General features: G+C 70.3%; 49 protein-coding genes and 1 tRNA gene (2 of these 50 only partly in view). 19 read left to right on the forward strand and 31 right to left on the reverse strand.

Annotated features, from left to right (window positions below; translation table 11 throughout):
* The 5 genes from ACO0E1_RS05945 to ACO0E1_RS05965 all read right to left on the reverse strand — a co-directional run.
* A protein-coding gene (locus tag ACO0E1_RS05945; protein WP_422873351.1) for an ABC transporter ATP-binding protein crosses the window boundary here: on the reverse strand, positions 1-1,006 show its 5' portion. It extends 743 nt beyond the left edge of the window; 1,006 of the gene's 1,749 nt are visible here — the first part of the coding sequence; its start codon is at positions 1,004-1,006; its stop codon lies off the left edge, out of view.
* Complete coding sequence (locus ACO0E1_RS05950) at positions 1,003-1,929, reverse strand: ABC transporter permease (RefSeq protein WP_422873352.1); 927 nt, start codon at positions 1,927-1,929, stop codon at positions 1,003-1,005. Before ACO0E1_RS05950 ends, ACO0E1_RS05945 begins: the two co-directional genes overlap by 4 nt.
* Complete coding sequence (locus ACO0E1_RS05955) at positions 1,926-2,906, reverse strand: ABC transporter permease (protein WP_422873353.1); 981 nt, start codon at positions 2,904-2,906, stop codon at positions 1,926-1,928. Before ACO0E1_RS05955 ends, ACO0E1_RS05950 begins: the two co-directional genes overlap by 4 nt.
* A complete protein-coding gene (locus ACO0E1_RS05960) occupies positions 2,903-4,630 on the reverse strand; it encodes an ABC transporter substrate-binding protein (protein WP_422873354.1) in 1,728 nt (575 codons plus the stop codon). The genes ACO0E1_RS05955 and ACO0E1_RS05960 overlap by 4 nt, the downstream gene beginning before the upstream one ends.
* 357 nt (positions 4,631-4,987) lie before the next feature.
* On the reverse strand, positions 4,988-6,088 hold the full coding sequence (locus tag ACO0E1_RS05965) for a LacI family DNA-binding transcriptional regulator (RefSeq protein ID WP_422873355.1): 1,101 nt from the start codon (positions 6,086-6,088) through the stop codon (positions 4,988-4,990).
* A gap of 235 nt (positions 6,089-6,323) precedes the next feature.
* Between ACO0E1_RS05965 and ACO0E1_RS05970 the strand changes: the two genes are divergently transcribed.
* The gene (locus tag ACO0E1_RS05970; RefSeq protein ID WP_281266762.1) at positions 6,324-6,464 is read left to right on the forward strand and encodes a hypothetical protein; all 141 of its coding nucleotides are present in this window, start codon (positions 6,324-6,326) and stop codon (positions 6,462-6,464) included.
* A 128-nt stretch (positions 6,465-6,592) separates the two neighbouring features.
* On the opposite strand, the gene ACO0E1_RS05975 is transcribed toward ACO0E1_RS05970, so the two are convergent.
* Positions 6,593-7,294 (reverse strand): GntR family transcriptional regulator, encoded by a 702-nt coding sequence (locus tag ACO0E1_RS05975; protein WP_422873356.1) that lies wholly within the window; start codon positions 7,292-7,294, stop codon positions 6,593-6,595.
* An 84-nt stretch (positions 7,295-7,378) separates the two neighbouring features.
* Between ACO0E1_RS05975 and ACO0E1_RS05980 the strand changes: the two genes are divergently transcribed.
* Positions 7,379-8,584, forward strand: a complete 1,206-nt coding sequence (locus ACO0E1_RS05980) for an MFS transporter (protein ID WP_422873357.1) — start codon at positions 7,379-7,381, stop codon at positions 8,582-8,584.
* Between the two features lie 127 nt (positions 8,585-8,711).
* Here the strand turns inward: ACO0E1_RS05980 and ACO0E1_RS05985 are convergent, their stop codons facing one another.
* Positions 8,712-9,860, reverse strand: coding sequence for a baeRF2 domain-containing protein (locus tag ACO0E1_RS05985; RefSeq protein WP_422873358.1), 1,149 nt, complete (start codon positions 9,858-9,860; stop codon positions 8,712-8,714).
* 193 nt (positions 9,861-10,053) lie between these two features.
* Here ACO0E1_RS05985 and ACO0E1_RS05990 point away from each other — a divergent pair, with 193 nt between their 5' ends.
* The 4 genes from ACO0E1_RS05990 to ACO0E1_RS06005 are packed head-to-tail and all read left to right on the forward strand — an operon-like array spanning position 10,054 to position 16,446.
* A complete protein-coding gene (locus tag ACO0E1_RS05990) occupies positions 10,054-11,415 on the forward strand; it encodes an ABC transporter substrate-binding protein (protein WP_422873359.1) in 1,362 nt (453 codons plus the stop codon).
* On the forward strand, positions 11,412-12,497 hold the full coding sequence (locus tag ACO0E1_RS05995) for a carbohydrate ABC transporter permease (protein WP_422873360.1): 1,086 nt from the start codon (positions 11,412-11,414) through the stop codon (positions 12,495-12,497). Before ACO0E1_RS05990 ends, ACO0E1_RS05995 begins: the two co-directional genes overlap by 4 nt.
* Complete coding sequence (locus tag ACO0E1_RS06000) at positions 12,494-13,429, forward strand: carbohydrate ABC transporter permease (RefSeq protein WP_422873361.1); 936 nt, start codon at positions 12,494-12,496, stop codon at positions 13,427-13,429. Before ACO0E1_RS05995 ends, ACO0E1_RS06000 begins: the two co-directional genes overlap by 4 nt.
* A complete protein-coding gene (locus ACO0E1_RS06005) occupies positions 13,426-16,446 on the forward strand; it encodes a glycoside hydrolase family 2 TIM barrel-domain containing protein (RefSeq protein WP_422873362.1) in 3,021 nt (1,006 codons plus the stop codon). Before ACO0E1_RS06000 ends, ACO0E1_RS06005 begins: the two co-directional genes overlap by 4 nt.
* Positions 16,447-16,542: 96 nt before the next feature.
* Here ACO0E1_RS06005 and ACO0E1_RS06010 read toward each other — a convergent pair whose 3' ends face one another.
* Positions 16,543-16,962 carry a DUF3151 domain-containing protein gene (locus ACO0E1_RS06010; protein ID WP_422873363.1) on the reverse strand — a complete coding sequence of 140 codons (420 nt, stop codon included), beginning with the start codon at positions 16,960-16,962 and terminating at the stop codon, positions 16,543-16,545.
* A 304-nt stretch (positions 16,963-17,266) separates the two neighbouring features.
* Here ACO0E1_RS06010 and ACO0E1_RS06015 point away from each other — a divergent pair, with 304 nt between their 5' ends.
* The gene (locus ACO0E1_RS06015) at positions 17,267-18,829 is read left to right on the forward strand and encodes an ABC-F family ATP-binding cassette domain-containing protein (protein ID WP_422873364.1); all 1,563 of its coding nucleotides are present in this window, start codon (positions 17,267-17,269) and stop codon (positions 18,827-18,829) included.
* 27 nt (positions 18,830-18,856) lie between these two features.
* Here the strand turns inward: ACO0E1_RS06015 and ACO0E1_RS06020 are convergent, their stop codons facing one another.
* The 12 genes from ACO0E1_RS06020 to ACO0E1_RS06075 form a co-directional block, all read right to left on the reverse strand.
* Positions 18,857-19,552, reverse strand: a complete 696-nt coding sequence (locus ACO0E1_RS06020) for an SDR family oxidoreductase (protein ID WP_422873365.1) — start codon at positions 19,550-19,552, stop codon at positions 18,857-18,859.
* 10 nt (positions 19,553-19,562) lie between these two features.
* Positions 19,563-20,054 (reverse strand): DedA family protein, encoded by a 492-nt coding sequence (locus ACO0E1_RS06025; protein WP_422873366.1) that lies wholly within the window; start codon positions 20,052-20,054, stop codon positions 19,563-19,565.
* Between the two features lie 22 nt (positions 20,055-20,076).
* On the reverse strand, positions 20,077-25,491 hold the full coding sequence (locus ACO0E1_RS06030; RefSeq protein ID WP_422873367.1) for a hypothetical protein: 5,415 nt from the start codon (positions 25,489-25,491) through the stop codon (positions 20,077-20,079).
* Between the two features lie 159 nt (positions 25,492-25,650).
* A complete protein-coding gene (locus ACO0E1_RS06035) occupies positions 25,651-26,676 on the reverse strand; it encodes a YihY/virulence factor BrkB family protein (RefSeq protein ID WP_422873368.1) in 1,026 nt (341 codons plus the stop codon).
* 2 nt (positions 26,677-26,678) lie between these two features.
* Complete coding sequence (locus ACO0E1_RS06040) at positions 26,679-27,176, reverse strand: hypothetical protein (RefSeq protein WP_422873369.1); 498 nt, start codon at positions 27,174-27,176, stop codon at positions 26,679-26,681.
* A 107-nt stretch (positions 27,177-27,283) separates the two neighbouring features.
* Positions 27,284-28,327 (reverse strand): Gfo/Idh/MocA family protein, encoded by a 1,044-nt coding sequence (locus tag ACO0E1_RS06045; protein ID WP_422873370.1) that lies wholly within the window; start codon positions 28,325-28,327, stop codon positions 27,284-27,286.
* Positions 28,328-28,614: 287 nt separating this feature from the next.
* On the reverse strand, positions 28,615-29,508 hold the full coding sequence (locus tag ACO0E1_RS06050) for a prenyltransferase (protein WP_422873371.1): 894 nt from the start codon (positions 29,506-29,508) through the stop codon (positions 28,615-28,617).
* On the reverse strand, positions 29,505-29,951 hold the full coding sequence (locus ACO0E1_RS06055) for a lycopene cyclase domain-containing protein (RefSeq protein WP_422873372.1): 447 nt from the start codon (positions 29,949-29,951) through the stop codon (positions 29,505-29,507). Before ACO0E1_RS06055 ends, ACO0E1_RS06050 begins: the two co-directional genes overlap by 4 nt.
* Positions 29,948-30,283, reverse strand: a complete 336-nt coding sequence (locus tag ACO0E1_RS06060; RefSeq protein WP_422873373.1) for a lycopene cyclase domain-containing protein — start codon at positions 30,281-30,283, stop codon at positions 29,948-29,950. The genes ACO0E1_RS06055 and ACO0E1_RS06060 overlap by 4 nt, the downstream gene beginning before the upstream one ends.
* Entirely contained in the window at positions 30,283-31,977 is a 1,695-nt protein-coding gene (crtI, locus tag ACO0E1_RS06065) for a phytoene desaturase family protein (protein ID WP_422873374.1), read from the reverse strand. The genes ACO0E1_RS06060 and crtI overlap by 1 nt, the downstream gene beginning before the upstream one ends.
* Positions 31,974-32,909, reverse strand: a complete 936-nt coding sequence (locus ACO0E1_RS06070; protein WP_422873375.1) for a phytoene/squalene synthase family protein — start codon at positions 32,907-32,909, stop codon at positions 31,974-31,976. Before ACO0E1_RS06070 ends, crtI begins: the two co-directional genes overlap by 4 nt.
* The gene (locus ACO0E1_RS06075) at positions 32,906-33,964 is read right to left on the reverse strand and encodes a polyprenyl synthetase family protein (protein WP_422873376.1); all 1,059 of its coding nucleotides are present in this window, start codon (positions 33,962-33,964) and stop codon (positions 32,906-32,908) included. Before ACO0E1_RS06075 ends, ACO0E1_RS06070 begins: the two co-directional genes overlap by 4 nt.
* 21 nt (positions 33,965-33,985) lie before the next feature.
* Here ACO0E1_RS06075 and idi point away from each other — a divergent pair, with 21 nt between their 5' ends.
* Positions 33,986-34,519, forward strand: coding sequence for an isopentenyl-diphosphate Delta-isomerase (gene idi, locus ACO0E1_RS06080; protein WP_422873377.1), 534 nt, complete (start codon positions 33,986-33,988; stop codon positions 34,517-34,519).
* A gap of 31 nt (positions 34,520-34,550) precedes the next feature.
* Positions 34,551-35,123: a glycerol-3-phosphate responsive antiterminator gene (locus tag ACO0E1_RS06085; RefSeq protein ID WP_422873378.1), complete on the forward strand. Its 573-nt coding sequence runs from the start codon at positions 34,551-34,553 to the stop codon at positions 35,121-35,123.
* A gap of 33 nt (positions 35,124-35,156) precedes the next feature.
* On the opposite strand, the gene ACO0E1_RS06090 is transcribed toward ACO0E1_RS06085, so the two are convergent.
* On the reverse strand, positions 35,157-35,615 hold the full coding sequence (locus tag ACO0E1_RS06090; RefSeq protein WP_422873379.1) for a hypothetical protein: 459 nt from the start codon (positions 35,613-35,615) through the stop codon (positions 35,157-35,159).
* A gap of 289 nt (positions 35,616-35,904) precedes the next feature.
* Between ACO0E1_RS06090 and ACO0E1_RS06095 the strand changes: the two genes are divergently transcribed.
* Positions 35,905-36,960: a magnesium and cobalt transport protein CorA gene (locus ACO0E1_RS06095; RefSeq protein WP_422873380.1), complete on the forward strand. Its 1,056-nt coding sequence runs from the start codon at positions 35,905-35,907 to the stop codon at positions 36,958-36,960.
* Between the two features lie 62 nt (positions 36,961-37,022).
* Here the strand turns inward: ACO0E1_RS06095 and ACO0E1_RS06100 are convergent, their stop codons facing one another.
* From ACO0E1_RS06100 to ACO0E1_RS06115, 4 genes are all read right to left on the reverse strand, one after another.
* Positions 37,023-38,450, reverse strand: coding sequence for an FGGY-family carbohydrate kinase (locus tag ACO0E1_RS06100; RefSeq protein ID WP_422873381.1), 1,428 nt, complete (start codon positions 38,448-38,450; stop codon positions 37,023-37,025).
* The gene (locus tag ACO0E1_RS06105; protein WP_422873382.1) at positions 38,447-39,958 is read right to left on the reverse strand and encodes an FAD-binding oxidoreductase; all 1,512 of its coding nucleotides are present in this window, start codon (positions 39,956-39,958) and stop codon (positions 38,447-38,449) included. Before ACO0E1_RS06105 ends, ACO0E1_RS06100 begins: the two co-directional genes overlap by 4 nt.
* A gap of 92 nt (positions 39,959-40,050) precedes the next feature.
* The gene (locus tag ACO0E1_RS06110) at positions 40,051-40,827 is read right to left on the reverse strand and encodes an SDR family oxidoreductase (RefSeq protein ID WP_422873383.1); all 777 of its coding nucleotides are present in this window, start codon (positions 40,825-40,827) and stop codon (positions 40,051-40,053) included.
* A gap of 35 nt (positions 40,828-40,862) precedes the next feature.
* On the reverse strand, positions 40,863-42,137 hold the full coding sequence (locus ACO0E1_RS06115) for an MFS transporter (RefSeq protein WP_422873384.1): 1,275 nt from the start codon (positions 42,135-42,137) through the stop codon (positions 40,863-40,865).
* Positions 42,138-42,454: 317 nt separating this feature from the next.
* On the opposite strand from ACO0E1_RS06115, the gene ACO0E1_RS06120 reads away from it, so the two are divergent.
* The 4 genes from ACO0E1_RS06120 (at position 42,455) to ACO0E1_RS06135 (ending at position 48,014) form a co-directional block, all read left to right on the forward strand.
* Positions 42,455-43,477, forward strand: a complete 1,023-nt coding sequence (locus tag ACO0E1_RS06120; RefSeq protein WP_422873385.1) for a LacI family DNA-binding transcriptional regulator — start codon at positions 42,455-42,457, stop codon at positions 43,475-43,477.
* Positions 43,478-44,032: 555 nt separating this feature from the next.
* Positions 44,033-45,556 carry a multiple monosaccharide ABC transporter ATP-binding protein gene (mmsA, locus tag ACO0E1_RS06125; protein WP_402728320.1) on the forward strand — a complete coding sequence of 508 codons (1,524 nt, stop codon included), beginning with the start codon at positions 44,033-44,035 and terminating at the stop codon, positions 45,554-45,556.
* Positions 45,553-46,845: a multiple monosaccharide ABC transporter permease gene (mmsB, locus tag ACO0E1_RS06130; RefSeq protein ID WP_281266736.1), complete on the forward strand. Its 1,293-nt coding sequence runs from the start codon at positions 45,553-45,555 to the stop codon at positions 46,843-46,845. The genes mmsA and mmsB overlap by 4 nt, the downstream gene beginning before the upstream one ends.
* A 62-nt stretch (positions 46,846-46,907) precedes the next feature.
* Positions 46,908-48,014 carry a substrate-binding domain-containing protein gene (locus tag ACO0E1_RS06135; RefSeq protein ID WP_422873386.1) on the forward strand — a complete coding sequence of 369 codons (1,107 nt, stop codon included), beginning with the start codon at positions 46,908-46,910 and terminating at the stop codon, positions 48,012-48,014.
* A gap of 134 nt (positions 48,015-48,148) precedes the next feature.
* Here ACO0E1_RS06135 and ACO0E1_RS06140 read toward each other — a convergent pair whose 3' ends face one another.
* The 3 genes from ACO0E1_RS06140 to dcd all read right to left on the reverse strand — a co-directional run bounded on the left by ACO0E1_RS06140 (position 48,149) and on the right by dcd (position 49,678).
* Positions 48,149-48,478: a HepT-like ribonuclease domain-containing protein gene (locus ACO0E1_RS06140; RefSeq protein WP_422873387.1), complete on the reverse strand. Its 330-nt coding sequence runs from the start codon at positions 48,476-48,478 to the stop codon at positions 48,149-48,151.
* Positions 48,475-48,990 carry a helix-turn-helix domain-containing protein gene (locus tag ACO0E1_RS06145; RefSeq protein ID WP_422873388.1) on the reverse strand — a complete coding sequence of 172 codons (516 nt, stop codon included), beginning with the start codon at positions 48,988-48,990 and terminating at the stop codon, positions 48,475-48,477. The genes ACO0E1_RS06140 and ACO0E1_RS06145 overlap by 4 nt, the downstream gene beginning before the upstream one ends.
* 100 nt (positions 48,991-49,090) lie before the next feature.
* Entirely contained in the window at positions 49,091-49,678 is a 588-nt protein-coding gene (dcd, locus tag ACO0E1_RS06150) for a dCTP deaminase (RefSeq protein WP_422873389.1), read from the reverse strand.
* A gap of 120 nt (positions 49,679-49,798) precedes the next feature.
* Between dcd and ACO0E1_RS06155 the strand changes: the two genes are divergently transcribed.
* Entirely contained in the window at positions 49,799-50,848 is a 1,050-nt protein-coding gene (locus ACO0E1_RS06155) for a GNAT family N-acetyltransferase (RefSeq protein WP_422873390.1), read from the forward strand.
* A gap of 67 nt (positions 50,849-50,915) precedes the next feature.
* The gene (locus tag ACO0E1_RS06160) at positions 50,916-52,958 is read left to right on the forward strand and encodes a bifunctional copper resistance protein CopD/cytochrome c oxidase assembly protein (RefSeq protein WP_422873391.1); all 2,043 of its coding nucleotides are present in this window, start codon (positions 50,916-50,918) and stop codon (positions 52,956-52,958) included.
* A gap of 35 nt (positions 52,959-52,993) precedes the next feature.
* On the opposite strand, the gene ACO0E1_RS06165 is transcribed toward ACO0E1_RS06160, so the two are convergent.
* Entirely contained in the window at positions 52,994-53,341 is a 348-nt protein-coding gene (locus tag ACO0E1_RS06165; protein ID WP_422873392.1) for a hypothetical protein, read from the reverse strand.
* Positions 53,331-54,431 carry a DUF6177 family protein gene (locus ACO0E1_RS06170; RefSeq protein WP_422873393.1) on the reverse strand — a complete coding sequence of 367 codons (1,101 nt, stop codon included), beginning with the start codon at positions 54,429-54,431 and terminating at the stop codon, positions 53,331-53,333. Before ACO0E1_RS06170 ends, ACO0E1_RS06165 begins: the two co-directional genes overlap by 11 nt.
* A 209-nt stretch (positions 54,432-54,640) precedes the next feature.
* On the opposite strand from ACO0E1_RS06170, the gene ACO0E1_RS06175 reads away from it, so the two are divergent.
* Positions 54,641-54,714 (forward strand) — tRNA-Gly (locus tag ACO0E1_RS06175).
* 34 nt (positions 54,715-54,748) lie between these two features.
* On the opposite strand, the gene ACO0E1_RS06180 is transcribed toward ACO0E1_RS06175, so the two are convergent.
* Positions 54,749-55,570: a helix-turn-helix transcriptional regulator gene (locus ACO0E1_RS06180; RefSeq protein ID WP_422873394.1), complete on the reverse strand. Its 822-nt coding sequence runs from the start codon at positions 55,568-55,570 to the stop codon at positions 54,749-54,751.
* 101 nt (positions 55,571-55,671) lie between these two features.
* On the opposite strand from ACO0E1_RS06180, the gene ACO0E1_RS06185 reads away from it, so the two are divergent.
* Positions 55,672-57,096, forward strand: coding sequence for an MFS transporter (locus ACO0E1_RS06185; RefSeq protein WP_422873395.1), 1,425 nt, complete (start codon positions 55,672-55,674; stop codon positions 57,094-57,096).
* 126 nt (positions 57,097-57,222) lie between these two features.
* On the forward strand, positions 57,223-57,671 hold the 5' portion of the coding sequence (locus tag ACO0E1_RS06190) for a hypothetical protein (RefSeq protein WP_422873396.1). Its footprint extends 361 nt past the window's final position; the window shows 449 of its 810 coding nt (coding positions 1-449); the start codon lies at positions 57,223-57,225; its stop codon lies beyond the right edge, outside the window.

Below are 57,671 nucleotides of genomic sequence, written 5' to 3' on the forward strand. Positions count from 1 at the left end.
CCTCTCCACGACGCGGCGGGGCGTACGTCTTCACGAGGCCGTCGACGACGATCGGGTTCTTCGCCGCACTGCGCTCGCGGGTGCCGACGGTCGCGTGCGAGGTCGTCGCCTCCTGCCGCTTCTCTCCCGACTCCGCACGGAGCGAGCGGTCCGGGAAGCCGGGCAGGGAGACGACCTCGGCACGGGGGTCCGCGTAGTGCGACAGGAGCATCTGCGTGTACTCGTCCTGCGGGTCGCGGAGGATCGCGCGGGAGCCGCCGTCCTCGACGATCCGTCCCTCGTGCATCACGAGGACGCGCTCCGTGGCCTCGAGCACGATGCCGAGGTCGTGGGAGATGAGCACGGCCGTGAAGCCCTCCGACCGCTGCAGCTCGATGATGGTGTCCATCACCGCGTGCTGCACGAGGACGTCGAGTGCCGTCGTCGGCTCGTCGAACACCATGAGCTGCGGCTCGAGCGAGAGCGCCAGCGCGATCGACACGCGCTGCCGCATGCCGCCGGACAGCTCACCGGGGTACCGCGCCAGCATCGAGTCGGGGAGCTTGACCTTCCCGACGAGCTCGCGCATCCGGTTGTCCCAGCGCTCACGCGGGACGTGGCCGTGGGCCTTGAAGATGTCGATGAAGTGGTTGCGGATGGTCCGCACCGGGTTGAGCGCGTTCATGCCGGACTGCAGCACCATCGCGAAGCCGCCCTGCCGCTGCTGGCGGAGCGCTTCATCGTCGAGGTCGCGGATGTCCTTGCCGGCGAAGACGATGCTGCCGCCGTTCGTCCGCGCCGGCGGCTTCTGCAGCCGTGTCAGCGCGTAGCCGAGCGTCGACTTGCCGGAACCGGACTCGCCGACCAGGCCGACGAACTCGCCCTTCTTCAGGGAGAACGACACGTGGTCGACCGCCTGGACCGCGGTCTGGCCGGCCGATTCGTAGACCACCGACAGGTCACGGACGTCGAGCAGGACGTCCGCAGCCTGCGGGGCGGACGTGATGGGAGCCTCCAGGCTGGTCATGCGGCCTTCTCCTTCTTGACCCGCGCGCCCTCGCGCAGTCGCGGGTTCGACACGGCGTCGACGCCGAAGTTGATCAGGGTCAGGCTCATCGCGAGGAGCGCGATGCACAGACCCGGTGCGAACAGCAGGATCCACTGGCCGGTGAGGAGCGCGTTCGAGTTCTGCGCCCAGTAGAGGATCGTGCCCCAGCTGACGATCGAGGAGTCGCCGAGGCCGAGGAACTCCAGGCCGGCCTCTGCGAGGATCGCGCTCGTCGCGGCACCGAAGAAGCTGCCGACGATCAGGCTCGTCATGTTCGGCAGGATCTCGCGGAAGACGATGCGGGTCGCACCCTCGCCGGAGAACTGCGCTGCGGTCACGAAGTCGCGGCCGCGGAGCGACTGCGTCTGGGAGCGGAGCACGCGAGCACCCCATGCCCAGCCGGTCACGACGATCACCGCGATGATGACCGCGATGCCGCCGTTCTGCAGGTAGGCCGCGATGACGATCATCAGGGGCAGACCCGGGATGACGAGGAAGAGGTTCACGATGAACCCGATGACCTCGGCGATCCAGCCGCGGACGTAGCCCCAGCTGAGGCCGATCGCGACGGCGACGAGCGTGGACAGGATGCCCGCGACCGCGCCGACGAGGACCGAGATCCTTGCGCCGTAGATGATCTGGGACAGGACGTCCTCACCGGCGGCGGTCGTGCCCATCCAGTGCGCGGCTGTCGCGTCGGCGGACCGGGCGAAGCCGTTCTGGCTCGCGCCGTACGGGGCGAGGAGCGGGGCGGCGATCGCGACGATCACGAACACCGCGAGGATGATGATGCCGATCCTGGCCTTGGTGTTGCCCCAGACGACGCCGAACTGGCGGGCGGCTGACTTCCATCGGGATGGTGCTTGGGATTCTTCTTGGGTGCGTACTGCGATCGTCGTCATCGTCGAGTCCTCGGGTCCAGGACGCCGTAGAGGACGTCCACGATGAAGTTGGCGATGAGCACCGACACGGTGATCATCAGGAAGAGTGCCTGCATGAGCGGGTAGTCCTGGCCGATGACGGCGTTGAAGAGCAGGTAGCCGATGCCCGGGTAGCCGAACACCTGCTCGACGAGGACCGAGCCGCCGACGACGCCACCGAGCGCCAGACCGAAGCCGGTCAGGTTCGGCAGGATCGCGTTGCGGGCGGCGTACCGGATGGCGACCGTGCGACCGCGGAGGCCGTTCGCCTCGGCGAAGGTCACGTAGTCGTCACCGAGCGTGTTGATCATCGCGTTGCGCATGCCGATGATCCAGCCGCCGAGGCTCGTCACCAGGATCGTGACCGCCGGCAGGATCGCGTGCTGGATCGCATCACCCGCGAACGCCGCGCTGAAGCCGGGCGTCGTCGTCGCCGAGTACGCGCCGGTGGTCGGGAACCAGTGCAGGACGTAGCCGAGGAAGAACAGCAGCAGGAGTGCCGTCCAGAAGTACGGGAACGTCGACATGAAGCTGCCGGACAGGGTCGGGAGCGAGTCGAGCCAGGTGCCGCGCTTCCACGCGGCGCCGACGCCGATCAGGGTGCCGAGCACGAAGGCGATGATCGTGACCAGGCCGACGAGGATCAGCGTGTACGGCAGGGCCCTGGCGACCAGGTCCCCGACGTTCTGCGGGTAGAAGGTGTAGCTCACGCCGAAGTCGAGCGTGACGACCTGGTGCAGGTAGTTGACGTACTGGTCCCAGAGGTTGCCGGTCGGGACGCCGAGCTGGGCCTCGATGGCCTTCTTGGTGGCGTCGGTGACCGGGCCGTTCTGGCTGAGCTTCGCCAGTGCCGCGTCGGTCGGGCTGCCGGGCATGAGGCGCGGGAGCACGAAGTTCAGCGTGACGGCTGCCCAGAGGGTCAGGACGAAGAGGACGAGTTTCTGGAGGATGTACTTCACTGGTTGTCCTCTGCGTCCTTGAGGATCTTCTGCCCGGCGGCGCTGTCACGCAGTCGCAGCTTGGAGAAGATGAGCAACGGGGCCGAGTCGTAGTTCTGCGGCGCCATGTACGGGTCCTTCGCGCTCGGCCAGCCGACGAACTTGCTGGTGTTGAAGAGCCCCCAGAGGCCGCCGTAGTACATCCCGATGACGGGCAGGTCGTTGTAGACGATCTCCTGCAGCTGGTTCAGGATCTCCTGCTGCTTCACGGTGTCCGTCGTCGCCTTGTACTCGTCGAGGAGCTTCTGCGTGTCGGCGTTCTTGTAGCGCTCGTAGTTGTTCACGGTCGACTTGCCGACGGGCTGGTAGAAGTCACTGCTGAGCAGCGAGTTGAACGCCTGGTAGACGTCGCCGTTGCCCATGCCGCCCATCGCCATGTCGAACGTGCCGTTGTTGATGTTCTGCTGGTACCCGGCGGGCTGCGGAGCCTGGATCGTCACCTTGATGCCGATGGCCGTCAGGTTGCGGCGGACCTCCTGCGCGGCGCGGAGCCAGTCGGAGTACCCGTTCGCGGTCATGATCGTGATCTCGAGCTGCTTGCCGTCCTTGACGATCTTGCCGCCCTCGGTTTGGTAGCCCGATTTCGCGAAGGATGCTCGTGCGGCTTCCACGTCCTGTGTCACCACGCCCTTGTCCGGGATCTGCTGGTTCACGTACTTTTCCTGGTTCGGCAGGATCAGGCCGGTCTGCGCCGCGGCCTTGAGGTTCCCCTCTGTTGCGGTCTCGGCGATGTCGTCACGGTTCAGCGCGAGCGAGATGCCCCGACGGACGTTGACGTCGTTGTACGGCGCCTTCGTCAGGTTCGGGATCAGGCCGATCACGCCGCCCGGCGGGAACCAGTACGTGTTCGTCTTCGATGCGGCACCCCACGTGCCCTTCACGTCGGAGATGAACGAGTACGCCCAGTCGTAGCCACGGGTGACGGTGTCGAGCTGCGTGTTCGTCGCCGGCAGGATCAGGTGCTTGATGACGATGTTCTTCGCCTGCCAGTACCGCGGGTTCTTGTCCATCGAGTACTGCTGGTCGGTGTAGTTCCCGAGCACGAACGGGCCGGTACCGACGGGATTCGGGTCACGGAAGGTCGTCGGGTCCTTGACGTCCTTCCAGTGCTGCTCACCGAGGATGTACGTCTGCCCGATGATCGTCAGGCTCGGCACGTCCTCCGACTTCAGGTGGAAGACCACGTGCTGGCCCTGCTGGTCGATGCTGGCGATGTGCTGCCATGCGCCCTTGACGTCCATCGCGGGGAACTTCTTCAGCAGGTTGAACGTGAAGACCACGTCCTTCGCGCTGAACGCGTCGCCGTTGGACCACTTCACGCCGCTGCGGATCGTCATGTCGATCGTCTTGGCGTCGGGCTGCGTCCAGCTGCTCGCGAGCCACGGGTTGCGCTTGCCGTCGAGCGGATTCACCTCGATGAGGGGCTCGTACATCCACTTCGACGCCGTGCGGGCGTTGGCGATGTACGGGTTGAAGTTGCGGTCGAACAGCGGGTTGCCGTGGTCCGCGTTGATGAGCATCGTGTCCTTGCCGATGCTCGGGTCCGGCTGGGAGCGGACCTGGATGCTGCAGCCGGTGGCGGTGAGGGCCACGACGGCGAGCCCGGCGAGGGCCGCCATCAGGCGTCCGCGCCGGCGGGTGCCGGGTGCGCGCTGGCCGCGCGTGCGCTGTGGGGGAAGCGTCATTGCTCGGTCGACCTCCGTGTCGAGTGGGTACCGGGACAATGTATGCGCTTACATCGCGCTGCGCAACCGGCGGGTTTCGGTGTCCCCCGTCACGGTTCGCGCCGATCCGGTGAGATCGCACTTCGTGTCGGTTCCGCGGCCCACGATGCGACACGAGATGCGATCTCACCGGACGGGAGGCCCGGGTCGGGCCCGCCACGCACCACACCGGTCGCGGGCGGCTGGGGAGGATCCCGCGGCTGAGATCGCGGTTCGTGTCGCTTCCGGCGCGCGGGTTGCGACACGAAGTGCGATCTCACGCGCTCGGCGGCGTGGCGCGGCGCCCGAGGCGCAGCGCGGCGCGGCGCGCGCGGCGCGTCAGAGCGCCGGGGGGCAACTCTCGCGCAGCAGGACCTCGACGGGCAGGCGCATCGAGCGCGGAGGCCCGGCGGGGCTGTCCAGCCGGTCGACGATCGCCGCGACCGCAGCACGTCCGAGCTCCCCCATCGGCTGGTGCACGGTGGTCAGTCGCGGTGAGGAGAACCGCCCGGCGTCGATGCCGTCGAACCCCGTCACGACGACGTCCTCGGGCACTCGGAGCCCGGCGGTGAGCAGCCCGTCGAGCACCCCGAGTGCCGACTGGTCGTTCGAGCACACGATCGCCCGCGGCACACCATCGGCCAACAGGGGCCCGACGAGCTCTCGCGCCCGGACCCGCCCGAAGTCGCCGTGCACCGTTCGGACGGACGACGCCTCGACACCGTGGTCAGCCAGCGCCGACGCGAACCCTGCCGCACGCTCCTTGTCGTCCGGCGAGTCGATCGGCCCGGCGACGTAAGCGATCGACCGGATGCCGAGCCGCCCGATGACGTGCGACGCCAGCGTGCGCATGCCCGCGGCGTTGTCGACGCTCACCGAGTCGAAGCCGTGCGAGCGTCGGTCGTCGGCGAGCATCACGACGGGGATCCGGCGGGCGACGTGTTCGAGCAGGTCGTCCGGCACGGTCTGCGCCAGCACCGCGAGCCCGTCGACCCGGCCGGCGACGTCGTTCACGATGACGTCGCGCGAGGGGCCCCGACCGGCGGCGACCATGAGCGCGAGGCCACGCTGCCACGCCTCGGTCTCGGCGCCACGGAGAACCTCGTCGAAGTACAGGTTCGAGGCGAACGGCTGCGTCACGTGCCGACGGTCGTCGACCACCCGGACACCACCGTCCGTGACCAGTCCTGGTCGCTCGTCCGCGACGACGTCGAACCCGGGGAGCAGCAGCCCTATCACGCCCGTGCGACGTCCGGCGAGCGCTCGAGCATTGCCCGACGGGACGTACCCGAGTGCCCGGATCGCCGCCTGCACGCGGTCACGGGTGCCCTCCCGGACGGCGTCCGGCGTGCGCAGCACGCGGGACACGGTCGCGATCGAGACGCCGGCCGCCGAGGCGACGTCGTAGACCGTGGGAGGTGCCGTGCGCTGGTCGGCCAACCCGTGCCTCCCGTCCGTCTGGTGATCCGCGCCGGGGGCGAGCCGCCCCGACAGCGGACCATCCTAGGCACCGGTCGCCGACACACTTCTCCACAAGCGCTCCGGAACCCTTGCGCGCTCCGGACAGATCCGACGACACTGGAGCGACCTCAGTACGTCCCGTGGGGAAGCTCAATCAGCGGACGGTATCCGCATCATCGCGGGCATGCGCCCGCACTCGGGAAGGACGATCGAGATGTCACAGTCGACACATTCCGGGCGCCGCGACGCGCACCGCCTGAACCGCGACGAGGCAGAGGTGCGTGACGCGCTCCTCGAGCACTCCGAAGACTCCGTGAACGCCTGGATCGCCGAGGAACGGACGCGCATCGAGTGAGCCGCTGACGCGGCCCGGACAGGAGGCCCGGCGCGGCACGACTGCGCCGTCGCCTCCTCGACCGGGTCGCGTCCAGGGCTCGCCGTGGGTCGCGCAGGTCGCGTCGCGGTGGTCTCGTGTCGGCGCCGTCAGCGCTCCGTCGCGCCCACGATCGCCATGCCGGCACCGCGCAGACGGCGGCGCTCCTGTGCGATGAAGGCGAGCAGGCGGTCGTTCGTCCCGGCGACGTGCGCGGCGAGCAGTTCGGCCGCGCGGTCGGCGTCCCCGGCCTGCACGGCGTCGAGGATGGCGCTGTGCTCGTCCCATGCTGCGTCGCGGGCTTCGGGCGTTCGGACCTCGATCCAACGCGTCCGCTCCAGCCGGGTCAGCGCATCGGCGATCGCGTCGGTGACGAACCGGTTGCCGCCGAGGGCCGCCAGGTCGAGGTGGAACGTCGAGCCCATCCGGATGCCGGCCTGTTGGTCGGGCGTCGGCTGCAGGGCGTCCAGGTGCGCCCGGACCTCGGCGAGCTGCTCGCGGGACGCACGTGCGACAGCGAGGCGTGCCGCGGCGGGCTCGAGCACGCCGCGGAGCTCGGCGAGTGACGCGATCTCGTCGAGGTCGATCGGGGTGACGGTCCACGAGCGCCCCTCGTGGAGGATCAGCCCCTCGCGCTCCAGTCGTGACAGCGCTGCGCGGACGGGCGTGCGCGAGGCGTGGAACCGCGCCTCGAGCCCGCGCTCGGAGATGCGCTCGCCCGGCGCGATGTCGAGCGTGAGGATCGCGCCACGGAGGTTGTCGTAGAGCTGGGCCGTCTGCGACACGGGGGCTGCGTCGGTCGGTTCGGTCACGGCACATCAGCCTAGTGGCGCAGCGCCTCGGATGGTATACCGTTTTGGTATACCAATCAGTTCCGAGACGAAACGACTGCTTCCATGACGACGACGGCTCCTCGCCCGGCCACGACACCACCGATCACCGCCCGCGCCTGGACGATGCTCGCGCTCGGCGTCGCCGCGCAGGCCGCCGGCACGCTCGTGGTCTCCTCGCCGGCGTTGCTCATCCCGTACCTGCACGCCCAGGGCACGTCACTCACGCTCGCCGGGCTCCTCGCCGCAGCGCCGACGTTCGGCATGGTGCTCACGCTCATCGCCTGGGGCGCGATCACGGACCGCTTCGGCGAGCGCATCGTGATCGCCGGCGGCCTCGTGCTCACCACGCTCGCGGTCGTCGCCGCCTGGGCAGCCGCGGGGAACCCGGTGCTGCTCGGGCTGGCGTTCCTCGCGGGCGGCATGACGAGCGCGTCGACGAACGCCGCGAGCGGGCGCGTGGTCGTCGGCTGGTTCCCGAAGGAGCGCCGAGGGCTCGCGATGGGGATCCGGCAGATGTCGCAGCCGCTCGGGGTGACCCTCGCGGCGGTCACGGTGCCGCAGCTCGCCGAGGCGCAGGGCATCCGGGCATCGCTCGTCCTGCCGATCCTCCTGTGCGCGGTGCTCGCCGTGCTGTGTGCGATCGGCATCGCGAACCCGCCGCGGCCGGCCCGTTCGGAGGCGACGACGACCGTCACGGCGAACCCCTACCGGACGAACGGCTTCCTGTGGCGGATCCACGCGGTGTCGATCCTGCTCGTGGTGCCGCAGTTCACGCTGTCGACGTACGGACTGGTGTGGCTCGTCGGGCTCGGGTGGTCGACGCCGGCGGCGGGGCTGCTCGTCGGGGCGTCCCAGTTCGTCGGTGCGATCGGGCGGATCCTCGTCGGCGTGTGGAGCGACCGCGCGGGATCCCGGGTCGGACCGCTGCGCATCGTCGCGGTCAGCGCCGCCGTGGTGATGGCCGTGCTGGCGCTCGTCGACGCGACACACCTGGCCGGCGCGGCGGTTTTCCTCGTCATCGCGACGAGCGTCACCGTGGCGGACAACGGCCTCGCGTACACGTCGGTGGCCGAGGCCGCTGGGCCGTTCTGGTCCGGGAGAGCACTCGGCGCGCAGAACACCGGGCAGTTCATCGCGGCGAGCGCCGTCGGACCGGGGATCGGCGCGCTCGTCGGGGCGCTCGGGTTCGCGGCGAGTTTCGGCATCGTGGCGCTGCTGCCGCTCGCCGCGCTGCCGCTCGTGCCGCGCGCCGACCGGTCCCACGACTGACACCGCGGGCGATCCGTCCCATCACACCCGGAGTAGCAAGCCGAATCGCGCGTAGGAGGCCGGAACGAACGACCTCCTACGCGCGATTCGACCTCCTACGCGCGAAACGGCCCCCGCCCCCACCCGATCACGCCGGGACGGTCGGGCCGACCGGCCAGCGCAGCAGGGCCGCCGCCGCAGCCCCTCCGGGCAACGACGCCGCGTTCACCAGCACGAGCTCCGCGTCCGTGAGCACCGCAGCACGCACGAGCGCGCAGACGGCGGGCACGGGGCCGATCACCGGCACGCCGGCAGCCTGCTCGGGTGCGGTCGCGATCCACGGCGCTGCCCCGAGCGCGAGCAGCGTCCGGTCCCCCACGGCCACGGCGTCGAGCGCGATCGTCGCCCCCTGTGCCTGCTGCAGCGCCTCGACCACGGGTCCGAGCCCGGTCACCGCCTGGTTGTCCCCGCGGCCGACGTGGGACCGGAGCGAGTCCTCGAGGTCGTGCCGGTGCTTCGCGATCACCCGGGCGAGGGCGACGCGCACGTGATCGCCGAGCACCTCTTCGTCGAACCCGCCTCCCGGCACCTCGCTGACGAGCCGACGGGCGTCGGAGGACAGCCGCTCGATGAGCATCGGGCGTGCCTGCAGGTCCCCGGCCACGACGATCAACGCGGGCGAGAGTCGCGCGACGGCCTTGTCGATCGCGCTCGCGACCTCACTCGTGTTCTGCCGCCAGACCTCCTCGGTGCGACTCTGCCAGCGCGGCTGCTTCCAGTCGCCGAAGCCGCCCTTCACCTTGTGCTGGTCGAAGGTCTCCCCGGAGATGCGCTCCTCGTCGTCGGAGGTCGCCGGGTGCCCGAGCTTGAACGCGCGGTACCCGCCGCCGTCCTTGCCGACCTGGACGACCAGGAACGGCAGGTCGATCGGCCGGTGCGCGACGAGCGGCACGAGATCCGGCACCGCCCCGACGCCGATCGACTCGGCGGCGTGCATCGGGCCGGGCAGGACCTCGCTCAACACGAGGGTGCCGTCATGCACGAGCACGTACCGCGCAACCGGTGACGGGACGCCGGGGCTGTTCTCGAGCTCGCCGGCGATGACGTCGACCGCGTCGAGGTCCGAGCCCTGCGCCCGGAGTGCCTCCTCGACCCCGCGGAGCTTCAGCGCGGCCTGGCGACGGGGATCCTCGACGTTGCCCGAGGCGTCCACGTAGGCCCACGCCCACGTGCCTCCGCCCTCCAGTCGCTGGCCCAGGATCCGGTGCAGTTCGTTCGTGACGTTGGTCGACGTCATGGCAACTCCTTCGGTTGGACGGAGCAGGAACTCGAGGAGCCCCTGCGCTCTCACGTTCCGACCACACTCCACCCGTGAACGCTCCGACGTCACACATCGGAGGGAACACCCAGCGCCGAAATCGCACTGTCGCTCGGTTTTGTGGTTGGCTGAACCGCAACCCCGATCGACGACGAACCGGAGTGCGACGGCAATGACGCCCCCATCACCACGACACATCTCCAGACGACAGCTGTTGGGCTTCGGCATCGGAGCAGCTGCGACCGGCCTGCTCGCCGGGTGCGCGGTCCCCGGATCCACGAACGTCAACAAGGCCGGGGTCATCCCCGCGGCCGCGAGCGGCGAGACGGTCCAGATCACCTACTGGGCCTGGCTCAAGGACCTGCAGAAGGTCTGCGATGTCTGGAACGCGAAGAACCCGCACATCCAGGTCAACGCGAACTGGATCCCCGGCGGCAACTCCGGCGGGTACCAGAAGATGTACTCCGCGCTCGCGGCCGGCGGCGGCCCCGACATCGGCCAGGTCGAGCTCCGGCAGATCCCCGAGTTCATGCTCGCGAACGGCCTGGTCGACCTCGCCCGCTACGGCGCGAAGGACCACGAGTCGAAGTACGACGAGGCGGCGTGGGCCCAGGTCTCGTTCGTCGACGGTGTGTACGGCATCCCCCAGGACACCGGCCCCATGGGGTTCTACTACCAGACCGCCCTGCTCGAGCAGGCCGGCGGTGAACCACCGGCGACGTGGGACGAGTGGCGCGAGCTCGCCGACAAGGTCAGGAAGACCGGGCCGCAGAACTACCTCGAGGTCTTCCCGGTAGCCGACGCCTCGCCCTTCGCCGCGTACGCGCAGCAGGCCGGCGCCCGGTGGTTCAAGGTCGACGGTGACGAGTGGGTCGTCGACATGACCGACGACAAGACCCTGATGGTCGCCGACTTCTTCGACGGCTGCATCGACGACAAGCTCGTCGACACGAGCGCCGGTGCCTACACCCCCGGCTGGTACGCCTCGGCGGCGAGTGGCAAGATCGCGGCCGTCACGAGCGCGAGCTGGGGCGACGCCCTCATCGAGTCCGTGCAGGGCGGCGAGGGCAAGTGGAAGGTCGCGAAGATGCAGACCTGGGGCGACACGGGCTACGGCTCGAGCGCGATCGGCGGCTCCACCGCCGCGGTCCTCGCGAACGCGAAGCACCCCAAGGAAGCACTCGAGTTCATCACGTGGATGACCACCTCGAAGGAGGGCATCGACGCGATGATCAAGTACTGCGGCATCGGGTGGTCGCCCGCGGTCGACTACATCGGGAAGCAGCGCGAGCAGCCGAGCAAGTGGTTCTCCGGCCAGAACTACAACGAAGAGGTCTTCGTGCCGGCGTCGAAGGAGCAGAACATCGACTGGTCCTGGTCCCCGGTCACGCAGTCGGCGTTCACCAGCTTGCAGAACCAGTTCCGCCGGAAGCTCACCTCCGGTCTGAAGCTGCGCGACGCCGTCGAGCTCGCGCAGAAGGAGATCGTCCAATCCTTCAAGGACAAGGGCCTCAGCGTCAGGACGGCACGATGAGCACGCAGCCGAACACCACGTTCCGCACGTCGACGAAGGCCACCCGCGCGCAGAAACGCGCGCCGTGGGTCCTCCTCGCGCCGTTCCTCGCCCTGTTCGTGCTGACGTTCGTCATCCCGATCATCAGCGCGCTGTTCCAGAGCTTCACGACCGTCGACCGCAAGGGTCTCTTCGGCGAGGACGGCGTCACCGGCCGCTTCGCCGGGTTCGACAACTACGTCACGGCCCTGAACGACTCCGGCTTCGTCGCCTCGATCGGCCGCATGCTGCTGTTCGGCATCGTGCAGGTCCCGGTGATGATCATCGCGTGCACGATCCTCGCGCTGCTGCTGGAGTCGGCGAGCGCCCGCTGGCCCGGGTTCTTCCGCGCGATCTACTTCATGCCGTACGGCGTCCCCGGCGTCATCGCGACGATCCTCTGGTCGTTCCTCTACGTCCCCGGCCTGTCGCCGATCGTCGCGCTGCTGCAGTCGATGGGGCTGCAGCCGGACTTCCTCGGCGCCAACAGCGTGCTGTGGTCGATCGCGAACATCGTCACATGGACGTACACCGGCTACAACATGCTCATCATCGTGGCGCAGCTGAAGTCCATCCCCGGCGAGGTCTACGAGGCCGCCAAGATGGACGGTGCCGGTCCGATCCAGGTCGCGTGGCGCATCCAGATCCCGCTCATCGCGCCGGCGCTCGTGCTGACGACGGTGTTCTCGATCATCGGCACGCTGCAGCTCTTCGCGGAGCCGCAGATCCTGTCCACGGTCGCGCCCGCCATCGACACCGAGTACACGCCGAACTACGCCGCCTACACGAACGCGTTCGCGTTCAACGAGTACGGCGTCGCGAGTGCGCAGGCGGTCATCATCGCGCTGGCCGCGTTCATCCTGTCGTTCGCGTTCCTCGCGTTGACGAACCGGCCGCCGAAGGAGGAGCGCGATCAGCGCAAGCGGGCCAAGAAGGACGGACTGGAGGCTCGGCGCGCGCTCCAGACGCGCGCATCCGCCGTCCGTCCGGTCACCTCCCAAGCCGACCAGGGCCTCCAGGCCAGGTCCGGTCAGCAGCACGGAACGAAGGGGGCGGAAGCATGACCAGCGAAGCCATCGAAGCGCCGGCGACGGCCAAGTCCGCGGTCCCCGTGGACACCACGTCCATCTCCGCGCATCAGCGCCGCAAGCTCGACCGGTCCGGCAAGAGCCAGATCGTCGTGACCGGCATCCTCGTGATCGTCGCGATTTACTTCCTCGTGCCGCTGTACTGGGTCGTCATCGCGGCGACGAAGACCACCGGCGCGCTGTTCTCCACGAACGGGTTCTGGTTCGGCGGCGAGTTCGCGCTGTTCAGCAACATCCAGCAGGTGTTCACGTACGACGGCGGGATCTTCGTCCGCTGGATCGCGAACAGCATCCTGTACTCGGGCGTCGGCGCCGTGCTCGCGACGTACTTCGCCGCAGCGGGCGGGTACGCGCTCGCGAAGTACGAGTTCCGCGGTCGGCAGCTGGTGTTCGGGACGATCCTCGGCGGCGTGCTCGTGCCGGGGACCGCGACGGCGCTGCCGCTCTTCCTGCTGTTCTCGACCCTCGGCCTGACCGACACGTACTGGAGCGTGCTCATCCCGAGCCTCGTCTCCCCGTTCGGCCTGTTCCTCTGCCGGGTGTACGCCGCGGCGTCGATCGACACGGCGCTCATGGAGTCCGCGCGACTCGACGGCGCCAGCGAACTGCGGATCTTCCACACGATCGCGCTCCGGCAGATGACGCCGGCGCTCGTGACGGTGTTCCTGTTCCAGGTCGTCGGCATCTGGAACAACTTCTTCCTGCCGCTGATCATGCTGGCCGACCAGAAGCTGTACCCGATCACGCTCGGGCTCAACAACTGGCGCGCCCAGGTCGACCGGCTGCCGGAGTTCTACCAGCTCACCACCGGCGGGGTGCTCGTCTCGGTCATCCCGCTCGTCGTCGCAATCATCGTCCTGCAGCGCTTCTGGCGCGGGGGCCTCACGGAAGGATCGGTCAAGGGTTGACCACTCCCGACCTCGCGTCCACCGCACCCGGATCGGCGTCCCGACTGACGCCCAGAGCATGGCTGCACACCGACGCACCGTCGCTGTCGCTCGACGGGGAGTGGGACTTCCGTTGGTCGCCCGTCGCCGACGCAGCGCCGTTCGAGGACCCGGACGGGTGGGGCACGCTGCCGGTCCCCGCGCACTGGGTCCTGCACGGGCACGGGGCGCCGAGCTACACGAACCTGCAGTACCCGTTCCCGATCGACCCACCGAACCCGCCGGAGGAGAACCCGACGGGCGACTACCGGCGGACGTTCGACGTGCCGACGACCTTCGACGCGGCGGCGCGCGTGCTGCTCCGCTTCGACGGGGTGGAGTCGCACTTCCGGGTGTGGCTGAACGGCGAGCTCGTCGGGTGGTCGACCGGGTCGCGCCTGGCGACGGAGTTCGACGTGACGTCGTTGCTCCACCCGGGGTCGAACGAGCTCCGCGTCCGCGTGCACCAGTGGTCGGCTGCCTCGTACCTCGAGGACCAGGACCAGTGGTGGCTGCCCGGCATCTTCCGCGACGTCACGCTGCTCGCGCGGCCGACCGCCCCGATCGACGACGTGTTCGTGCGGGCGTCCTGGGCGGCGTCGCTCGGCACCGCTGCGACCGCGGGCACCGCTGCGTCCGGGCGTCCGTCGACGGGCTCCGGCACGATCACGGTGCCGACGCTCGACGCGGTGTTCCCGGTCCGCTTCGAGGTACCCGACCTCGGGGTGTCCGTCGTGTGGCAGTCGCCCGACGACGTCGCCCCGATCGAGGTCGAGGGCGTCGAGCCGTGGAGCGCCGAGCTCCCGAAGCTCTACGACGCCACGCTGTCCACGGGCACGGCGGCCGGCGGGACCGAGGGCGGGGAGACCGTGTCGCTCCGGCTCGGGTTCCGCACGGTGTCGATCGTCGGCGACCGGTTCCTGGTCAACGGCGAGCGCGTCGTGTTCCACGGGGTGAACCGACACGAGACGCATCCCGAGCGCGGGAGGGTGTTCGACGAGGCTCACGCGCGGGCCGACATGGCGCTCATGAAGCGCCACAACGTCAACGCGATCCGGACCTCGCACTACCCGCCGCACCCCCGCGTGCTGGACCTGGCCGACGAGCTCGGGTTCTGGGTGATCCTGGAGTGCGACCTCGAGACGCACGGCTTCGTGTTCCTCGACTGGCAGGGCAACCCGTCCGACGACCCCGCGTGGGAGGACGCCTACCTCGACCGCATCGAGCGGACCGTCGAGCGCGACAAGAACCACCCGTCGATCGTGATGTGGTCGCTCGGCAACGAGTCGGGCACCGGTCGGAACCTCGCCGCGATGTCGACCTGGGTGCACGCCCGTGATCCCGAGCGCCCGGTGCACTACGAGGGCGACTACACGGGCGAGTACACCGACGTCTACTCGCGGATGTACCCGACGCTGCAGGAGACCGAGTCGATCGGCGGCGGGACACCGACGCCCCTGCTCGGCTGCGGGCCGGCCGAGGCCGCACGGCAGCGGTCGAAGCCGTTCATCCACTGCGAGTACGTGCACGCGATGGGCAACGGCCCCGGGCAGATCCAGGAGTACGAGGACCTGGTCGACCGGTACCCGCGACTGCACGGCGGGTTCGTGTGGGAGTGGCGCGACCACGGGCTGCTCGCGCACACCGCCGACGGGACCCCGTACTACGCGTACGGCGGCGACTTCCACGAGGTCGTGCACGACGGCAACTTCGTGATGGACGGCCTCGTGCTGCCCGACGACATCCCGACGCCGGGGCTCGCCGAGTTCGCTGCTGTGGTGGCACCGATCCGGCTCTCGGTCGGGAACGGAACGGTCCTCGTCGAGAACCGGTACCACTCGGCCTCGACCGCGGGCTTGCGATTCCGCTGGACGCTCGCGCGGAACGGCGTCGTCGAGTCCTCGGGCCGGATCGCCCCCGGTGTGATCGCCGCTCGCGAGTCGGCGACGGTGCCCGTCCCGGACGAGGCGCTCGCGGCAGCTGCCGGAGACATCGCCCCCGGCGAGGAACTGTGGTTCGACGTCGTCGCGGAGCTCGCCGGACCGACGGCATGGGCGGACACCGGCCACGTCGTGGCACGCACCCAGACGCTCGTCGCGAGCCGTCCGGCCCAGGCCCCACGAGCCTCCCGTCAGGGGTGGGACGGTGACCGGCTCGGGGAGGCGACCTTCACCGAGCGCGGGGACCTGTCCAGCTGGAAGGGGCTGCCCGTCGCCGGGCCGCGGCTGGAGCTCTGGCGTGCGCCGACCGACAACGACCGGCTGGCTTCGCAGGGCGGGTACGAGACCGCTGACCCGGTGCTGACGCACGGTGTCGGCGACCCGGACGCACCCGCGTCGGCCGCGAAGTGGGTGCGTGCCGGACTCGACCGGCTGACGCACCGACTGATCGACGTCGAGCGGACCGAGCACGGCCTCGTGCAGCGGGTCCGGGTCGCGGCGGCGAACAGCGGTGCCGGGGTCGAGGTCACGCACCGGTGGACACTGACGGACGAGGGGCTGCTGCTCGACACGACGGCGATCCCGTTCGGCGCCTGGGACGTGACGTGGCCGCGGATCGGCGTGCGGATCGACCTGCCGGTGTCGCTCGTGTCCGAGGACGCCGCCGTGGAGTGGTTCGGGACGGGGCCGCTCGAGTCGTACGCGGACTCGTCGCACGCGGCGCACGTCGGTCGGTTCGGTTCCCCGGTGTCGCTGCTGAACGCGAACTACTCCCGGCCGCAGGAGACCGGGCACCGTCCGGGGCTCCGTTCGATGACGGTGGGGCCGTTCACGGTGTCGACGGTCGGGGCGCACCGTGCGGGGTTCACCCTGACGCCGTGGACCGCGCAGCAGGTCGGCCGCGCGGCGCACCCGTACGAGCTGCCGACGCCCGACGCGCTGTACCTGTACCTCGATGCCGCGCAGCACGGGCTCGGGAGTCGCGCGTGCGGGCTCGACGTGCTCCCCGAGCACCAGCTGTGGCCGTCGACTCGCGCGTGGAGCGTGCTGCTGGCGTAGCGGCGGCGGGGTCGGGCGCTCCCGAACCGTGGAACGGACACAGCACCGGGGAAATCCTCTGTGCTGTGTCCGTTCCGCGGTTCTGTGCGCGCCGCCCTACGCGGACAGCGCCGGGATCGCCGCGGGGTCGGCGCCGTCGAGGAACTCGGTGAGGCGCTCGGGCTCGCCGGGCTCCTCGATCGCGATCGCCGCACGGCGCAGGGCGAACAGCGCCCGGAGCACGCCACGGTTCGGCTCGTGCGACCACGGCACCGGCCCGGCACCGCGCCACCCGGCCTTGCGGAGCGAGTCGAGTCCGCGGTGGTACCCGACGCGGGCGTACGCGTAGGACTCCAGCGTCGCGCCGCGTTCCCACGCCTCGTCGGCGAGGAGCGCCCACGCCAGGCTCGACGACGGGTGCGACACCACCACGCTGGCGACGGGTGCATCGGCGGCGAGCGCCGCCGTCACCTCGGGTTCGGCGGGGAGCAGGGTCTCGGGGTTGCTCGACGGGGTCGGCAGCAGGTTCTCCGGCATGCCCCCACCCTGTCATCCCTTGCGGCCGTCCGGAAACGGGCTTAGCTTGGAAGGCACTCCGTCGTGACCGCGGAGCAGCGGGGCGGGAGACCGACCGTCGGCTGGGGTCACGGAAACGGGGGTGAACCGACGGAAGAAGTCGCCTTGCGCGTGATCACCGGTACTGCGTCCTCGCAGCAGCAGCCCCTGCGCTGACACCGTGATCACCCGCCGCCTTCCGCGGCCAGCCGCCTTTCGCGGCCAGCCGCCTTCCGCGGCTCCCGGTGTCGTGCGCGCCAGCATCGACATCCCCGGAGGCACCTCCATGCCCGCGAACCCCTCGGTCGTCCTGCACGACCTCACCTTCACCTGGCCCGACGGCTCCGTCGCGATTGACCACCTCACCACCGCCTTCGGCTCCGGCCGGACCGGTCTGGTCGGGAGGAACGGGGCCGGGAAGACCACGCTGGTCCGGCTGGTCACCGGCCGGCTCCAGCCCACGTCCGGCACCGTGACGACGTCGGGCCCCGTCGACCACCTCCCCCAGCGGCTGTCCGTGCGCGCCGAGGACACGGTCGCCGACCTGCTCGGGATCGGCGCCACCGTCCGCGCGCTCCGAGCCGTGCTCGGCGGTGACGTGTCGCCCGACCACTTCGACGTCATCGGCGACGACTGGGACGTCGAGGAACGGGCCGCAGTCGCACTCGACCCGCTCGGCATCGACCTCGACCGACCTGTCGCGACGCTGTCCGGTGGCCAGGCCGTCCTGGCTGCTGTTGCCGGGATCCGGCTGCGCGGGCTGCCGATCGCGTTCCTCGACGAGCCGACGAACAACCTCGACCGCCGGGCGCGCACGATGCTGCTCGACATGGTCGATGCCTGGCACGGCACCCTCGTCGTCGTCAGCCACGACCGGGAGCTCCTCGAGCACGTCGACGAGGTCGCCGAGCTCCGATCGGGCTCGATGACCGTGTTCGGCGGCACGTTCAGCGCCTTCGAGGAGCACCTCGCCGTGCAGCAGGCCGCGGTCGAGCGCGAGGTCCGGGTCGCCGAGCAGCGGCACCGCACCGAGAAACGGCAGCGGATCGAGGCGGAGACGAAGATCGCGCGGCGGGCCCGCTCGGGCGTCAAGGCCGCGCAGGGCATGCCGAAGATCTTCGCGAACGAGATGCGGAAGAAGGGCGAGGAGACCGCCGGGAAGCTCCGGACCGGGTACGCCGACGACGAGGCGGCGGCGCTGCAGACGAAGCGGGAGGCGGAGACACGCCTCCGCGTCGACGAGTCGATCCACGTCGAGCTCCCCGACCCGGACGTCCCGGCATCACGGCGCATCGCGACGATCACCGTCAGGGGGCGGGACACGATCGTGCAGGGCCCGGAGCGCATCGCCGTCGGCGGGGACAACGGCGTCGGCAAGACGACGCTGCTCGAACAGCTCGTCGGGTCGCCCTCCGCCCGGGAGCATCCGCTCCCGGACACGCACGCCGAACCGCACGCGGAGCACATCGCCTACCTGCCGCAGCGGAAGGACTCGCTCGACGACGACCTGACCGTGCTCGAGAACGTCCGTCGCGGTGCGCCGCACGTCGCCGACGCCGTGCTCCGGAACCGGCTCGCCCGCTTCCTGGTGCGCGGGGACACGGTCGACCGTCCGGCGGGGGCGCTCTCCGGGGGGGAGCGCTTCCGGGTGGCGCTCGCCGGACTCGTGCTCGCGGACCCGCCCCCGCAGCTGCTGGTGCTCGACGAGCCGACGAACGACCTCGACATGACGAGCGTCGACCAGCTCGTCGACGCGCTCGGGGTCTACCGGGGCGCCGTCGTCGTGGTCAGCCACGACGAGACGTTCCTCGGCCGGCTCGACCTCGACGCGCGACTCGACCTGGCGTGACGTCGCGGGTGTCGAGCGTTTCCGGCGTCAGCGCCTGCGGGTGGGGCGGATCGAGAGCGTCTCGATCGTGCCCCGCTCGGGCAGGTCCACCACGGTGCGGACGGCGTCGGCGACGTCCTCCGGCGCGAGGAAGTACGCCGTGTCGTACGACTCCCCGAGCTTCGAGGTCAGCGCACGCTGCATGTCCGAGTCCGTCCGCCCCGGGTGCACGCTCGACACCCGCACGCCGTTCGGGCGCTCCTCTTCCCGCAGGGCGTCGGTGAACGCCCGGAGCGCGAACTTCGACGCGCCGTAGACCCCGCCGCCCGGGCCGGAGAGGAATCCGGAGCCGGAGTTGATCGTCACGACGATGCCGCGGGAGGCCCGGAGCGCCGGCAGCGCCAGGCGGGTGAGCTCGGCGACGGCGAAGACGTTCGTGGCGAAGACCGCCTCCCACGTGGACCGCGGGGTGTCCGCGATGCGGTTGCCCTGCTCGACGCCGGCGGAGTGCACGAGCACGTCGAGTCGCTCCGGCAGCTCCGGCACGTCGCCGGCACCGAGGTCGCCCACGAACGGCGACGCGCTCGGCAGCTCCGCCACGACGGCGTCCACCGCGTCGGCGGTCCGGCCGCCGACGAGCACGTGGTGGGTACGGCCGAGATCGGCCGCGATCGCGCGGCCGATGCCGCGGGTGGCTCCGGTCACCAGGGCGACCGGACGGACTGGAGGCTGTGCGTGCGTCACGCAGGCCAGCCTACGGAAGCCGAGCCGAGCCTCCAGTGCGGTTCCGTCGCCGGTGCAGGACCGTCACCAGGGCGACGGCCGCGACCACCAGGACAGCCACCGCCGTGATGCCCCACGGCGAGCCCGCGAGTGCCGCGACGACCGCCCAGAACACCGCGAGCCCGACCGTCGCGTACAGGAACGCCCAGGCGACGCAGCCGGGCACCATCGCGAGCAGGTACCGCCACCAGGGCACCCGGGCGAGCCCCGCCGCTGCGTTCATGACGGTCTGCAGGCCCACCGTGACGAAGCTCACCGTGACGACCGGCAGCCCCCACCGGTCGAGGAGCGCCGAGCCGCGCCGGACCGCCGCGGAGTCGAGCCAGCGCCCCCACCGGGACCGGGACGCGCCCGCGACGGCACCGCGCGCGATCCAGTACGTGGCCTGCGCGCGGCAGAACACGATCACGAAGAGCGCGAGGACGAGCCACCAGAACGGCAGCCCGTCGAGGAAGGACGGCACGCTCGGAACCGTAGCGGATCCCTCAGGGAAGCAGCGCGCTCCGAGCGCCCGCGGGACCGGCGGTCTCGTCCGCCGGTCCGCTCGCGTCTGCCCACGGGAACGTGCCGGCCGCCGGGGACGCGGACATCACCCTGCCGATCTCGGGGTCCCACGCGTCGGGGCCGTCGGCCACGAGGCCCGTGGTGGTGGATGTCGTGCGCTGGAGGAACCCGGTCGTCGTCACCCAGTCACCGGTGCGCCCGCGCTCGTTGCCGAACGGGTCGAACCAGCGGCGGCTCGTCGCGTCGGTGAAGGCGTCGGCCTCGAGGTCGACGTTGCCCCACAGGTCCGTGCTGACCTGGTGGATCCGGTCCGCGCCGGTGGCCGAGTCGCGGACCGCGAGGGGCAGCCCGCCAAGGCGGTAGGTCCGTGTGCCCGTGACCGCGCTCGAGCCGGCGGCACGGTGCAGCTCGGTGTCGCCGAGGAACAGCGTGGCGCTGCCGTCCGTCCCGGTGCGGAGGAGCAGGGCACCGTCGGCGTCGTACACGTCGTGCTCGTCACCGGTCGGGGTCGTCACCGAGGCGATGCGGTCGGCCTCGTCCCTGGTCAGGGTCGTGTCACCCGCCGCCGTGGTGCCGCCGGCCGCGTCGTACGCGTACGGCTCGGTGGTCGTGGTCGCACCCGTCGAGCGGGTGAGCGCGGTGATCGCCGAGGGCATCGACCCACCGACCGCGTACGAGGTGACCGTGTCGGCGCCGCCGTCGAGGGCGTGCTCCGTCGACGCCGTGCGTCGACCCGTCGCGCCGTCGACCTGCCAGCTCGTCCAGTACGGGGCGGTGCCGCCGACGGCCGAGGTGGTCGGCGTGCTCGCGCAGGTGCCGGCTGCCTGGGTCCAGGCCTCGGTGAGGTCCTGGTACCCGTTGCGGGTGAAGCACTCGACGCTCGAGCCGGTGGAGCCGGTCGTGATGACCGAGGTCACGATGCCCGCGGCGTTCCGCTGGTACTTCCGGTCGGCGAGCGTGGTGCCGTGTCCCAGGTCCCTGATCCGGGTGAGGAGGCCCGTCGCCGGGTCGAGCGTCAGGAACTCCTGGTCGATCGAGACGCCGTCGTGGGTGACCTCGGTGATCCGGTTCAGCGGGTCGTAGGTGAACGCCCCGTACGACTTGGCACCGGCGACGTCGGAGAGCTCGCCCGACCCGTTCGTGAGGGTCCGCACCCGCTCCTGGGGGAGTCCCGCGATCGCGGGCTCGTTCGTCGATCGCGCCGACGTGGACACGCTCCGCGACACCGTGTACGCAGTGCCGCCGAAGGCCGGCGCGGCATCGGGCACGCTGATCGTCCGCCCCGTCCAACGGCCGGCGGCGTCGTACCCGGTGTACGTGGTCGTGTAGGCGGCGCCAGGGGTCCCCGGCACGGAACCCGTGTAGCTCGACGACGACGACAGCCGTCCTGCCTGCACGGTGTCCCAGGTCCAGCTGTCGAGCAGGGCTCCGTCCGTGCCGCCCGCGTACTCGGCGGTGCGGCGGTCGAGCGCGTCGATCGTCCACGAGCGCTGGACCCCGCGGGCGTCCGTGCGAGAGGTCTCGTTGCCGGCCAGGTCGTACGTCGAGGTCGTCCGGCCGGTGTCCGGGCCGTCGGTGACGAGCACGTCGCCGAGCAGGTCGTACGCGGTGGTCGTGCGCACGCCGGCGGCGTCGGTCGTCGCGACGACACGGTCGGCCGCGTCGTACTCGGTCGTCGTCGTCCGGGACGCCCCGGTCGGCTTCGCGCCCGCGTACTCCGTGACACCGGTGGTCCGGCCGCGCGAGTCCGTGGTCGCCGCGGTGGCGGTCCCGCCGGCGGGCGGTGTGACCGTGACCCGGTCGGCGCCGGTGTACGCGGTGGTGGTGCGCGAGACCTCGTCGGCGTAGCTCGACAGGACGGAGGTCAGCACCCGCCCGGCGGCATCGCGCGTGAGGTCGACGGTCGACTGCAGGTTCTGTCGGTTCGCCGGGACGAACACCGTCGCCGACGGGCTCGCCCCCGGAGCCCAGTACGGGTTGTCCGTACCGATCACGGCGCCGTGGTCGTCGTACCGCGTCGAGGTGACGACGGACCCTCCCGAGCCGGACGGCTCCTGCGTCTGCACCACGCGGCCGAGGCCGTCGGTGATCGAGAACGACGTCGTCGTGCTGCCTCCGGCGAAGGTCTTCGTCGCGGTCGAGGACGCGACCGTGCGCGACTCCGTGTAGGTGAACGCCTCGTCCGGCGTCGACGTCGTCGCGGTCCCCGGCAGCCAGACCGCACTCGGCCGTCCGAGCGCGTCGTACGACCGGGTCGTCGTGGTGCCGTCGAACTCCGTCCGGGACAGCTCGACATCACGTGCCGCGTCCGTCCGCACCGTCCGGACCTGCCCCGCCGGGTTCGTGGTCGTCACGACCGTCACCGCGTTCGCCGACGCGTACGTGGTGGTCGTCGTCCGACCGAGCGCGTCCGTCGAGGACGTCTTCCGCCCACGGTCGTCGAACGTGCTCGTCGTGGTCGCCCACACCGGGGTCGCGCCGTCGTACCGGACCGCCGTCGAGACCGTCGTGGGGTCGCCCCGGGTGGGAGCGGCCCCCGGCTGCTGCCCGTCGTAGCCCGTGCGGACGTCCGACACGACGTCTGCACCGGTGGCGGTCGCGTCGCAGCCGACGGCGACGGTGCGGACCTCGGCGACGCGACCGACCGGCGTGCCGGCCTCGGCCGGGGCGTAGGTCGTCGTGGTGCAGGTCGTCCCGGCGTCGGTGGCGGCGTCCTCGACCCGGACCGGCAGGCCGTGGTCGTCGTACGTCGTGGTCGTCGTCGTCGAGCGCTGCCCACCGGCAGCGACCGGCTCCGAGCGCACCACGGTGCCGTCCGCGACGTGACGAGCAGTCCGGAGACCGTCCGACGCGGTCACGCCGGATGCCCACGGTGTCGAGACGGTGTCGCGCAGGACGGCACCGCGCACCCCGAGGTGCTCGACCGTGCGGCGGACCTGCCCGGCGAGCCACGCGGCGTCGACGACGTCGCCTTCGCCGGTGACGGTCGCGTGCCGCGTGCCACCGGTCGGGGTCGCACGGTCACCGTCCAGGCCGCGGTAGAACGTCAGGTCGGTGACCGCCTGCGTGGTGGGGCGCGCTGCGGAGCCGACCCGGACCTCCAGGGTGTCGAACCCGGCCCAGGTCGACCACGTGCGCCGGACCATCGGGACCGAGCCGGTCGTGTCCCAACGCCACGCGGGCGTGCCCGTGTACACGTACTGCGTCGACGTGGCGGGGTCGTCCGCGCCGCCGGTCTTCGGGTCCTCCGTGACGGCGGTGACCAGGTACATCTCGGCGACGTCGACACGTGGCTGCTGCGCCGGCAGGACGCGTGGGTACCAGATCTGCACGTAGCACCGCTTCGTGTTGACGGCGGCCGAGGTCTGCAACCCCGTCGACTCCGCCGGCGTGCAGCCGGGCCGGGAGTAGGTCACCGTCGTCACCGCACCCGTCGGGTTCGTGACCGACTGCAGTCGCCAACGGATCAGCTTCGCGAGCCCGTTCGACGGGTCGGCACGGTTCTGCATCGCGACACCGCGGAAGGTCGTCGCGGGCTCCGGCGTCGTCGTCCCGTTCGCGGACCCGAAGTGCTGGATCTGCGTCAGCCAGAGCGCGGGGCTCGTCCCGTCGCTCGGCGTCGGGAACGAGTGCCCGAGCGCCCACTTGTCGACCACCGAGTACGACCCCGGACCGCTGCTGACCGAGGTGCTCACGGTGTCGAGCTTCGCCAGGGACCAGAAGGTCGGGGACTTGTGCGTGGAGCAGGTCCCAGCGTTGCAGAGCAGGTCCAGGGGCACGTCGGGGTAGGACGCCGCATGCGCCGGGGCGACCGCGGCCCCGAGGGGCTCCTTGGTGCACGACGTGTGCTTCGCGTCGCTGCACCGGCCGTACGAGTCGTAGCCGAAGTCGATGCGAGCGGCCGCGGCGGACGGGGTGAAGAGCGTCGACGCCGTGAGTCCGTACTCGACCCGGTCGAGCACGCCGCCGCGGACGTAGCCCGTCCCCGTCGTCCCGGCGTTCCCGCCGTACCGGTTCGTCTCCGCCGTGTAGGACCACACCTGGGCGTTGCCGTGCGGGTCCACGACGTAGTCGAGGTTCCAGCGCCAGGCCTGGGCACAGGACGAGGCCGCGAACGACGAGGCGTGACACGGTTCACCCGGGTCGTTGCCGGAGACCGGCACCGTCCACGCGGAGTCCGTCGTGGGCGCGCCTGGTGTCCACCCCGGCAGGCGGTCCAACCCGAACCAGTACTGCGTCCCGTCGCCCGTCGTCACCCGCCAGCAGTCGCTGTCCGCGGTGCCGTTCGCCGCGCAGCCCTGGGCGGTGCCGACGAGGTGCTCGACCAGGGAGCCGTCGTCGTCGGCGAGGCGCCACGTACCGGTCGTCGTGTCGTGGACGAGTGCCTGCGTGCGGCCGGCGAAGGTCATCGTCGCCGCGTCGTCGTGCCAGCAGAGGTCGCCGGAGGTCGTCACCGGGCCGGATGCGCCGTCGTCCTGCGAGCAGGACACGAAATGGCGACCGATGTACCCGGCGCCGGAGAGGGACCAGCCCTCGCCGATCGACGACGCCTGGTTGTTGGTGCCGGCGGTCGCACCGTCCACGGTCTGGGAGTCGTAGGACAGGGCGAGGTCCGGTACCGGTCCGGCCGGAGCAGGAGGCGCGGTGACCGGGGACTCCCACGTGTAGGCGCCCGACTGCCGCCCGGTGACCCAGGTGTCGGAGACCCGGGCGGGGGTCGCGGCCCAGTTCCCCGCGCCGGAGCCGGCCGTGGGGCCGCTCGTCGCGGAGAGGACGACGGGCGTGCTGGAGACCTTCGCGGCGACCACCACAGCCGAGCGGGTGCGGGTGGACTGCACGGGCTCGTCGGATCCGGACGTCGTCGCGGTCCACTCGGTCCGCGATGCGTAGTCGGCGCCGTACGCCGACTCGAGCAGGGTGGTGGGGACGCTGACCCGGACGGCACCGGTGGCGGACGAGCCGTCGGTCCGTGCGACGGACACGGTGAGCGGAGCGGCTCCCTGTGCGCGGGCGGTCCCTGTGGTCGCGGCGACCGAGACCCGCACGGAGCGCACCGCGCCCGTCGTACCGGCTGCGTTCCGGTCTGCGCCCGTCGTACCGGCCGCGTTCCGGTCTGCGCCCGTCGTACCGGCCGCCACGCGGATGCCGGACGACCCGACCGTCGACCACCCGGAGCCGAGCGCGACCTCGTCGTCGGCGGACGTCACCCTGCGCGACGGCGCGGTCTCGGTGACCGAGGACGCCGCTCCCCCACCGACCTCGACCGGCGCGATCGCCGAGCCCCGGACGCCGTGCACGGCCGCGTGCTCCTGTGCGTCCTGGATGGTGACGACGGCGACGCCGGACGCGACGAGCGCTCCGACGGCGAGCGCCGCGACGACGGCGTTCTTGCGCACCGATTGCCCCCTGTGATCCGTCAGCGAGGGCCGATCGGCACACATCGCTTCCGGATGCTATCCATCGGGACCACTCAGGCAGGTACCCCCCGTTGACGGCACAGGGCGGTGCAGAACCCCGTCGTCATCGCGATCCGGGGATGATCCCTGTGCGGACCCTCAGTCCCGTCCTTCCCGGATCCGGATCCCCTCGAGGACGTCCTGCGCGCGCTTCTCGTCCTGCTTCTCGATCTGGCGGGTGTCGCGCTCGGGGAGCTGGATGTCCTCCTCCGCACGGATGCCGGCTTGCAGCTCCCGCCCACGCTCGAGCTCGGCGTCGAACTCGGCGCCGAACAGCAGCGCGTTGTTCGTGATCCAGATCCAGAGCAGGAAGACGATCACCCCACCGAGCGAGCCGTACGTGGCGTTGTAGTTCGAGAAGTTCCCGACGTAGAACCCGAAGCCGACGCTCGCGATGATCCAGATGAGGAGCGCGAGGACCGACCCGCCACTGACCCAGGCGAACTTCGGCTGCTTGATGTTCGGCGCCCAGTAGTACAGCACCGCGATGACGATGATCGCGATGGCGAGCATGATCGGCCACTGCACGATCGACAGGACCGTCGCGGCGACGTCGCCGAGTCCGATCAAGTCGCCGAAGCTCCGCGCGAGGGGGCCACTGACCAGGGCGAGCAGCCCGAGGACGAGCATGACGACGGTGAACAGCGTGACGCCGAGCATCGTCGGGCGGAGCTTCCAGATCGGCCGGCCCTCACGGACGTTGTAGATGCGGTTCATCGCCCGGCCGAAGGCACCGACGTAGCCGGAGGCCGACCAGATCGCTCCGACGACACCGACGATGAAGGTGATCGGCGCGGCGGGGGAACGCACGAGGCCCTCGATGGGTTCACGGATCAGCGCGACGACCTGCTGCGAGCCGATGCTGCCGATGACCTGCAGCAGGGTGTCGATGGTGTCCTTCGGGTTCGACACGAGCCCCAGGATCGAGACGATCGCCAGCAGTCCGGGGAAGAGCGCGAGCACGGAGTAGTACGTCAGGCTCGCAGCCAGGTCGGTGCACTGGTCGCTGGAGAACTCACGGAGCGTCTTCTTCAGCGTGTAGAGCAGCGTCGGCTTCGTCAGGTCGGTCGGGCTGTCGGGCTTGCGGGGGTCGTCCGCCGACGGCTTCCCGTGGTCGCGTGCCATGGTTACTTGCCCTTCGCGCGCTTGGCGGCCTGCTTGCGGTACTTGGTCGCCTGCTTGGCCACCGGGGCCAGGCGTCGGCGCTGCTTCTTCCGCAGCTGGTACCCGGGGTCCTGCTCGAGCTGCGCCTGCCGCGCCTTGCGTCCGGCGCGTCGGGCCTTGCGCCCCCTGCGGCCGGGAGCGGACTCGTCGCCGTCACCGCGGGCGCCGAACGGCAGCAGCGCGGTGAACGCCGACGACGCCGGCGGTTCGGCCAGGTGCCCGGCGGGGCTGCGGCCGATGCGGGCGCCGATGACCACGGACGCGATGCCCGCGGCCGCGATCATGCCGAGCGCCACGAGCGGCGTCGGGTCGCGGTGCCAACGCTGCTTCGTCTTCGCGATCGCGAGACGGGTGCGCGCCGGGACGTCCACCTTGTGCCGGATCAGGTCGACGGTGTCGGTGATGCGTTCACGGGTGCGGACGTTCGCGAGTTCGAGCTCGGGGAGACTGTCGTTCGCCATACATCGTTCGTACACGTCGCGAGCCGGACGCGGCCCTGGCTGCGTCCGGCTCGCGCGTGGCGGATGATCGGCGTCGGATCGGTCTCGGCCCCGGTGTCCGCTCGGTCTCAGCTCGGGACGACGACGTCCTCTGGCAGGCCGGATGCAGCCGAGCGGGTGGCCGCCTCCATGAGCGCGAGGCTGCGCAGGTTGTCGCGCCCGCTCGTCTCCGGTGCGTCCCCGCCGGCGACCGCGCGGGCGAAGGCCTGCAGCCCGCCCTGCCGGTCGTGGTGCTCCGCCGTCGGGAGCTCGACGGACGTGCGACCGGATTCCCCCGGCTTCCGCACCGTCACGAGGTCCCAGCTGACGTCACCGGGCTCGCCGCCACGACTGGTGAACTGCAGCTCGCCGTCCTCGCCCTGGATGCTCCACTCGCCGGCCCACGGGGTGTGTTCCCCGCGGCTGAGCCAGCTGCCGCGGTAGCTGACGACCAGGCCGTCCTCCATCTCGATGAGCATCGACGCGACCGCCTCGTCCTGGTACTTGCTGAAGGACGGGTAGGTGGCCTTGGCGAAGACCCGAACGGCTTCCTTGCCGGTGACCATGCGGAGCAGGTCGAAGTGGTGGATCGCCATGTCGTTGATCATCGCGTGCGGGAACCTGTAGTGCGGGTGGTCGGCGAACGGGCGGTCGTTGTCCCACTGGCGGAAGTCGACGTTGATCGCTGAGAGCTCCCCGACCGTCCCGGCGGCGAGGAGGTCCTTCGCGACGCGGGGTGCCGGGTAGTAGCGGTAGTTCTGGCTGACCTGCAGCACGAGGCCGCGCTCCTCCGCCAGGTGGACGGCCTCGGCGGCTTCGGCAGCGCTGTTGGCGAAGGGCTTCTCGACGAGGACGTGCTTGCCGGCGGCGAGCGCCTCGAGCGCGAGCGGCACGTGCGTGACGGCCGGGGCGGTGATGACCACGGCGTCGGCGTCGACGGTCTGCAGCGCGTCGGTCAAGGAGCCGAACGCGGCGGCTTCCGGCAGCCCGAGGTCCTTCCGGACGGCCTCGAGCGTCGGCGCACTCGGGTCGGCGATCCCGACCACCTCGACCTCCGACACCGCGGGGAGTGCGGTGCGGGCCCAGCTGCCGCCCCACCCTCCGAGACCGACGTGGATGATGCGGACCGTCATGCGTGCACTCCTTCGTGTTCGACTGCGCTGTCGTCGCGCGTGTCCAGTCTGTCAGGCGCTCGTGCCGGCGTGGGCGTCGTGCCGGCGTGGGGGTGGGCCGGGCGGCTGGGATCGAGTGCGCGGAAGCGGCGAGCAGGATGCCGCAGCGGTCCCCATTTCTGCGCACTCACCGAATGGGACGCCGATGCGTCGCCGGCTGCTGAACCGAGTGCGCAAAAAAGGCGAGCAGGACGCCACAAGGGCCGTCCTTTCTGCGCACTCGATGACGGCGCGGCCCGCGCCCCCGGTCAGCGCGTGAACGCGTACGCGATGAGCGCCATCGTCACGAGGAAGCCGGCGAGGTAGTTGATCCACAGGAAGCGCTTCCACCCCGCGTTCGCCGACTCGGCCCCGTCGTCCGTCACGTTCCACCACGGCAGCACGTTGAGCGCGTACGGGATCACGACCACGGCGGCGAGCGGCCCCGGGAACGCCGAGAACAGCAGCGCGATGCCGGCCACGACGTACGCCACGAACGCCAGGCGCACGGTCGCCCGCGCACCGATCACGGTCGCGACCGAGCCGATCCCGCCGGCCCGGTCGGCGAGCACGTCCTGCACGGCGCCGAACGCGTGCGAGGCGACACCCCACAGGAAGAACGCCACGCACACGGCCACGAGCTGCCCCGTCCAGTGCGTCCCGGCGAGCGCGAGGCCGTAGACCGCCGGCGACACGAAGTGCGTCGACGACGTCAGGGAGTCGAGGAACGGCTTCTCCTTGAACCGCAGCCCCGGTGCGGAGTACGCGATCACCGCGAAGACGCTGATCGCGAGGACGAGCCACGACCACGGGCCGCCCAGCAGCACGAGCGCGACGAGGAACGGCACGTTCGTGATGACGACCGCCCAGAGGGTCGTCCGGTGCACGCTCTTGTCGAGCAGCGCGCCCTCGACACCGCCCTTCCGCGGGTTCCGCAGGTCCGACTCGTAGTCGAAGACGTCGTTGATGCCGTACATCGCGAGGTTGTAGGGCACCAAGAAGTACACGACGCCGATCAGGAACGCGAGGATCGAGAAGTGCTCCCCGCTGCCGAGCAGGTACGCGGCACCGAACGGGTACGCGGTGTTCACCCAGCTGATCGGGCGCGACGAGGTGAACAGCGCGCGCATGGTGGACTGCCGGGAGGCCGGGGTCGCCGTCATCGGTCGTGCTCCTGTCCGGTGGGTGGCTGGGTCTCGTGCCCGGTGCGGGTTCGGTCGGACAGGTCACGGTCCGTCCCGTGGCCGCGGTCCGTCCCGTGGCTGCGGTCGAACAGCACCCAGAGGCTCGGCAGCAGGACGACCGCCGCGATCGAGTACGCCAGGTCCTCGATCGGGATCGCCCCGATCTTCACGCCGCTGATGAGTGCCGGGTCGTAGGCGACGACACGCAGCGCGACGATGACGTTGTCGAACACGATCGTCATCACGAGCAGCACGACACCGGCGACGAGCCCGGTGACAAGGCCCGTTCGGCGTCGACGATGGACGTCGCGCCCGAGCCGGCGCTGCCGACGTGCCGCGACCACCGCTGCGACGATCCCGACCACGGCGACGACCCCGAAGAACGGCAGGCTGAGGAGCGCGTACGCGCCGGAGCCGGTCACCGGTCTCCCGCCCGATCGAGCGCCCGGGCCACGCGGGGCCGGATGAACCCGATGAGGTTCATCGTCGTGTAGCCGAGCAGCAGCAGGAAGAAGACCTCTTCGAGCGGGACGTCCGGCGCCAGCAGGACGCCGGTCAGCAGCCGCTGCTGCCCGATGAAGAAGATGCCGAGCCCCACACCGGCCGCGTCCCAGACCAGGAAGAACGCGACGCCGACGACCATCACCGCCGCGGCCCGCCACGGCGCCCGCCAGAAGAACAGCCGGAAGCGCGCGTCGAGCACGGTCATCCCGGTGAGCGCCACGAGGAGCCCGAGGAGGTACAGCCCCGGCATCAGCTCGTCGCGGCCGGGGTCTTGGTCGGAGGTGACGTCCGCCGCGGTGCTCGCTTCGGCGGGCGCGGCGGGGCACCGTCCGCACGCTCGAGGGGCGTCGGCAGCGGCTCGGTCGAGGTGTCCCCGTGGATGCGCTTCAGCAGCACCTCGGCGCTGATCAGGCACATCGGCAGCCCGATGCCCGGGATCGTCGAGGACCCCGCGTAGTAGAGCCCCTCGACCTTCTCGGAGGCGTTGCCCTCACGGAAGAACGCACTCTGCTTCAGGGTGTGCGCCGGCCCGAGCATCGAGCCGCTCCACGCGTTGAAGTCGTCCGCGAAGTCCCGGGGGCCGATCGTCTTGCGCACCCGGATGCGGTCGCGGAGGTCCGGGACACCGGAGCGCTCGGCGACGACGTCGATCGCGCGGTCCGCGATCTGCTCGACCTCGTAGTCACCCGCGCCGTCGACCCCGCCCTTGCCGATGCCGACGTCGGCGGGGAGCGGGACCAGGATGAACAGGTTGCTCGATCCCCGCGGTGCGACGGTCGGGTCGGTCTCCGACGGGGCGCAGACGTAGATCGACGCGGGGTCCGGCACGTGCCGGTCGTCGCCGAACACCGCGCCGAAGTTGGCCTTCCAGTCCGCGGTGAACACCAGCGTGTGGTGCAGGAGCCCCGGCACCGGGCCGTCGACGCCGAGGTACACGAGCACGGCAGAGGGCCCGGGGTCGCGCTTCTTCCAGTGCGACTCGTCGTGCGTCCGGTGCTCGCGGTCGAGCAGCTGCATCTCGGTGTGCCGCAGGTCGGCGGCGCTCACGACGACGTCCGCCGGTGCGACGTGCTGCGCTCCACGACGGTCGCGGTGCACGACGCCGGTGACGTGGCCGCCCTCGACCTGGATCCGCTCGACCTTCGCGCCGGCGATGATCTGCGCACCCTCGGCCCTGGCGACGCGTTCGACGGCCGCGATGACCTCGGTGATGCCGCCCTTCGGGTAGAGCACCCCGTCGGCGAGGTCCAGGTGGCTCATCAGGTGGTACATGCTCGGTGCGGCGTACGGGCTCGTCCCGAGGAAGACGGCCGGGTAGCCGAGGATCTGCCACAGGCGGCGGTCCCGCACGGCGGACTCCGCGAACGTCGACAGCGGCTCGACGAGCAGCCGTGCGAGCTTCCCCATCCGCAGCAGCACGTCGGGGGCCGCGAGCTTCCGGAAGTCCTGGAACGTGCCGTACAGGAAGCGCCGGACCGCCATCTCGTACGTCTCGGCAGCGGAGTCGAGGTACTTCGCCATCCGGGCTCCGGCGCCTGGCTCGATCGACTCGAACAGCGCGAGGTTGTCCTCGCGGGATGCCCGGAGGTCGATCGGCTCGTCGTACCCCTCGCTGTAGACGCGGTAGCCGGGGTCGAGCTTCACGAGGTCGAGCTGCTCGTCGGCGCTGGTGCCGAGCAACTGGAAGAAGTGGTCGAACACCTCGGGCATGAGGTACCACGACGGCCCGGTGTCGAACCGGAAGCCGTCCTGCTCCCACGAGCCCGCACGGCCGCCGAGCTGGGTGCGCTGCTCGAGCACCGTGACGGCGAAGCCGTCACGCGCGAGCAGCGCGGCGGACGCGAGTCCGCTGATGCCGCCACCGATCACGACGGCGCGTCGGACGGGGACCTTGCGTGCAGTCGACTGTCCGGTCTTCGAACTGGAGGCACGGGTCGGGCTCATGAGGAGCCTCCAGTCTGTCCTGTGGGGACGTTGCGGGACCGCAGCGGCGCGCGACCGGCGAGCACCTGCGCGGCGAGCCGCGCCTTGACGGGGTTCGGGACGCGCACGCGCGTCGTGATCAGCCGGTCGGCCGGCGTGGCCGCGATCCGGTCGTTGAGTTCCTGGAACAGCGCGTGCGCGAGGCCGACCGCGTGGCGGGCGTCCTTCGGCAGCAGCGGCACGGTCCTGGCAGCGGTGTCGAGGTCGGCTTGGACGTCCGCGACGAGGCGGTGCTTCGTGGCCTCGTCGAACGTCCGCACGTCGACACCGGGGAAGTACGAGCGGCCCAGCACCTCGAAGTCGGCGTGCAGGTCGCGGAGGAAGTTCACCTTCTGGAAGGCGGCACCGAGCGCCCTGGCGCCCTCGACCAGCACGGACTCGTCGAAGGTCGGCCGTCCGGCGCGGTACACGAACGCACGGAGGCACATCAGCCCGACGACCTCCGCCGAGCCGTACACGTAGGCGTCGAACGAGACCTGGTCGTGCTCGGTCTGCTCGAGGTCCATCCGCATCGAGGCGAAGAACGGCGCCGTCAGCTCCGTGCCGAAGCCGATCGTCCTGGCAGTCCTGGCGAAGGCGTGCACGACCGGGTTCACCGAGAAGCCCAGGCGCATCGCACGTTCGGTGTCGGTCTCGAGCTCGTCGAGCACGGTGCGGGCGAGGTCCGGCGCGAGACCGGCCTCGGTCGCGGGGCCGTCGACGACCTCGTCGGCGACGCGGACCAGCGCGTAGACGTTCCTGATGTGCTCCCGGGTGTCCTTCGTGAGCAGGCGGGACGCCAGGCCGAACGACGTCGAGTACCGCTCGATGACGACGGAGGACGCGGCCTCTGCCGTGGCGTCGTAGAGCGGGAGCCGCGCGGTGTGCGTGCTCCCGGCGTTGCTGGAGGTCACCGGACTCGCTCCACCAGCTCGGACACGAGCGTCTCCAGCCGGTCCGCGAGGTCGTACGGCAGCGCCGCGAGTTCGGCGCGGGCCAGGGCGGTGTGCTCCTCGACCCGTGCGAGCGCAGCGTCCCTTGCCCCGCAGGACGTCAGGAGCGCGCGCATCGCACTCGCGCGATCCTCGGTCAGGTGCGGGTCGCCGAGGTACGGCGCGAGCTCGGACCAGCAGTCGGTCGTCGCTGCGTAGGCGATGAGCATCGTGCGCTTGCCCTCACGCAGGTCCCCGATCGCGGTCTTGCCCGTCGCGGCCTCGTCCCCGAAGACCCCGAGCAGGTCGTCGACGATCTGGTAGGCGATGCCGATCTCACGGCCGAAGGCACCGAGCGCGGCGACGATCGACTCGTCCGCGCCGGCGAGGACCGCACCGGACTGCAACGGCGCCTCGAACGAGTACACGCTCGTCTTCGCCCGCTCCATCTGGAGGACCTCGTCCACCGTCGGCATCACGCCGTGGCTGAGGTCGACGTCGGCCATCTCACCCGCGGCGCTCGCGAACACGGCGTCGTCGAACAGGTCGAGCAGGCGGGTGCGACGGTCGCCCGTGACGCCGCTCGACTCGATGAAGCGCGGGGCTCCGGCGAGCGCCAGGTCCCCGGCGATCACGGCGGCGCTCATCCCCCGGTGCTCGGCGATCGGCAGCGGGAGCCCACCCGTCGTGCCCGTGTCGCGGAAGGCTCCTGCGACGTTCGGCTGCCCGCGGCGGGACCAGTCCCGGTCGATGACGTCGTCGTGCACCACCAGCGCGGTGTGCAGCAGTTCGTACGCGGCCGCGATGTGCGACGCGGCGTGCACGTCGTCGCCGCCGAGTCCGGCGTACGCGGTGAGCACCATGCGCGGTCGGAAGCGCTTGCCGCCCATGCTCGCCTTGCGGAGCACCCGCCAGAGTTCCTCGGAAGGACGCCCGAACGCCTGTGCCCTGCCCGAGGACACGGTGAAGAAGCGCTCGAGGCACGCATCGACCAGAGCGAGGTCGATCGGCGCCACGGTGGCCGCTTCGTCCGTCATTCAACTAATCTATCGAGACAGATGAGCCAATTCCCGGAAACCGTGGTGCTACTCGCCGACGACCGTACCCCGATCGGCGTGGCGGACAAGTTCACGGTGCACACAGACCACACGCCCCTCCACCTGGCGTTCAGCTGCCACGTGACCAACGAGGCGGGCGACATCCTCGTGACCCGTCGCGCGCTGGCGAAGAAGACCTGGCCGGGGGTGTGGACGAACTCGTTCTGCGGACACCCCGGTCCCGACGAGTCGTTCGAGGACGCCATCGCCCGGCGTGCCGCACGCGAGCTGGGCATGACGCTCCACAGCATCGAGGAGGTCCTGCCGGACTTCCGCTACCGCGCGGTCGACGCGTCGGGCATCGTCGAGAACGAGGTCTGCCCGGTGTTCCGCGCGGTCGCCGACCACGACCCGGAGCCCGCCGACGACGAGGTGTCCGAGTGGGTGTGGCTCTCCGAGGAGAAGCTGCGCGCCGCGGTCTCGGCAGCGCCGTTCGCGTTCAGCCCGTGGCTCGGCTGGCAGCTCGCCGAACTGCCGGTCCGCGCCCTCGACTGACCCCCAGCCGGACGCACCGACAATGGTGCACATGACTGCAGCGGCGCACGTGCTCGACCAGCTCGGGGACGACCCGGTGATCGCGAGCGTGAAGGACGACGCCGCCCTCGCTTCGGTGCTCGAGTCCGACCGCGCCGTCGTGTTCGTGCTCTACGGCAGCGTGCTCGACATCGCCGACATCGTGCAGCGCTGCAAGGACGCCGGCAAGACGGTGCTCGTCGACGTCGACCTGCTCGACGGGTTCGCCGCGCGGGACGTCGTCGTGACGTGGATCGCCCGGCACACCGTGGCCGACGGGGTCCTCTCCGCGAAGTCGAACCTCGTCCGCGCCGCCAAGCGTGCCGGACTGGTCGCCGTGCAGCGGTTCTTCCTCGTCGACTCGTTCTCGTACCACCAGCTCCCCCGCGTCGTCGAGCAGGCGAAGCCCGACGCGATCGAGATCCTGCCCGGCTGCATGCCGCGGGTGATCACCTGGCTGCGGGACGACACCGACGTCCCGCTCATCGCCGGTGGACTGGTCTGCGACAAGGCGGACGTGATGGCCGCCCTCGGCGCCGGTGCCGTGGCGGTCGCGTCGTCGAACCGCGACGTCTGGGGCATGTGACCCCAGGCGCCGCGGTCCGTGTTCACCGACGACTCAGAGCCATTTGCTCCCCGAGCAGTGCGGGTACGTCGGGAAGCCCGAGTACGTCAGCGTGAACGTGTGCTCGATCGAGTTGCCCGCGGGCACGGTGGCGGTGGTCGACGCGCCGAGGTCGTGCCAGGCGTTGTCCGACGTCAACTTGGTCTCGGTGAGCCAGGACCCGCCGTTGATGCCGAGCTGCACCTCGCCGGTCTTGTTCGTCTGACCGTGCGCAGGTGAGAGCTTGTACTGGTCGATCGTCGCCGTGTACGCGGAGCCCTCGCGTGTCCACGAGACCTTGATCTCCCCGCCGGGGATCCCGCCGCACCCGGTCGTGAAGGTGCCGGAGGCCGCGGGAGCAACGTCCGAGATCGCCACGGACGGCGCCGCGGCGGCTGGTGCTGCGATGGCCGTCGCGGCCGTGGCTGCGGTCACCGCGACCAGGACGAGTGAGCGGAGTGAGTTCGTGCGCATGACATCTCCTTCGATGTGACACCGGGGTATACGGTTGGAACTTCACATTAGGTATGTCGGTTGCGTTTGGGAATCGCGGACGAGAGGCGTACGCTCGGCCGTTGGCTGCGGGACATTCCGCTGCAAGGACGAACCAGAAGGGCAGGTGAGGCGCGATGTCGGGTGACCATCCTCGTGCGGGCCGGCTGCCCCTGACGGTCGTCGTGCCCACGCGCTGAACCACGCCCACGCCCCGGACGTCGATCCGGGTCGTCTCGCGCCTGCCTGCTCCCGACCGAAGGAGCACAGCATGGCAATGATCGACAACGCGATCTACGTCGACGGACGTCGCGTCGAGTCGTCATCGACCCTGTCGCTCGATGCACGACGGGACTGCGACCTCGCGTGGATCGGGCTGCTGCGCCCGGATCCACGTGAGCTGGAGTCCGTCGCGACGGAGTTCGACCTGCACGAGAACGCCGTCGAGGACGCGATGAAGGGTCACCAGCGCGCGAAGCTCGAGCGCTACGGCGACACCCTGTTCGTGGTGCTGCGTCCGGCCTGGTACGACGCCGACCAGGGCACCGTCGAGTTCGGCGAGGTGCACCTCTTCGTCGGGGACCGCTTCGTGGTGAGCGTCCGGCACGCCGACCGCCCGGACCTCGCCGCCCTGCGCGCACGGGTCGAGCAGGACCCCGAGTTCCTCGCGAAGGGATCGGAGGCAGTGACCGCTGCGGTGCTCGACGAGGTCGTGGACGGCTACGCCCCGGTCGTCGAGGTGCTGCAGGACGAGATCGACGAGATCGAGGACCAGCTCTTCGCCGGCCACGTCGCCGCCGACGTCTCGAAGCGGATCTACCAGCTCCTCAGCGAGGTCCTGGCGTTCCAGCGTGCGACGAAGCCGGTCCCCGCGATGGTGCGTGGGCTGCTCCGCGGGGCCGACAAGTACGCGGTCGACGAGGACGTCCAGCACCGGCTGCGCGACGTGATGGACCACGCGCTGCGGGTGACCGAGCGCATCGACTCGTTCCGCGCGCTGCTCGAGAACGCCCTGACCCTGCACTCGACCCTGGTGTCGCAAGAGCAGAACGAGGCCATGCGGCGGATGACCAGCGCGAGCCTGGCGCAGGGCGAGGAGAGCCGGCAGCTCGCCCGTGCCGCGCACCAGCAGGGCGAAGAGGTGAAGAAGATCTCATCGTGGGCGGCGATCCTGTTCGCGCCGGGGCTCATCGCCGGCGTCTACGGGATGAACTTCGACCACATGCCCGAGCTGCACTGGCGGTACGGCTACCCGGCCGCGATCGTCGCGATGCTCGCCCTGGCGGGCGTGCTGTGGGTGGTCTTCCGCAAGCGGAACTGGCTGTAGCCGACACACGACGGACGGGAGGCACGGTGCGGGCCCGCACCGTGCCTCCCGTCCGTCCGTGCTCAGCCGACGATCGCGGCCGTCCTGCGGTAGACCGCGTCGGTGTGCGCCGTGACGTCGGCATGGACCGCGCGCAGCGCGTCGTACACCGCCGCGTGCTCCGGCCGCGGGGCGGTCCGGTCCCGCTCGACGACCATCGCCTCGGCAGCGGCGGCGAAGGAGGGGTGCACGCCCGTCGCGACGGCCGCGCAGATCGCTGCCCCGCGGCTGGCCGCACTGTCGCCGACGACGCGGATCGTCGGGACCTGGAACACGTCGGCCATGACCTGCATCATCAGGTCGGACGACGAGCCGCCGCCCGACACGACGACGCGCTCGTACGCGATGCCGAGCTCGCCGCCCATCGCGTCCGCACGATCGCGCATCGTCATCGCGATGCCCTCGAGGATCGACCGGTACACGTGGGCCCGGCCCTGGCGTCCGTCGAAGCCGAGGATGCTGCCCTTCCGGAACGTCGCGTCGTCCGGCGCGAGCCAGTCGAGCACCGTCAGGAGACCGTCCGACCCGGCCGGCACCGCTGTCGCTTCGCGGTTGAGCAGGTCCTCGACCCGCTCACCCGCGGCAGCCGCCTCGGCCTCGGTCCCGGAGCCGAGCAGGTCGCGGAACCAGCTGACGGTCCACATGCCGCGCCGGATCCCGCCGCTCTCGTAGAGGTAGCGGCCGGGTTCGGACCCGAAGTTCGTCCAGGATTCGGTCGCGTCGCCGATGTTCCGCGCGCCGACGGACATCCCGGCGATGTACGTGCCGAGCGAGACGAGCAGCGTCGACGGGTCGAGGAGTCCGCAGCCGAGCGCCTCCACCGCCTTGTCGTTCGCCGTCGCGACGACCGGCAGCCCGACCGGGAGCCCCGTCGCCGCACTCGCCTCGGCCGTGATCGTGCCGAGGAGGTCGCCCGGATCGACGAGTTCGAAGAGCTGCGATCGCTGCATGCCCGTTGCGGCATACGCGGCGGCGTCGGTCGACCAGCGCCACGTGTCGGTGTCGATCGGCCACATGCCCTGGTAGTTCGCGGCGGTGTCACGGAACGCACCCGTGAGCCGGTGGCCGACGTAGCCGGACGACGTCGTGACCCACGCCACGTCGTCGTGTTCCGCCTCGAACGGGCGGCCGACGCGGGCATCCATCCAGCTCAGCACGGGCTGGGCGAGCGAGCCGTCGGCGCGGAGCACCGCCCGGCAGAACCGGATGGTGCACAGCCCCACCCCGACGATGTCCGCCGGGTCGCCCGTGAACGACGCCATCGCGATGCGGCAGGCCCGTGCGATCGAGTCCCAGAGGTCGTCGTCGGGGTGCTCCACCACACCGGGTGCCGGCGTGTGGTTCGCCCGCAGCGGTACGCGCCCCTCGGCAGCGACGACGCCCCGCTCGTCGAAGATCGTGACCTTCGACGACTGCGAGCCGTTGTCGATGCCGACGAGGTAGGTCGTCATGCTCGGCCGAAGGTGGTGTCCGGGTCCGCCGCCGCGGGCTGGATCGCGCCGGGCTCGGGGAAGATCGTGCCCTTGTTCATGATCCCCTTCGGGTCGAACTGCTCCTTGAGGCCGCGCATGATCGCGAACGCCGAGCCGTGCTCCTCCTCGACCCACGGGGTACGGTACTTGCCGACGCCGTGATGGTGGACCATCGAGCCGCCGTGGCGCAGGGCCTCCTCGACGATGATCGCGTTGAGCGGGATGTGGTACTTCTCGATCTCCTCTTCCGGGGAGCAGTCGATCCGGTAGTCGTACACGAAGTACATGTTCGTCCCGGTCTGGTAGCTGTGCGACGAGTGGCCGCCCAGCATCGTCAGGTCCCCGGCGTACGGGTACTCGTTGCGGATGCGCTCGATGACCGCGTCGTAGACGTCGCCGACAGCGGACCAGTCGGCCGAGATCTCGGTCGTGTAGCCGAGCTGGCGGTCGCGGAGCATGACCTCCTTCTCGGCGTCGATCTTGTCCTGGCCCCAGTTGAGGTTGTCGAACCAGCGCTCGATGTGCGCGGGGTCGACGGTTTCGTGCGGGTGCTGGGCGATGACGCGCTCGATCTCGGCGCTCGTGGCCGCGACGATGCCGGCGGGGCCCTCGGCGACGAAGACCACGACGCACTTGTCCTTCGAGAAGTGCGAGAAGTGCTGGTTGGCGTCCTCCGGCGAGTACAGGCGGACCACCGACGGATGGAAGCCGTTCGTGATGACCTCGCGCAGGATCGCGATGCCCGTCCGCATGTCGTCGACGAGCGCACCGTGGAACCGGTTGTTCTCCGGCATGTACTTGAAGACCTTGACCGTGACCTCGGTGATGACGCAGAGCGCACCCTCGTTGCCGATGACCACGTGGCGGATGTCGGGGCCGGCGGAGCGACGCGGGACTGCCTTGATGCGGCGGACGGCGCCACCGGGGAACACGGCCTCGAGCCCGACGACCATGTCCTCGATCGCACCGTAGAGCGTCGAGAACTGGCCGATCGAGCGGGTCGCGACGAGGCCGCCGTACTGGGCGAGCGGCTTCGACTGGGGCGAGTGGCCGGTGGTGAGCCCTCGCAGGCGGAGCTCGTCCTCGAGGCGCTGGAGCGGCACGCCGGCCTGCACCGTGACCTGCATGTTCTCCTCGTCGACCCGCAGGACGGCGTCCATCCGCGAGCAGTCGAGCACGATGGTGTCGACGACGCTCGTCTCGAGGCCGCCCTCGGTGCCCGTGCGACCGGTGCGGGGCACGATGTTGACGAGGTTGTCGTTCGCGAAGGCCAGGATCGCGGCGACGTCCTCGGTGGACTCGGCGTTGACGATCGCGACCGGAGCGGGCGCGTCGTAGATGCCGTGCACCGACTGGTACTTCTTGAAGCGGTCGACGCTGGCGTCCTTGAGGTGCTGCTCGTCGGTGTCGATCTGCTCGGGTCGGACGATCTCGGCGAGGCGCGCGAGGATCTCGGAGCGGTCGAGGGTGGCGATCGAGTCGATCATGAGGGGGGTGCCTTTCGTTGGTCGTGCGGGGTCGTGCTTGCGCGTGCGTGCGTGCGTGCTTGCTTGCTTGCTTGCCTGTGCTTGCTTGCCGGTCAGCGCACCAGGTAGCCGCCGTCCACGGTCAGCGTGTGCCCGTTGACGTAGTCGGCCGCGCGGGACGCCAGGAAGACCGTCGCGCCCATCAGGTCGGCGACGTCGCCCCACCGCCCGGCGGGGATGTGGTCGAGCACGCGCTGGTTCGTCTCCGGGTTCGCCCTGGTCGCTGCGGTGATCGCGGTGGCGAAGTACCCGGGTGCGATGGCGTTCACCTGGACGTTGTGCTGCGCGAGCTCGTCGCAGTACGCCTTCGTGAAGCCGACGATGCCGTGCTTCGTGGCCGCGTACGCCGGGGACCACTGGCCGCCGAGGAACGCGAACAGCGACGCGATGTTGATGATCTTGCCCGAGCCCTGTGCGACGAAGTGCTTCGACGCCGCGTGCCCGAGGGCGAACGGTGCGGTCAGGTTCACGGCGATCATCGGGTCCCACTCGGCGCGGCCGAACTCGTCGACGCTCGCGAGCTTGCAGATGCCGGCGGAGTTGACCAGGATGTCGAACCCGCCGAGCCGCTCGATGCAGGTGTCGACGATGCGCTCGGGGGCGTCGTCGGCGGTGAGGTCGATCTCGAGGAACTCGTACCGACGCCCTTCGCCCTCGACGAGCGCCCGGGTCGTGCCGTCGTCGTCGACGACGCTCGGCACGAACACGTCGGCGCCGGCCTTGGCGAGCGCGAGCGAGAACGCCTGACCGAGCCCGGAGTTGCCGCCGGTCACGACTGCGGTCTTGCCCGCGAGCGAGAACAGGTCCATCGAGAAGTCGCGGATGTCCATGGAGGGTGGGGTCCTTTCGTGGAAGTGGGGGGGGGTCAGACGAGGGCGGGGGCCGCGGCGCGGCGCAGGTCCCGCGCACGGACGCGCATGGTCACGGTGGTGAGGACGAAGCCGAGCACGGCCGCGCCGACGAGCACGAGGAACATCGCGGTGTACCCGCCGCCCTGCTGGGGCACGCCGTTCGCGGGGTCGCCGGTCCACCAGGCCCCGACCGCGGGCAGGAAGGCATCGGGCAGGTACGCGATGCCGGACGCGAGCCCGATGACGCCGCCACGCTGGGCGAGGGGGACCTCGACCTCGCCGACCTGCGCCCAGTAGACGCCGCGCGAGGTGAAGACCGCGATGCAGATGACGATCATCAGCGCGATCGCGACCCAGACGAGCGCCGGCGACTCGGGCAGCAGGACGAAGCCGAGTGCCCCGGCGGCCGCGACGACGAAGGCCCAGCGGAGGAAGGCGGGCGACGACTTCGTCCACTTGTCCACGAGCAGGCCGCCCGCCGGTCCGCCGACGATCTGGAAGACGTAGGTGCGGATGACACCGATCGCGCCGAGGAGCACGACGGGCACCGCGAAGCCGTACTGCAGCAGCGGCGTGAGGTACCCGAGCAGCGTGTAGAAGCAGTACATCATCATGATCGAGAACCCGATCAGCCAGGTGTACTTGTTCCGTGCCGCGAGCCCGAGCTCCCGCAGGCTCACCGTCTGGCGCGCGACGCCCTCGAGCGCCGTCCGGTCGGTCTGCACCACGAGCAGCACGAGCACGGCGAAGACCAGGCAGAGCACGCCGTAGATGCGCATCACCCAGAGCACCCCGCCGGTGTCGGCGATCGCGGCGGCGACGATGCCGGCCCCGATGAACCCGACGACGGTCGACGTGACGCCGCGGATGCCCTCGAGGAACCCGAAGAGCTTGCCCTGCTCGTCGGCAGACCCGAGCATCGAGATGAGCTTGACGAGCGACGACCAGTAGAGGCCCATGCCGAGCACGGCCATCAGCACGTGGGCCACGACGATGCCGCCCTCGTTCGGGACGGTGGAGAGCCAGAGGTCGACGAGGCCCATGCCGGCGAGCGCGATCACGATGAGGGCCTTGGGCGAGAACCGGTCGGCGAACCACCCGCCGCAGAAGTACATGACGACGGCGACGGCACCGAAGACCGACGTGATCTCGCCGTAGCGCTGGATCGTCAGGTCGAGCGCGTGCGCGGTGTCGGCGAGGAAGACGAAGCGGATGTACGCCACCTGGAAGATGACACCACCGGTCATGGACAGGACGATGAAACTCGTCAGCCTGCGGGACTTCGACAAGGCCACTCCTTCGTGGACGGGTACGTGACTGGGAAACGGGCGGGGGCACAAAAAAAAGAGAACAGCGGACACCCCAGCGCCGTGCGCTGCGGGTGTCGCTGTTCTCTGAGGTCTCAAGCGACGCCGTCCCTCGGGCGGGACGGCCGATCTTCGATTGTTGACGCATCCGATATACCGGGCGTCGGCCAGAACGGTACCCCATGCACCCGCTCACGACAACTCAGGTGGCGCCGAGCATCCGGACGTGCATAATGATCTGGCTCGGAATGTGAACGTGCACATGGGCGTGCCAGCAGACCGAGCGGGAACGAGTAGCAATGGCGTCGACGCGGGCACAGCAACCGCGATCGCCCTCCATCCGCGATGTCGCGCGGGTCGCCGGGGTGTCGCACCAGACCGTGTCACGGGTGCTCAACAACTCGGACGCGATCCGCGCCGAGACGCGGGAGCGCGTGGTCGCTGCCATGGAGCAGCTGCAGTACCGGCCGAACCGCGCAGCACGCGCGCTGGTGACCAGCCGGACCCGGACGATCGGCGTGCTGACGGCACAGCGGTCCCACTACGGTCCTGCGGTCACGATGCAGGCGATCGAGGACTCGGCCGTCGCGCGCGGGTACTCGGTCACGACGGCGAACATCGCCGAGCCGACCGACGCCGCCGTGCGCGACGGGCTCGGGCACCTGCTGGACCAGGACGTCGAGGGCATGATCGTCATCGCGCCGCAACAGCGCGTGTTCGACCTCATCGAGGAACTCGGCGTCCGGACGCCGTACATCACGCTGCGCTCGAGCATCGGCGAGGACCCGACCGCGCTCTGGGTCGACCAGATGGAGGGCGCGCGCCTGGCCACGGCGCACCTGCTCGACCTCGGCCACGAGTACATCCGCCACATCGCGGGACCGCAGGACTGGATCGAGGCCGACGCCCGCATGCAGGGCTTCCTCCGCGAGATGTCCGACCGCGACAAGCCCGTGCAACCGCCGATCCTGGGCGACTGGACCGCGGACTTCGGGTACCACGCCGGCCGAGAACTCCTTCGATGGCGGGACTGCACGGCGGTGTTCTGCTCGAACGACGCCATGGCGCTCGGGGTGATGCACGCGGCGCGGTCGTACGGGCTCGACGTGCCGGGAGACCTGTCCGTGGTGGGCTACGACGACATCCCGGAGGCCAAGCACTTCTGGCCGCCGCTCACCACCGTGCAGGTCGACTTCGCCGAGCTCGGACGACGCTGCGTCGACCTGCTCCTCCCCCGCGAGGGCGACGTGCTCCGCCCGATCGAGATCGTCCCGCAGCTCGTGGTCCGCGCCTCCACGAGCGCGCCGCGGCACCGCGGGTAGCGGGCCCTTCCGCGCGGAGGAGGCCGTCCCGTCGCGGCCGGTCGTTCCGCGCGTAGGGGGCCGTTTCGCGCGTAGGAGGTCGGAATTTCCGACCTCCTACGCGCGATTCGGCTCGCTATGCGCGATTCGGCCCACGCCGAGGCCGGACGGAACGGCGGACGGGAGGCTCGTGGCCAGGCCGCCACGAGCCTCCCGTCCGATGCCCGCCACGCCGGGGAAGCGACCCCACATCGAGGGTCACCACACGGCCCGACGGCGCGGAACTGCGGGCCGTTACCGAAACGCGACCAATCCGAATTGACACCCGCGCCGACGCCGTGCGTAGTATTACCTCCGTTCCAGCCGATGTGACCGTTCACATGGACCGTCACACAGGCTGGGACACCGGACGCGACAACGAAGTCCACACAGACTCCCTGTGCCTTCGCTGCCGCTCGCAGAACCACCGAAGGACTGCCGCACCGAAGCGGCAGAAGGAGATGCACAGTGGCGTCAAACCCGATCGACACCGGACTCGAGACCCGGTCGATCACCGCACCCGAGACCATCCTCGAGATGCGGTCGATCACCAAGGAGTTCCCTGGTGTCAAGGCCCTCGCGGACGTCTCGCTCACGGTCCGCGCCGGTGAGATCCACGCGATCTGCGGCGAGAACGGTGCGGGCAAGTCGACCCTCATGAAGGTCCTGTCCGGCGTCTACCCGTACGGCACCTACACGGGCGAGATCGTCTACGAAGGCGAAGAGGTCCGCTTCAAGGACATCAAGCAGTCCGAGCAGGCCGGCATCGTCATCATCCACCAGGAGCTCGCCCTCATCCCGGAGCTCTCGATCACCGAGAACCTGTTCCTCGGCAACGAGCCGAGCCGCTTCGGGGCGATCGACTGGACCACGGCCCAGCTCCGCGCCCAGGACCTGCTCGCCCGCGTCGGCCTGGCCGACGACCCGGACACGCAGATCAAGAACATCGGTGTCGGCAAGCAGCAGCTGGTCGAGATCGCCAAGGCCCTGCACAAGGACGTCAAGCTCCTGATCCTCGACGAGCCGACCGCGGCGCTCAACGAGAACGACTCGCAGCACCTGCTCGACCTGATCGTCGGGCTGAAGGCCAAGGGCATCTCGAGCATCATCATCAGCCACAAGCTCAACGAGATCGAGCAGATCGCCGACAGCATCACGATCATCCGTGACGGCAAGGCCATCGAGACGCTCAACGTCAAGGCGGACGGCGTCAACGAGGACCGCATCATCCGCGGGATGGTCGGCCGCTCGCTCGAGTCGCGCTTCCCCGACCGCACCCCGAAGATCGGCGAGACCTTCTTCGAGGTCCGCGACTGGACCGTGCAGCACCCGCTCGACTCGTCGCGCCTGGTCTGCAAGGGCTCGAACTTCCACGTGAAGCGCGGCGAGATCGTCGGGTTCGCCGGCCTCATGGGCGCCGGCCGCACCGAGCTCGCGATGAGCATCTTCGGCCACTCCTACGGCACGTTCCTCGGCGGCCAGGTGTTCAAGGACGGCCAGGAGATCAAGCTCAACAACGTCCAGCAGGCGATCGACGCCGGGCTCGGCTACGTGTCCGAGGACCGCAAGGCCCTCGGCCTGAACCTGCTCGACACCGTGAAGCGCTCGACGGTGTCCGCCGACCTGCACAAGATCTCGAAGGCCGGCGTCGTGGACTCCCTCGAAGAGTACGACGTCGCCGAGAAGTACCGGAAGCTGCTCCGCACGAAGGTGCCGAGCGTCGAGGAGAACGTCGGGAAGCTCTCCGGCGGGAACCAGCAGAAGGTCGTCCTGTCGAAGTGGATGTTCACCGACCCGGACCTGCTCATCCTCGACGAACCGACCCGCGGCATCGACGTGGGCGCGAAGTTCGAGATCTACGGCATCATCCAGCAGCTCGCGGCCGAGGGGAAGGGCATCATCCTCATCTCGTCCGAGCTCCCCGAACTCCTGGGCCTCTCCGACCGGATCTACACGATCTTCGAGGGCCAGATCACCAACGACGTACCGGCCGACCAGGCTGATCCGGAAACGCTCATGCGCAGCATGACCTCCGCGCGGAAGGGCGCACTCGCGAAATGAAGAACTTGAGACTGCTCTTCGGTAAGGGCAACAGCATCGGCCAGTACGGCATGATCATCGCGTTGATCGCGATCCTCGCCATCTTCTCGGTCACGACGAACGGGCTCATCCTCGAGCCCACCAACGTCATCAACCTGTTCCTGCAGTACTCCTACATCCTCATCCTGGCGCTCGGCATGGTCATGGTGATCATCGCCGGCCACATCGACCTGTCGGTCGGATCGGTCGCGGCGGTCGTCGGCATCGTCGTCGCCCAGTCGATGGCCGTGTGGCACTTCCCGGTGTGGGCCGCGATCGTCCTCGGCCTGGTGTGCGGCGCCCTGATCGGTGCTTGGCAGGGCTTCTGGGTCGCGTTCGTCCGGGTCCCCGCGTTCATCGTGACGCTGGCCGGTCAGCTGATCTTCCGTGGTGCGAACCAGATCATCGGCAACTCGACCTCGGTCCCCGTGCCGGACAGCTACACGACGATCGGCGCCGGGTTCATCCCGGACTTCGGGCCGGGTACCCCGTTCTCGAACGGCACCGTCCTGATCGGTCTCGTCACCGTCGCAGCGCTCATCATCATCGAGGCGCGTGGGCGTTCCCGCCGCCGGAAGATGCAGGCCGAGGTCCCGCCGTTGTGGGTCTCGATCGTCCGCACCGGTGTCCTCGTCGCCGTCACGCTCGTCGCGACGTACCTGTTCGCCGCGGGCCCCGTCGGCACCTCGGTCCCGATCGTCGCGATCATCCTCGGTGTCCTGACGATCATCTACGGCTTCGTCACGAAGAACACGATCTTCGGTCGCCAGGTCTACGCCGTCGGTGGCAACGCCAACGCCGCGGTCCTCTCCGGCGTCAGCGCGAAGAAGGTCAACTTCTTCGTCATGATGAACATGTCCGTCCTCGCCGCGATCGCCGGCATGGTCTTCGTCGGGTACTCCGGCGCCTCCGGTCCTGCTGACGGCACCGGCTGGGAGCTCGACGCGATCGCCGCCGTGTTCGTCGGTGGTGCAGCGGTCGCCGGTGGTGTCGGCACGATCTCCGGGTCGATCATCGGTGGTCTCGTCATGGCGCTGCTTTCGAACGGCCTGCAGCTCATGGGCATCGAGTCGAACAAGGTGCAGATCATCCGTGGTCTCGTCCTGCTCGTCGCCGTCGCCTTCGACGTCTACTCGAAGTCGCAGGGGCGTCCGTCCCTGATCGGCGGGATGATGCGGCAGTTCCAGCGCAAGGACACCGAGCAGAACACGGTGGCCGCGCAGCAGCCGAAGTCCATCGAGGACCAGCCCGAGAAGATCACCCTCCCCTAGCTCACCCATCCCCACAGCGGGGCTCCGGCCCCATCCCTCCTCAACGAAGAGAAAGCAATCACATGCGCAAGAAGATCGTCGCCGGCCTCAGCCTGGCGCTCATCGCGGGTCTCGCCCTCAGCGGCTGCTCCGCACGTGGCTCGGACTCCGGCAGCGGTTCCGACGCGACCATCAAGAAGGGCGACCTCATCGGCGTCGCGCTCCCGGCGAAGACCTCGCAGAACTGGGTCCTCGCGGGTGCCGCGTTCAAGAAGTCGATCGAGGACGCCGGCTTCAAGGCGGACATCCAGTACGCCAACGCCGGCAGCCCCGTCCCGGACCAGCAGTCGCAGATCTCGGGCATGATCACCAAGGGTGCGAAGGCCGTCATCATCGGTGCGGCCGACGGTTCGCAGCTCACCTCGCAGGTCAAGTCGGCGAAGTCCTCGGGCGCCGTCGTCATCGCCTGGGACCGCAACATCCTGAACACCAAGAACGTCGACTACTACGTCGCGTTCAACAACTACAAGGTCGGCCAGCTGCAGGCCAACGCCCTCCTCAAGGGCCTCAAGGAGAAGAAGGGGAACGGCCCGTACAACGTCGAGCTCTTCGCCGGTTCGCCGGACGACGCCAACGCGACGGTCTTCTTCAACGGCGCGATGAGCGTCCTGCAGCCGAAGATCGACGACGGCACGCTCAAGGTCGTCTCGGGTCAGACCACGTTCGGCAAGGTCAACACGCAGGGCTGGCTCGCGCAGAAGGCCCAGTCCCGCATGACGGACCTCCTGTCGCAGTACTACACGGGTGACACCAAGCTCGACGGCGTCCTGTCGCCGAACGACACCCTCGCCCGTGCGATCCTCACCGCGACCAAGGCCGCCGGCAAGGAGAACCCCGTCGTCACCGGGCAGGACTCGGAGACCGCGTCCATCCCGCTGATCATGAGCGGCGAGCAGTACTCGACGATCTACAAGAACACCACGGAAGAGGCCCAGGCGGCCGTCGACCTGGTCTCGACGCTGGCCAAGGGCGACAAGCCCGACACCAAGATCGACAAGACGAACAACTACAACGGTGTGAAGACGGTCCCCGCGATCGAGCTCACCCCGGTGCTCGTCACCAAGGAGAACGCGGTCGAGGCCTATAAGGGCAACGACACCCTCGAGAAGCTGGCCGAGGCCGGCAAGTAACACCAGCAGTACCCGACAGGGCCCCGTCCGCATCGCGGACGGGGCCCTGTCCCGTTCCCGGGAGGTCCCGTTCCCGGGAGGCTCGTGGCGGGGCCGCCACGAGCCTCCCGTCCGCTGCGTGGCGAGCCGGGCGGCTAGCCGTGGCGGGCGCGCAGGCGGCGCGCCGCCTGGCAGAGGTGCGGGACGTCCACCCGCGCGGTCCCGAGCACGATCGCCGGCGTCGTGTCGAAGTAGCGCCGGGTGAGCCGTTCACCGAGGAGCGAGACGCGCGACCACGGGATGCCCGGCTCGCCCGCCGTCACCGCCACGGGCAGCATCCGCACCGCCTCGCCGATCTCGACCAGGCGCATCCGGACGGCGTCGTAGACGAGGTCCTCCGGCAGCGACGCGTCCGAGACGTACCGGTCGATGACCCCGCACGCCCGGATGACGTCGTCGAGCCGCTCCGGGACGTTGCGGTTCACAGCGGCACCGCGTGCCGGACGACGTCCTCGCTCATGCCGGCCGCCGCCACGACGTCGACGCGCACGCCGAGCACCTGCTCCGCGGCGTCCTGGATGCGCATGAGGGCGAAGATCCCGAGCCCCGGGCGCAGGTCCACCATCAGGTCGACGTCGCTGTCCGGACCGTCCTCGCCCCGGGCGACGCTGCCGAACAATCGCGGGTTCATCCCGCCGAGTCGCGTGATGGCCTCGAGGAGCTCGAGTCGGGCGGCGGCGACCCGCTCGCGGAGCGGCGGTGGATCGGCGACGGGCTCCAGGTCGATGACGGTCAGGAAGCCCGCGGCGAACAGCAATCGCTGGAGCGCTGCGAGGGACGGCTCGCGGCGACCGTTCTCGTAGGTGCTGATGACGCTCTGCGTGACGCCGGCCCGCTTCGCGAGCTGGACCTGGGTCAGCTCGGCACGGAGTCGTGCGTCACGGATGAGGTCTGCCGCGGAGAGACGCTCAGCGGGTCGTGCAAGGACACCTGACATGACGCCACGATACACAAGATGAAAAATTTCGCATCATCCGGCGCACCGATCGTTCTGCCCCGCGTGTCTGGGCGGAGTGTGCCGGCCGTCCGCGAGGTCGTCAGTCGCGGACGGAGACGTCCGTCCGGTGGAAGTTCTGGGCAGAACGCGACGGTGTCGGACCGCGCTGGCCCTGGTACCGCGACTGGTACTCGGCGGAACCGTACGGCTTGTCCGCGGGGCTCGACAGCTGGAAGAAGCAGAGCTGCCCGATCTTCATGCCCGGCCAGAGCTTGATCGGCAGGGTCGCGACGTTCGAGAGCTCCAGGGTCACGTGGCCGGAGAAGCCGGGGTCGATGAACCCGGCGGTCGAGTGCGTGAGGAGTCCGAGGCGCCCGAGCGAGCTCTTGCCCTCGAGTCGGGCGGCGATGTCGTCGGGGAGCGTGACGACCTCGTACGTCGACCCCAGCACGAACTCGCCGGGGTGCAGCACGAAGGCCTCGTCCGGGTCGGTCTCGACCAGCCGGGTGAGGTCGGGCTGGTCGACGGCCGGGTCGATGTGGGGGTACTTGTGGTTGTCGAACAGCCGGAAGAACTTGTCGAGGCGCACGTCGACGCTCGACGGCTGGACGAGCGAGAGATCTCGGGGATCGAGGCCGATCCGGCCTGCGGTGAGCTGGGCGGTGATGTCGCGGTCGGAGAGCAGCACGGTACGGAATCCTAGCGGGCCCGGGCGCTCCCCCGATATGCTGCTCGGCTGCCCTGCAGACGGCACGGCGGCGGAAGGAACACCGTGTACCGCGTCGTCGAACTCGACGTCCCTGCAACCATGACCGACGACCCTGCCAAGGTGCAGGCGTTCCGCGAGTGGGTCGACGTGTCGAACCGCTCCGAGGTCGCCGTCCACGGGCTGGCCGAGCTCGCTTGGAAGGCCGAGGAACAGCTCCCCCTGCAACACGATCCGGAGGCCCCGAGCCGACTCTTCGTCGTCCGGGACGCACATGACGCCGTGGTCGCGGCCGGCGCCTACGACTCGAAGACCGCCGAGGGCACCCCGAACTGCTGGATCTCGATCGGCGTCGATCCCGAGCACCGTCGCCGCGGGATCGGCACCCTGCTCGCCGACCACATCGAGGGCATCGCCCGCGCCGAGGGACGGACCCAGTGGAAGACCTACGCGGTGTCGCGGCAGGTCGGCCCCGCTGCAGGCCCCGGGTACGTCGTCGCCCCGACCGGGTTCGGCGCCGTCCCCGCGGACGAGGCCGGTGTCCGCTTCCTGACCGGCCGAGGCTGGCGCTTCGGACAGGTGAACCGCATCAGTCGGCTCGCACTGCCGGCGGACCACTCGGTGGTGCAGACCCTGCACGAGCGGGCGTCGACGGCGGCGGGTCCCGACTACCGCGTGCACTCCTGGACCGGTCGCACGCCGACCGAGTGGCAGGCCGGCATCGCGCTGCTCGAGACCCGGATGAGCACGGACGCACCGGAGGGCGACATGGAGGAGCCCGAGGACGTGTGGACCGTCGAGCGGCTGCAGGAGCACGAGGAACACCTCGAGGACTCCCCGAGGACGATCCTCACCGTCGCGATCGAGCACGTCCCGAGCACCACCCTGGCGGGTTTCACGCAGCTGTCCGTGCCGGATGACCTCGGGCAGCCCGTGTTCCAGTGGGACACCCTCGTCCTCCGGGAACACCGCGGGCACCGGCTCGGCTGGCTGCTGAAGGTCGTCGGGATCGAGACGATCGAGCGGGACCACCCGGGACACCCGTCGATCGTGACGTTCAACGCCGAGGAGAACCGCCCGATGCTCGACGTCAACGAGGCGGTCGGGTTCGTCGGCGTCGGCAGCGAGGGGATCTGGGAGCGCAAGGTGTGATCAGTCGGCAGCGCCTACCATGGAGGGTCCGCGGTCTCGCGGACGCAAGCGTCCCCGGAACAGGTCGATGACCGTCACGTCACCCGAAACACAGCCTGGAGGCTCGGCGCCGGAATCGGCGCCCGTCACCGCTCGTACATCCACCGTCGCCACCGTGCTCGCCATCGCGATCCCGCTCGCGGTCGGCTGCTCGATCCTCGGCATGACCGTGACCGGTGCGTTCACGGCGAGCCAGCAGCTCGTGTCGGCCGGCGACCTCGTGCAGTACGGGCTCCCCGTCGCGCGGGTGGTGCACGACACGATGGCGGCGCTCACGATCGGGCTGCTCATCGTCGCCGCGTTCGCGCTCCCCGCGCAGAAGAAGGACCACGGCGCGATGTCGAGCGTCCAGCACCGGGCGGTCCGGTGGGCGGCGACGACCGGGGCGATCTGGTTCCTCGCCGCCGTCGTCAGCCTGGTCTTCACCGGGGCGAACACCCTCGGTGTCCCGCTGACGAACTCGGTGTTCGCGCGGAACTTCATGCTCTTCGCGTTCCAGGTCGAGATCGGGCAAGCGCTCGTCGTGTCGGCGGCCGCGATCCTCGTCGCCACCGTGCTCGCCGCGTTCGCGACCCGGGTCACGACGCTCGCCGTGGCGACGGTCGCCGGGCTCTTCGCGCTGCTCCCCCTCGCGCTCTCCGGCCACGCCGCCGGGTCCCTCGAGCACGCCAACGCGGTCAACTCCCTCGCGATCCACCTCATCGGGGTGTGCGTGTGGGCCGGTGGGCTCGTCGCGGTCGTCGCACTGCGGACCCGCACGAAGGGCGCCACCGGACGCATGGTCGCCCGGTACTCGACGCTCGCCGGGTGGTCGTTCGCCGCCGTGGCGTTCTCCGGCATCGTGAACGCCTCGCTCCGTCTCACCGGGCCGCTCGACCTGTTCACGACGACCTACGGCTGGCTCATCACCGTCAAGGCGTCGATCCTGATCCTGCTCGGACTCGCGGGTGTCGTGCAGCGCCGGAAGCTCGTGCCAGCACTGCTGCGCTCCCCGCTCGATCGTCGGTCGTTCACGCGCTTCGCCCTCGCCGAGATCGTGTTCATGGCCGTCGCGATCGGCGTCTCGGTCGCGGTGTCCCGGAGCCAGCCGCCGATCCCGCAGACCCCTGAGACCGGCGAGGACACCCGCTCCGGGCTCATCGGCTACCCGTACCCGCCGACGCAGACGCTGCACACCTTCCTGACGCAGTGGCACATCGACTGGGTGTGGCTCGCCCTCGCCGTGGTCGGTGCCGGGTGGTACCTGTTCGCCGTCCGGAAGCTCCGGAAGCGCGGTGACAAGTGGCCGGTCGGCCGGACGATCTCGTGGCTGCTCGGCTGCGCGGTGTTCATCTGGACGACCTCGGCCGGTCCGTCGGTCTACGGCATGATCCACTTCTCGTCGCACATGATCCAGCACATGCTGCTGATGATGTTCGTGCCGCTGCCGCTCGTGCTCGGCGGCCCGGTGCTGCTGGCACTGCGGACCCTGCCGGTGCGGAACGACGGCTCGCGCGGTGCCCGTGAGTGGCTCATGCTCTTCGTGCACTCGCGGTACATGCAGTTCATGGCGAAGCCGGCCGTCGCCGGGGTGGTCTTCGCCGGCTCCCTCGTGGTGTTCTACTTCACCGGGGCGTTCCAGGCCGCGATGCAGTCGCACGAGTGGCACGTGGCGATGGTCGTCCACTTCGTGCTGAGCGGCTACCTGTTCTTCTGGGTGTTCGTCGGCATCGACCCCGGTCCCAAGCGCCCGCAGTACCCGATCCTGATCATCGCCCTGCTCGCGACCCTGGCCTTCCACGCGTTCTTCGGGGTCGCCGTGATGACGTCGGAGTCGATCTACGCGGTCGACTGGTTCCACGCGCTCGGGCAGACGAACGACGCCGCGCTCCTCGCCGACCAGCACACCGGCGGCGGCATAGCGTGGGGTGCGTCCGAGTTGCCGATGGTGTTCGTGGCGCTGCTCGTGGTGCGGAATTGGGTGAAGTCGGACAAGCGTGACGCGAAGCGCCTCGACCGCCAGGCCGACCGCGACGGGGACGCCGAGCTGAAGGCGTACAACGAGCGCCTGTCCGCGATGAACCGCGACTGACACAGCCGTACGCGGGCGCCTGTCAGCGGCGGCCGTCAGTCGCCGTGGACGATGCAGACCGCGTCGAGGTCGAGTGCGGCCTCGAGCGCAGCCGCGATCCCCGACTCGCCGTCCGATCCGGCAGGGGTCACGGTGTCCACCCACCACAGCGGGGTCCCGAGGGTCGGAGCGTCCGGGAGGATCCGCTCCACCTCGTCGAAGGAGTCGACGCGGCGGACGCCGAGCACCGTGATCACCGGGTGCTCCTGGTCGCGGCACACCTGCATCATCGGGCCGTCGTCGAGCGCACGGACACCCCACGTGTCGTCGTGGAGCAGCAGCGCCTCGGCGACCTCGCGGACCTCCACCTGTCCCCGGCAGAGCAGGGTCACGTCACGGGGCACCGATGCCACCGTGCCGACCGACGGCACCGACGTGCCCGTCGAGCGTTCCCTCGTCGTGCGCCGGGTCGAGCGGTGCGCCGCCGACCAACTGCAGGAAGCGGTCCTCGTCGATGCGGTCGAGGAACGACTCGAGTGCGGTCCAGCCGTCCTCGAGCCGGACGATGAGTCCCTGCCCGGCTCCGTCGGCGGCCATCGCGGAGCCTGTTCCGGCTCCGAACGTCGAGGTCGAGGTGTGCGGCGGCGGCCACACGGCACCGCGGTCGAGGAACCCGGCCGCTTCCGGCCCGACCACGACGGCGAGCGGTGCCGGCTCGCCGTGCGACACGGCGCGGACGAGGTGGTCGGCATCTCCACGTCGCTGCATGACGACGCCGAACACCGGGACGACGTCCTCGGCGACGCGGTGCACGGCATCGAGCAGCCGGTCCGCGAGCTCCGGATCCGCCCCGTCCTCGGGGATCGTCAGGACGGCGGACATGGTCTCGATGACGACGCCGTCGGTGAGGTGCGCGGTCATGGTCGCGGAGAACCCGTCGCCCACGGCGTACGAAGTGCTGACCCCGGGCGACTCGTGCTTGGCGTACTGCGTGACGACCCAGCGGTCCCACGGCACCGACAGCGGCTCGGCGGTCCCCCAGCGCGTCGGACAGGTGCCGACCGTGTGGCACAGGGCCTCGATCGCGGACCCGATGTCGATCGCCCGCTCGTCGTGGTGGCGCAACGTGAGGTCGATGCTGATCTGGCGCACCGAGTCCGCGGCGACCGGGTGTTCAGGGGAGGGCGTCCCGAGCAGTTCCGGCCCGCGCTCGACGAAGTCCTCGACGCCGTCGGCACGGACGCCCGTCCGGCCGTCGCGGAGACTCCCGTCGAAGTCCCGCACCGCCCACGCGGCACCGTGTGCACCCAGCGCGTGGCGGAGCGCCGGCGTGAGCGCAGCCTGCGGGCCGGTCCGGAGCACGACCATGCGTTCGGCAGCGGACGCACGCCGCAGCAGCGAGGCCAGCGCCTCGGTCAGCCACACCACCTGCGAGTCGGAGTCGACCACGATCGCGGGGCCGACGACGTCGTCGATGAGGGGATGTCTGACCATCCGGGTCCTCCTCGGTTCGGGGTCGCTGGAACTCCCTGGACGGTACACACGCGTCCGACACCTGTCCGTCAGGCGGGCGGGCTCACAGAAGAGACACGGGCACCGGACGGGAGGCTCGGGTCGGCCCCGGCACGACGGCACACGGCACGCGGTCGGCTGGCTTCCAGCCGAGAATCCGGTATGGTTGTCGAGTCCCGCTGAGCGGGCACGCGAGTGTAGTTCAATGGTAGAACTCCAGCTTCCCAAGCTGGTAGCGCGGGTTCGATTCCCGTCACTCGCTCCACAGTTACCCGTGGTCGTCCCCGGGTACCGGTCTCCTACCGCCGGGCCTCCAAGAGCCCCAGCCGCTCCTCCGTCTCGGCGTCTGCCGGCAGGTGCACCAGCAGTCGCAGCCCTGGATCGGGTTCGAGCCACGTGGTCGCGACGTCGAACCGGAGCCGTCCGACCCGCGGGCTGTCGTAGACCTTCCGTCCGGTCCGCGGTTGCAGCACGTCGTGGCGATGCCAGAGCTCGACGAACCGCGGGGAGGCGGCGCTCAACCCGGCGACGAGCGCGGCGCGGCGGTCGGCGAACGGTTCGATCTCGCTCTGCGACCGCAGCTGCGCGACCATCCGCCTCGTCACCGATTCCCAGTCCGGCATCGCGGCACGCCAGTCCGCGTCGGTGAACGCGAGCCACATGGTGTTCCGCTCCGTCGTCGGCATCGCGTTGAGGTCCGTCACGAGGTGCCCGAAGGACGCGTTGTGGGCGACGACGTCGAAGCAGCCGTTCTGGACGTACGCCGGAACCGGGGACAGCCGCTCGATCAACCGCACCACCACGTCGTCCACACGTGGTCGCCCGTGCGACGAGGGCGTCGCTCGGTACCCGCCGAGGCGCATCACGTAGGCCAGCTCGTCGTCATCGAGTCGGAGCACGCGACCGACGGACCGCAGCACCTGCTCGGACGGGTGGATGTCACGCCCTTGCTCGAGCCACGTGTACCAGGTGACGCCGACGCCGGCGAGTTGCGCGACCTCTTCACGCCGCAGCCCGGGTGTGCGCCGCCGGCCGTCGGCGGAGAGGCCGATCTCCTGCGGCGGGATCCGCCCCCGACGTGACCGCAGGAACGCTCCGAGCTCGCGAAGTCGAGTGTCCACGACCTCATCCTGCCCCTGGGGAGCCGTTCCGTCCTGGTGGTGCTGGTACCCGTACCAAGAGGCTCCTGGTACCAGCAGTGCACCTGCGCGACGCTCCTCTCATGACCTCAGGCACGTCCCAGGACACCGCATCGCTGCGCACCCCGGCGCTCAGCAGGCTCGGACTGACGGTCCTGCTCGTCGGACCGTTCCTCGCGGGCCTCGACCTGTTCATCACGAACGTCGCGCTGCCGAGCATCGCGCACGACCTGCACGCGTCCGCCGGAGCGCTCGAGCTGGTCGCCGGCGGGTACGCCGTGACGTACGCCGCGTTCCTCGTCCTCGGTGGCCGGCTCGGCGACCGCTTCGGACGACGCCGCCTGTTCGGCATCGGACTCGTCGCGTTCGCCCTGACCTCCCTGCTCGCCGGCACCGCGCCGACCGCGACGGTGCTGGTGCTCGCGCGGTTCGCCCAGGGCGCCGCCGCCGCGCTGCTGACACCGCAGGTGCTCGCCACGGTGCAGACCGTGCTGGAAGGCCCCGCGCGTGCTCGCGCCATCAGCCGGTACCCGGTCGCCGGCGGACTCTCCGCGGTCGCCGGGCAGCTGGTCGGTGGGCTGCTCGTCCAGGCCGACCTCCTCGGCCTGGGATGGCGGACGGTGTTCCTCGTCAACCTGCCCGTCGGCCTCGCGGCACTGCTGCTCACACGTCGCACCGTCCCGGAGAACCGGTCGTCCGTCCGCGCGGGGCTCGACCTCGTCGGTGTCGTGCTGCTCGCCGTCGTGCTCGTCTGCCTGCTGGTCCCGTTGGCGGAAGGCCCCTCGCTCGGCTGGCCCGTGTGGACCGTCGTGGTCCTCGTCGCGGTCGCGCCGGCAGCAGCCGCGCTGGTCGTCGTCGAAGCACGAGCGGAACGGCTCGGGCGACTGCCGCTGCTCCCGCCGTCGCTGCTCCGGCTACCGTCCATGCGGCGAGGACTCCCGATCCTGCTGGTGTTCTTCCCGGCAGTCAGTGCGTTCCTGTTCGTCTTCGCCCTCACCACGCAGGACCTCCTCGGGATCAGCCCGCTCTGGTCCGGTGTCGTCGTCACCCCGGTCACGATCGCCTACGTCTGCACCTCGTTCGCCGTTCCCGCGCTCCTGCGACGCCATGGACGGCGGGTGCTGATCGCCGGTGGACTGACACAGGGGATCGGGTTCGCGGGGACCGCCGCGCTCGTCATCGCCGCGCCCGACGGGCCTCCGGTCGTCGCCGTGGTGCTGACGTTGGCGCTGTCCGGCATCGGGCAGGCCCTCGGCGTCGGCGCGCTCTTCGGGACGGTCCTCGCCGACGTCCCGTCGCACCTCGCGGGTGTCGGCGGCGGCGTGATGGTCACGGTGCAGCAGACCGCTCTCGCGCTGGGGGTCGCGGTCCTCGGCACCCTCTTCACCGCGCTGCTGCCGGTCGACCGCACCCTCGCCATCGCCGTCGTCGCGGTCGCTCTCGTCGCCACACAGCTCGTCGTCGCCGTCGCCGCCCGGTCCACGCTGCGAACGCCCGTGGTGCGCTGACCAGCCGTCGGGTCACGCCAGAGGATGACTTCCGACGGTCGGCCTTCGTCATCGAGGAGGACGCGGCCACGTGGTTCGTCTCCCTAGCGTTGTGCCATCGGGATGTGCCCGACGACCTGGAGGGCGATGACGATGGTGGACACGACGAGGTTCCTGGACCGCCGCGGCACCGCGTGGCTCGCGCTGGCGGGGGCGTTGACGATCGCCGTGGTGCTGTCGCCGGCCGCCGTCGCCGGCTGGACATCGGGGACACACCTGTCGGTCGCGGAGCTCCCCGGCAGCGTCGACTCCGGGTTCGGTCGGTGGGTGGCGTCCGGGCGGGCGTCGAGCGCCCCGCTCGCCGCAGCGGTGTCGTACTGGTCGGTGTTCCACGTGGTGAAGGCCGTGGTCGCGATCGCACTCCTGGTCGCCCTCGTGCCGATCGGGAGGCGGATCTGGGGTGCGTGGGCACGTGCGAGTTCCAGAGGACCTCGGACCGGCCTGCTGCTGGTCGGGGTGCTCGGCGCTGCGGTCGCACCGCTGGTGCTGCTGGTGGCGATGGCGAACGTGCAGGGTGCGGTCGCGCCGCTGTCGTC

The sequence above is a fragment of the Curtobacterium guangdongense genome (assembly GCF_049341845.1).
Lineage (GTDB): Bacteria > Actinomycetota > Actinomycetes > Actinomycetales > Microbacteriaceae > Curtobacterium > Curtobacterium guangdongense.

Coding starts and splice junctions, on each gene's coding strand:
- ACO0E1_RS06170 (WP_422873393.1), bottom strand. CDS start 54,431: ATGGTCAGACATCCCCTCATCGACGACGTCGTCGGCCCCGCGATCGTG.
- crtI (WP_422873374.1), bottom strand. CDS start 31,977: ATGAGCCCGACCCGTGCCTCCAGTTCGAAGACCGGACAGTCGACTGCA.
- ACO0E1_RS06075 (WP_422873376.1), bottom strand. CDS start 33,964: ATGACGGACGAAGCGGCCACCGTGGCGCCGATCGACCTCGCTCTGGTC.
- mmsA (WP_402728320.1), top strand. CDS start 44,033: ATGCGGTCGATCACCAAGGAGTTCCCTGGTGTCAAGGCCCTCGCGGAC.
- ACO0E1_RS05985 (WP_422873358.1), bottom strand. CDS start 9,860: ATGACGTCGACCAACGTCACGAACGAACTGCACCGGATCCTGGGCCAG.
- mmsB (WP_281266736.1), top strand. CDS start 45,553: ATGAAGAACTTGAGACTGCTCTTCGGTAAGGGCAACAGCATCGGCCAG.
- ACO0E1_RS06015 (WP_422873364.1), top strand. CDS start 17,267: ATGCCCGCGAACCCCTCGGTCGTCCTGCACGACCTCACCTTCACCTGG.
- ACO0E1_RS05980 (WP_422873357.1), top strand. CDS start 7,379: ATGACGACGACGGCTCCTCGCCCGGCCACGACACCACCGATCACCGCC.
- ACO0E1_RS06045 (WP_422873370.1), bottom strand. CDS start 28,327: ATGACGGTCCGCATCATCCACGTCGGTCTCGGAGGGTGGGGCGGCAGC.
- ACO0E1_RS06085 (WP_422873378.1), top strand. CDS start 34,551: ATGACTGCAGCGGCGCACGTGCTCGACCAGCTCGGGGACGACCCGGTG.
- ACO0E1_RS05990 (WP_422873359.1), top strand. CDS start 10,054: ATGACGCCCCCATCACCACGACACATCTCCAGACGACAGCTGTTGGGC.
- ACO0E1_RS06000 (WP_422873361.1), top strand. CDS start 12,494: ATGACCAGCGAAGCCATCGAAGCGCCGGCGACGGCCAAGTCCGCGGTC.
- ACO0E1_RS06060 (WP_422873373.1), bottom strand. CDS start 30,283: ATGCCGGGGCTGTACCTCCTCGGGCTCCTCGTGGCGCTCACCGGGATG.
- idi (WP_422873377.1), top strand. CDS start 33,986: ATGAGCCAATTCCCGGAAACCGTGGTGCTACTCGCCGACGACCGTACC.
- ACO0E1_RS05960 (WP_422873354.1), bottom strand. CDS start 4,630: ATGACGCTTCCCCCACAGCGCACGCGCGGCCAGCGCGCACCCGGCACC.
- ACO0E1_RS06155 (WP_422873390.1), top strand. CDS start 49,799: ATGACCGACGACCCTGCCAAGGTGCAGGCGTTCCGCGAGTGGGTCGAC.
- ACO0E1_RS06135 (WP_422873386.1), top strand. CDS start 46,908: ATGCGCAAGAAGATCGTCGCCGGCCTCAGCCTGGCGCTCATCGCGGGT.
- ACO0E1_RS05970 (WP_281266762.1), top strand. CDS start 6,324: ATGTCACAGTCGACACATTCCGGGCGCCGCGACGCGCACCGCCTGAAC.
- ACO0E1_RS06050 (WP_422873371.1), bottom strand. CDS start 29,508: ATGACGGCGACCCCGGCCTCCCGGCAGTCCACCATGCGCGCGCTGTTC.
- ACO0E1_RS06120 (WP_422873385.1), top strand. CDS start 42,455: ATGGCGTCGACGCGGGCACAGCAACCGCGATCGCCCTCCATCCGCGAT.
- ACO0E1_RS06160 (WP_422873391.1), top strand. CDS start 50,916: ATGACCGTCACGTCACCCGAAACACAGCCTGGAGGCTCGGCGCCGGAA.
- ACO0E1_RS05950 (WP_422873352.1), bottom strand. CDS start 1,929: ATGACGACGATCGCAGTACGCACCCAAGAAGAATCCCAAGCACCATCC.
- ACO0E1_RS06105 (WP_422873382.1), bottom strand. CDS start 39,958: ATGATCGACTCGATCGCCACCCTCGACCGCTCCGAGATCCTCGCGCGC.
- ACO0E1_RS05995 (WP_422873360.1), top strand. CDS start 11,412: ATGAGCACGCAGCCGAACACCACGTTCCGCACGTCGACGAAGGCCACC.
- ACO0E1_RS06100 (WP_422873381.1), bottom strand. CDS start 38,450: ATGACGACCTACCTCGTCGGCATCGACAACGGCTCGCAGTCGTCGAAG.
- ACO0E1_RS06185 (WP_422873395.1), top strand. CDS start 55,672: ATGACCTCAGGCACGTCCCAGGACACCGCATCGCTGCGCACCCCGGCG.
- ACO0E1_RS06090 (WP_422873379.1), bottom strand. CDS start 35,615: ATGCGCACGAACTCACTCCGCTCACTCGTCCTGGTCGCGGTGACCGCA.
- ACO0E1_RS06110 (WP_422873383.1), bottom strand. CDS start 40,827: ATGGACATCCGCGACTTCTCGATGGACCTGTTCTCGCTCGCGGGCAAG.
- ACO0E1_RS06035 (WP_422873368.1), bottom strand. CDS start 26,676: ATGGCACGCGACCACGGGAAGCCGTCGGCGGACGACCCCCGCAAGCCC.
- ACO0E1_RS06145 (WP_422873388.1), bottom strand. CDS start 48,990: ATGTCAGGTGTCCTTGCACGACCCGCTGAGCGTCTCTCCGCGGCAGAC.
- ACO0E1_RS06095 (WP_422873380.1), top strand. CDS start 35,905: ATGGCAATGATCGACAACGCGATCTACGTCGACGGACGTCGCGTCGAG.
- ACO0E1_RS06010 (WP_422873363.1), bottom strand. CDS start 16,962: ATGCCGGAGAACCTGCTGCCGACCCCGTCGAGCAACCCCGAGACCCTG.
- ACO0E1_RS06040 (WP_422873369.1), bottom strand. CDS start 27,176: ATGGCGAACGACAGTCTCCCCGAGCTCGAACTCGCGAACGTCCGCACC.